The organism is Labrys miyagiensis, from assembly GCF_030160835.1.
Lineage (GTDB): Bacteria > Pseudomonadota > Alphaproteobacteria > Rhizobiales > Labraceae > Labrys > Labrys miyagiensis.
In genome coordinates this window covers 1-53726 of sequence record NZ_BSPC01000051.1, presented here as the reverse complement: position 1 = coordinate 53726, position 53726 = coordinate 1, and the positions used below count along the sequence as shown (strand labels likewise).

General features: G+C 57.1%; 60 protein-coding genes, 8 pseudogenes and 1 other annotated feature (1 of these 69 running past the window's edge). Of the genes and pseudogenes, 35 read left to right on the top strand and 33 right to left on the bottom strand.

Features of this window, described 5'->3' with window-relative positions; genetic code table 11:
* Positions 1–174, top strand: the 3' portion of a protein-coding gene (locus tag QQL24_RS22750; RefSeq protein WP_284314580.1) for a DUF1488 family protein. It extends 87 nt beyond the left edge of the window; only the last 174 of its 261 coding nucleotides appear in the window; its start codon lies beyond the left edge, outside the window; it ends in the stop codon at positions 172–174.
* Between the two features lie 156 nt (positions 175–330).
* A pseudogene (locus QQL24_RS22745) lies at positions 331–617 on the top strand (IS6 family transposase); the annotation flags it as partial.
* A 139-nt stretch (positions 618–756) separates the two neighbouring features.
* Here the strand turns inward: QQL24_RS22745 and QQL24_RS22740 are convergent.
* Positions 757–873: pseudogene (locus tag QQL24_RS22740) on the bottom strand (IS3 family transposase); the annotation flags it as partial.
* Positions 874–1254: 381 nt separating this feature from the next.
* Here QQL24_RS22740 and QQL24_RS22735 point away from each other — a divergent pair.
* The 3 genes from QQL24_RS22735 (at position 1255) to QQL24_RS22725 (ending at position 2114) form a co-directional block, all read left to right on the top strand.
* Positions 1255–1464 carry a cold-shock protein gene (locus tag QQL24_RS22735; protein WP_284314579.1) on the top strand — a complete coding sequence of 70 codons (210 nt, stop codon included), beginning with the start codon at positions 1255–1257 and terminating at the stop codon, positions 1462–1464.
* Between the two features lie 118 nt (positions 1465–1582).
* Positions 1583–1843 (top strand): hypothetical protein, encoded by a 261-nt coding sequence (locus QQL24_RS22730; RefSeq protein WP_284314578.1) that lies wholly within the window; start codon positions 1583–1585, stop codon positions 1841–1843.
* A 49-nt stretch (positions 1844–1892) separates the two neighbouring features.
* A complete protein-coding gene (locus tag QQL24_RS22725; protein ID WP_284314577.1) occupies positions 1893–2114 on the top strand; it encodes a hypothetical protein in 222 nt (73 codons plus the stop codon).
* Positions 2115–2576: 462 nt separating this feature from the next.
* Here the strand turns inward: QQL24_RS22725 and QQL24_RS22720 are convergent, their stop codons facing one another.
* The 4 genes from QQL24_RS22720 to QQL24_RS22705 form a co-directional block, all read right to left on the bottom strand.
* Entirely contained in the window at positions 2577–2720 is a 144-nt protein-coding gene (locus tag QQL24_RS22720; protein ID WP_284314576.1) for a tautomerase family protein, read from the bottom strand.
* A gap of 473 nt (positions 2721–3193) precedes the next feature.
* Positions 3194–3544 carry a YciI family protein gene (locus QQL24_RS22715; protein WP_284314575.1) on the bottom strand — a complete coding sequence of 117 codons (351 nt, stop codon included), beginning with the start codon at positions 3542–3544 and terminating at the stop codon, positions 3194–3196.
* A 658-nt stretch (positions 3545–4202) separates the two neighbouring features.
* Positions 4203–5198, bottom strand: coding sequence for a fatty acid desaturase (locus QQL24_RS22710; RefSeq protein ID WP_284314574.1), 996 nt, complete (start codon positions 5196–5198; stop codon positions 4203–4205).
* 56 nt (positions 5199–5254) lie between these two features.
* Entirely contained in the window at positions 5255–5650 is a 396-nt protein-coding gene (locus QQL24_RS22705) for a hypothetical protein (protein WP_284314573.1), read from the bottom strand.
* Positions 5651–5816: 166 nt separating this feature from the next.
* Between QQL24_RS22705 and rsgA the strand changes: the two genes are divergently transcribed.
* Positions 5817–6848 (top strand): ribosome small subunit-dependent GTPase A, encoded by a 1032-nt coding sequence (rsgA, locus tag QQL24_RS22700; protein WP_284314572.1) that lies wholly within the window; start codon positions 5817–5819, stop codon positions 6846–6848.
* Between the two features lie 77 nt (positions 6849–6925).
* Here the strand turns inward: rsgA and QQL24_RS22695 are convergent, their stop codons facing one another.
* From QQL24_RS22695 to QQL24_RS22680, 4 genes are all read right to left on the bottom strand, one after another.
* Positions 6926–7201, bottom strand: a complete 276-nt coding sequence (locus tag QQL24_RS22695) for a hypothetical protein (RefSeq protein WP_284314571.1) — start codon at positions 7199–7201, stop codon at positions 6926–6928.
* Positions 7202–7422: 221 nt separating this feature from the next.
* Positions 7423–7680 carry a hypothetical protein gene (locus tag QQL24_RS22690; protein WP_284314570.1) on the bottom strand — a complete coding sequence of 86 codons (258 nt, stop codon included), beginning with the start codon at positions 7678–7680 and terminating at the stop codon, positions 7423–7425.
* Between the two features lie 269 nt (positions 7681–7949).
* Positions 7950–9572 (bottom strand): chaperonin GroEL, encoded by a 1623-nt coding sequence (groL, locus tag QQL24_RS22685; protein ID WP_284314569.1) that lies wholly within the window; start codon positions 9570–9572, stop codon positions 7950–7952.
* Between the two features lie 44 nt (positions 9573–9616).
* On the bottom strand, positions 9617–9931 hold the full coding sequence (locus QQL24_RS22680) for a co-chaperone GroES (RefSeq protein ID WP_284314599.1): 315 nt from the start codon (positions 9929–9931) through the stop codon (positions 9617–9619).
* A 251-nt stretch (positions 9932–10182) separates the two neighbouring features.
* Between QQL24_RS22680 and QQL24_RS22675 the strand changes: the two genes are divergently transcribed.
* Positions 10183–10410: a hypothetical protein gene (locus QQL24_RS22675; protein ID WP_284314568.1), complete on the top strand. Its 228-nt coding sequence runs from the start codon at positions 10183–10185 to the stop codon at positions 10408–10410.
* A 173-nt stretch (positions 10411–10583) separates the two neighbouring features.
* Positions 10584–11570 (top strand): glycosyltransferase family 4 protein, encoded by a 987-nt coding sequence (locus QQL24_RS22670; protein ID WP_348536491.1) that lies wholly within the window; start codon positions 10584–10586, stop codon positions 11568–11570.
* Positions 11571–12884: 1314 nt separating this feature from the next.
* Here the strand turns inward: QQL24_RS22670 and QQL24_RS22665 are convergent.
* Together QQL24_RS22665 and QQL24_RS22660 are read right to left on the bottom strand one after the other, a co-directional pair.
* The gene (locus tag QQL24_RS22665; RefSeq protein ID WP_284314597.1) at positions 12885–13355 is read right to left on the bottom strand and encodes an Hsp20 family protein; all 471 of its coding nucleotides are present in this window, start codon (positions 13353–13355) and stop codon (positions 12885–12887) included.
* A gap of 445 nt (positions 13356–13800) precedes the next feature.
* Positions 13801–14475: a DUF1003 domain-containing protein gene (locus QQL24_RS22660; protein ID WP_284314567.1), complete on the bottom strand. Its 675-nt coding sequence runs from the start codon at positions 14473–14475 to the stop codon at positions 13801–13803.
* Positions 14476–15320: 845 nt separating this feature from the next.
* On the opposite strand from QQL24_RS22660, the gene QQL24_RS22655 reads away from it, so the two are divergent.
* The 6 genes and pseudogenes from QQL24_RS22655 to QQL24_RS36475 all read left to right on the top strand — a co-directional run bounded on the left by QQL24_RS22655 (position 15321) and on the right by QQL24_RS36475 (position 18826).
* The gene (locus tag QQL24_RS22655; RefSeq protein ID WP_284314566.1) at positions 15321–15713 is read left to right on the top strand and encodes a hypothetical protein; all 393 of its coding nucleotides are present in this window, start codon (positions 15321–15323) and stop codon (positions 15711–15713) included.
* A 415-nt stretch (positions 15714–16128) separates the two neighbouring features.
* Positions 16129–16842 (top strand): annotated as a pseudogene (locus QQL24_RS22650) (IS6 family transposase).
* An 800-nt stretch (positions 16843–17642) separates the two neighbouring features.
* Positions 17643–17921 carry a divalent metal cation transporter gene (locus QQL24_RS36810; protein ID WP_488803367.1) on the top strand — a complete coding sequence of 93 codons (279 nt, stop codon included), beginning with the start codon at positions 17643–17645 and terminating at the stop codon, positions 17919–17921.
* Entirely contained in the window at positions 17864–18346 is a 483-nt protein-coding gene (locus QQL24_RS36485; protein WP_488803366.1) for a divalent metal cation transporter, read from the top strand. The genes QQL24_RS36810 and QQL24_RS36485 overlap by 58 nt, the downstream gene beginning before the upstream one ends.
* Positions 18265–18609 (top strand): annotated as a pseudogene (locus QQL24_RS36480) (divalent metal cation transporter). Before QQL24_RS36485 ends, QQL24_RS36480 begins: the two are co-directional and overlap by 82 nt.
* Positions 18581–18826 (top strand): divalent metal cation transporter, encoded by a 246-nt coding sequence (locus QQL24_RS36475; RefSeq protein WP_348536487.1) that lies wholly within the window; start codon positions 18581–18583, stop codon positions 18824–18826. The pseudogene QQL24_RS36480 and the gene QQL24_RS36475 overlap by 29 nt, the downstream one beginning before the upstream one ends.
* Before the next feature lie 797 nt (positions 18827–19623).
* Here QQL24_RS36475 and QQL24_RS22640 read toward each other — a convergent pair.
* The 3 genes from QQL24_RS22640 to QQL24_RS22630 all read right to left on the bottom strand — a co-directional run bounded on the left by QQL24_RS22640 (position 19624) and on the right by QQL24_RS22630 (position 21226).
* Positions 19624–19881, bottom strand: a complete 258-nt coding sequence (locus tag QQL24_RS22640) for a hypothetical protein (RefSeq protein ID WP_284314565.1) — start codon at positions 19879–19881, stop codon at positions 19624–19626.
* A gap of 236 nt (positions 19882–20117) precedes the next feature.
* A complete protein-coding gene (locus QQL24_RS22635) occupies positions 20118–20267 on the bottom strand; it encodes a hypothetical protein (protein ID WP_284314564.1) in 150 nt (49 codons plus the stop codon).
* A 260-nt stretch (positions 20268–20527) separates the two neighbouring features.
* Positions 20528–21226, bottom strand: a complete 699-nt coding sequence (locus QQL24_RS22630; RefSeq protein ID WP_284314563.1) for an IS6 family transposase — start codon at positions 21224–21226, stop codon at positions 20528–20530.
* 1275 nt (positions 21227–22501) lie between these two features.
* Here QQL24_RS22630 and QQL24_RS22625 point away from each other — a divergent pair.
* Entirely contained in the window at positions 22502–22696 is a 195-nt protein-coding gene (locus QQL24_RS22625) for a hypothetical protein (protein ID WP_284314562.1), read from the top strand.
* A 424-nt stretch (positions 22697–23120) separates the two neighbouring features.
* Here the strand turns inward: QQL24_RS22625 and QQL24_RS22620 are convergent, their stop codons facing one another.
* The 3 genes and pseudogenes from QQL24_RS22620 to QQL24_RS22610 all read right to left on the bottom strand — a co-directional run bounded on the left by QQL24_RS22620 (position 23121) and on the right by QQL24_RS22610 (position 26299).
* Entirely contained in the window at positions 23121–23435 is a 315-nt protein-coding gene (locus QQL24_RS22620; RefSeq protein ID WP_284314561.1) for a transposase, read from the bottom strand.
* Positions 23436–24293: 858 nt separating this feature from the next.
* Positions 24294–24458: pseudogene (locus QQL24_RS22615) on the bottom strand (Tn3 family transposase); the annotation flags it as partial.
* Positions 24459–24993: 535 nt separating this feature from the next.
* Positions 24994–25074 (bottom strand) — a sequence feature (AL1L pseudoknot).
* A gap of 127 nt (positions 25075–25201) precedes the next feature.
* A pseudogene (locus QQL24_RS22610) lies at positions 25202–26299 on the bottom strand (IS1595 family transposase).
* A 176-nt stretch (positions 26300–26475) separates the two neighbouring features.
* On the opposite strand from QQL24_RS22610, the gene QQL24_RS22605 reads away from it, so the two are divergent.
* On the top strand, positions 26476–27342 hold the full coding sequence (locus QQL24_RS22605; RefSeq protein WP_284314560.1) for a transglutaminase family protein: 867 nt from the start codon (positions 26476–26478) through the stop codon (positions 27340–27342).
* A gap of 166 nt (positions 27343–27508) precedes the next feature.
* On the opposite strand, the gene QQL24_RS22600 is transcribed toward QQL24_RS22605, so the two are convergent.
* The 3 genes from QQL24_RS22600 to QQL24_RS36740 all read right to left on the bottom strand — a co-directional run bounded on the left by QQL24_RS22600 (position 27509) and on the right by QQL24_RS36740 (position 28911).
* Positions 27509–28249, bottom strand: a complete 741-nt coding sequence (locus tag QQL24_RS22600; RefSeq protein WP_284314559.1) for a L,D-transpeptidase — start codon at positions 28247–28249, stop codon at positions 27509–27511.
* A 271-nt stretch (positions 28250–28520) separates the two neighbouring features.
* Entirely contained in the window at positions 28521–28808 is a 288-nt protein-coding gene (locus QQL24_RS22595) for a hypothetical protein (RefSeq protein WP_284314558.1), read from the bottom strand.
* Positions 28756–28911 carry a hypothetical protein gene (locus QQL24_RS36740; protein WP_431310739.1) on the bottom strand — a complete coding sequence of 52 codons (156 nt, stop codon included), beginning with the start codon at positions 28909–28911 and terminating at the stop codon, positions 28756–28758. Before QQL24_RS36740 ends, QQL24_RS22595 begins: the two co-directional genes overlap by 53 nt.
* 970 nt (positions 28912–29881) lie before the next feature.
* Between QQL24_RS36740 and QQL24_RS22590 the strand changes: the two genes are divergently transcribed.
* A complete protein-coding gene (locus tag QQL24_RS22590; protein WP_284314557.1) occupies positions 29882–30817 on the top strand; it encodes a DMT family transporter in 936 nt (311 codons plus the stop codon).
* Positions 30818–31060: 243 nt separating this feature from the next.
* Here QQL24_RS22590 and QQL24_RS36735 read toward each other — a convergent pair whose 3' ends face one another.
* A complete protein-coding gene (locus QQL24_RS36735) occupies positions 31061–31303 on the bottom strand; it encodes a Clp protease/crotonase-like domain-containing protein (RefSeq protein WP_431310738.1) in 243 nt (80 codons plus the stop codon).
* Between QQL24_RS36735 and QQL24_RS22585 the strand changes: the two genes are divergently transcribed.
* Together QQL24_RS22585 and QQL24_RS22580 are read left to right on the top strand one after the other, a co-directional pair.
* A complete protein-coding gene (locus QQL24_RS22585) occupies positions 31247–31462 on the top strand; it encodes a hypothetical protein (protein ID WP_284314556.1) in 216 nt (71 codons plus the stop codon). The genes QQL24_RS36735 and QQL24_RS22585 overlap by 57 nt on opposite strands.
* A gap of 90 nt (positions 31463–31552) precedes the next feature.
* Positions 31553–31852 (top strand): hypothetical protein, encoded by a 300-nt coding sequence (locus QQL24_RS22580; protein WP_284314555.1) that lies wholly within the window; start codon positions 31553–31555, stop codon positions 31850–31852.
* Between the two features lie 76 nt (positions 31853–31928).
* Here QQL24_RS22580 and QQL24_RS22575 read toward each other — a convergent pair whose 3' ends face one another.
* The 3 genes from QQL24_RS22575 to QQL24_RS22565 form a co-directional block, all read right to left on the bottom strand.
* Positions 31929–32615: an IS6 family transposase gene (locus tag QQL24_RS22575; protein WP_284314554.1), complete on the bottom strand. Its 687-nt coding sequence runs from the start codon at positions 32613–32615 to the stop codon at positions 31929–31931.
* A gap of 205 nt (positions 32616–32820) precedes the next feature.
* Positions 32821–33180 carry a type II toxin-antitoxin system PemK/MazF family toxin gene (locus QQL24_RS22570; protein WP_284314553.1) on the bottom strand — a complete coding sequence of 120 codons (360 nt, stop codon included), beginning with the start codon at positions 33178–33180 and terminating at the stop codon, positions 32821–32823.
* On the bottom strand, positions 33177–33401 hold the full coding sequence (locus tag QQL24_RS22565; RefSeq protein WP_284314552.1) for an antitoxin MazE family protein: 225 nt from the start codon (positions 33399–33401) through the stop codon (positions 33177–33179). The genes QQL24_RS22570 and QQL24_RS22565 overlap by 4 nt, the downstream gene beginning before the upstream one ends.
* Positions 33402–33918: 517 nt before the next feature.
* Between QQL24_RS22565 and QQL24_RS22560 the strand changes: the two genes are divergently transcribed.
* The gene (locus tag QQL24_RS22560) at positions 33919–34137 is read left to right on the top strand and encodes a hypothetical protein (protein WP_284314551.1); all 219 of its coding nucleotides are present in this window, start codon (positions 33919–33921) and stop codon (positions 34135–34137) included.
* Here the strand turns inward: QQL24_RS22560 and QQL24_RS22555 are convergent.
* On the bottom strand, positions 34134–34292 hold the full coding sequence (locus QQL24_RS22555; protein WP_284314550.1) for a hypothetical protein: 159 nt from the start codon (positions 34290–34292) through the stop codon (positions 34134–34136). The genes QQL24_RS22560 and QQL24_RS22555 overlap by 4 nt on opposite strands.
* Positions 34293–34537: 245 nt before the next feature.
* Here QQL24_RS22555 and istA point away from each other — a divergent pair, with 245 nt between their 5' ends.
* Entirely contained in the window at positions 34538–36046 is a 1509-nt protein-coding gene (istA, locus tag QQL24_RS22550; RefSeq protein WP_284314596.1) for an IS21 family transposase, read from the top strand.
* A 14-nt stretch (positions 36047–36060) separates the two neighbouring features.
* Positions 36061–36708 (top strand): annotated as a pseudogene (gene istB, locus QQL24_RS22545) (IS21-like element helper ATPase IstB); the annotation flags it as partial.
* Here the strand turns inward: istB and QQL24_RS22540 are convergent.
* Together QQL24_RS22540 and QQL24_RS22535 are read right to left on the bottom strand one after the other, a co-directional pair.
* Positions 36706–38811, bottom strand: a complete 2106-nt coding sequence (locus QQL24_RS22540; protein ID WP_284314548.1) for a recombinase family protein — start codon at positions 38809–38811, stop codon at positions 36706–36708. The pseudogene istB and the gene QQL24_RS22540 overlap by 3 nt on opposite strands.
* Positions 38805–39272: a DUF5372 family protein gene (locus QQL24_RS22535; RefSeq protein WP_284314547.1), complete on the bottom strand. Its 468-nt coding sequence runs from the start codon at positions 39270–39272 to the stop codon at positions 38805–38807. Before QQL24_RS22535 ends, QQL24_RS22540 begins: the two co-directional genes overlap by 7 nt.
* Before the next feature lie 11 nt (positions 39273–39283).
* On the opposite strand from QQL24_RS22535, the pseudogene QQL24_RS22530 reads away from it, so the two are divergent.
* Positions 39284–39439: pseudogene (locus tag QQL24_RS22530) on the top strand (ATP-binding protein); the annotation flags it as partial.
* Between the two features lie 208 nt (positions 39440–39647).
* On the opposite strand, the gene QQL24_RS22525 reads toward QQL24_RS22530, so the two are convergent.
* Genes QQL24_RS22525 through QQL24_RS36730 form a run of 3 tightly spaced genes read right to left on the bottom strand, consistent with a single transcriptional unit; the run spans position 39648 to position 41462 of the window.
* On the bottom strand, positions 39648–39980 hold the full coding sequence (locus tag QQL24_RS22525) for a hypothetical protein (RefSeq protein WP_284314546.1): 333 nt from the start codon (positions 39978–39980) through the stop codon (positions 39648–39650).
* Positions 39981–40036: 56 nt separating this feature from the next.
* Positions 40037–40876 (bottom strand): hypothetical protein, encoded by an 840-nt coding sequence (locus QQL24_RS22520; protein ID WP_284314545.1) that lies wholly within the window; start codon positions 40874–40876, stop codon positions 40037–40039.
* A gap of 10 nt (positions 40877–40886) precedes the next feature.
* A complete protein-coding gene (locus tag QQL24_RS36730; protein ID WP_431310737.1) occupies positions 40887–41462 on the bottom strand; it encodes an SMC-Scp complex subunit ScpB in 576 nt (191 codons plus the stop codon).
* Positions 41463–42178: 716 nt separating this feature from the next.
* On the opposite strand from QQL24_RS36730, the gene QQL24_RS22510 reads away from it, so the two are divergent.
* Positions 42179–42364: a hypothetical protein gene (locus QQL24_RS22510; protein WP_284314544.1), complete on the top strand. Its 186-nt coding sequence runs from the start codon at positions 42179–42181 to the stop codon at positions 42362–42364.
* Between the two features lie 163 nt (positions 42365–42527).
* Positions 42528–42779, top strand: a complete 252-nt coding sequence (locus QQL24_RS22505) for a hypothetical protein (RefSeq protein WP_284314543.1) — start codon at positions 42528–42530, stop codon at positions 42777–42779.
* A gap of 640 nt (positions 42780–43419) precedes the next feature.
* Here the strand turns inward: QQL24_RS22505 and QQL24_RS22500 are convergent.
* Positions 43420–44127, bottom strand: coding sequence for an IS6 family transposase (locus QQL24_RS22500; RefSeq protein WP_284314542.1), 708 nt, complete (start codon positions 44125–44127; stop codon positions 43420–43422).
* Between the two features lie 243 nt (positions 44128–44370).
* Here QQL24_RS22500 and QQL24_RS22495 point away from each other — a divergent pair, with 243 nt between their 5' ends.
* The 8 genes from QQL24_RS22495 to QQL24_RS22460 all read left to right on the top strand — a co-directional run bounded on the left by QQL24_RS22495 (position 44371) and on the right by QQL24_RS22460 (position 49047).
* A complete protein-coding gene (locus QQL24_RS22495) occupies positions 44371–44721 on the top strand; it encodes an MbcA/ParS/Xre antitoxin family protein (protein ID WP_284314541.1) in 351 nt (116 codons plus the stop codon).
* Positions 44722–44729: 8 nt separating this feature from the next.
* Positions 44730–45230: an RES family NAD+ phosphorylase gene (locus QQL24_RS22490; RefSeq protein WP_284314540.1), complete on the top strand. Its 501-nt coding sequence runs from the start codon at positions 44730–44732 to the stop codon at positions 45228–45230.
* 510 nt (positions 45231–45740) lie between these two features.
* On the top strand, positions 45741–45992 hold the full coding sequence (locus tag QQL24_RS22485; RefSeq protein ID WP_284314539.1) for a helix-turn-helix domain-containing protein: 252 nt from the start codon (positions 45741–45743) through the stop codon (positions 45990–45992).
* On the top strand, positions 45992–46486 hold the full coding sequence (locus tag QQL24_RS22480; RefSeq protein ID WP_431310736.1) for a HipA N-terminal domain-containing protein: 495 nt from the start codon (positions 45992–45994) through the stop codon (positions 46484–46486). Before QQL24_RS22485 ends, QQL24_RS22480 begins: the two co-directional genes overlap by 1 nt.
* A gap of 255 nt (positions 46487–46741) precedes the next feature.
* On the top strand, positions 46742–47008 hold the full coding sequence (locus tag QQL24_RS22475; RefSeq protein ID WP_284314538.1) for a site-specific integrase: 267 nt from the start codon (positions 46742–46744) through the stop codon (positions 47006–47008).
* 182 nt (positions 47009–47190) lie between these two features.
* A complete protein-coding gene (locus tag QQL24_RS22470) occupies positions 47191–47721 on the top strand; it encodes a TetR/AcrR family transcriptional regulator (RefSeq protein WP_284314537.1) in 531 nt (176 codons plus the stop codon).
* Between the two features lie 113 nt (positions 47722–47834).
* Entirely contained in the window at positions 47835–48653 is an 819-nt protein-coding gene (locus tag QQL24_RS22465) for an alpha/beta fold hydrolase (RefSeq protein WP_284314536.1), read from the top strand.
* Between the two features lie 151 nt (positions 48654–48804).
* Positions 48805–49047, top strand: coding sequence for a site-specific integrase (locus tag QQL24_RS22460; RefSeq protein ID WP_284314535.1), 243 nt, complete (start codon positions 48805–48807; stop codon positions 49045–49047).
* 96 nt (positions 49048–49143) lie between these two features.
* Here the strand turns inward: QQL24_RS22460 and QQL24_RS22455 are convergent, their stop codons facing one another.
* Positions 49144–50166 (bottom strand): heparin lyase I family protein, encoded by a 1023-nt coding sequence (locus QQL24_RS22455; RefSeq protein ID WP_284314534.1) that lies wholly within the window; start codon positions 50164–50166, stop codon positions 49144–49146.
* Between the two features lie 139 nt (positions 50167–50305).
* The gene (locus tag QQL24_RS22450) at positions 50306–51079 is read right to left on the bottom strand and encodes a CDP-diacylglycerol diphosphatase (RefSeq protein WP_284314533.1); all 774 of its coding nucleotides are present in this window, start codon (positions 51077–51079) and stop codon (positions 50306–50308) included.
* A 694-nt stretch (positions 51080–51773) separates the two neighbouring features.
* Here QQL24_RS22450 and QQL24_RS22445 point away from each other — a divergent pair.
* A complete protein-coding gene (locus QQL24_RS22445; protein WP_284314532.1) occupies positions 51774–52244 on the top strand; it encodes a SixA phosphatase family protein in 471 nt (156 codons plus the stop codon).
* Between the two features lie 296 nt (positions 52245–52540).
* The gene (locus QQL24_RS22440; RefSeq protein ID WP_284314531.1) at positions 52541–53218 is read left to right on the top strand and encodes a DUF2278 family protein; all 678 of its coding nucleotides are present in this window, start codon (positions 52541–52543) and stop codon (positions 53216–53218) included.
* Positions 53219–53726 lie beyond the last annotated feature (508 nt).

Below are 53726 nucleotides of genomic sequence, written 5' to 3'. Positions count from 1 at the left end.
TCCTTTTTTGTCGGCCGTGACATGCTGGAACGTATCGCCGAGCGCCCCAGTACAAGTGAAGCCGATCTTCTGCAGATCTTTGATACAAACCGACCGCAAATCCAGAAAGTCGCAGCAAAGGCTTATTCCCCCCGGCGCGGAAACTATTATCCGCTGGAGCCGAAGGATTTCTGAGCGCCTCACACATCGGCATGTTGAAGCCGTCCGCGATATTCCAGCGGAGAGGCTTCGATGCCAGGTATTGCCGCTGCGCACCCCTCGAGCAAAGCGTGTCTAAGCGTAAACGCTGGCATTGTCACGTAAACGTCTGGGCGGTGGTAAGGTAGAGGGATGACGTCCATTTCCTACGCCCGCCATGGTTTTCCGCCCGCGGTAATTCAGCATGCCGTCTGGCTGTATCTTCGCTTTTGCCTGAGCTACCGCGACATCGAGGATCTCCTGGCGGAGCGCGGGCTCGACATTTCCTATGAGACTGTCCGTCGCTGGGGCGCCAAGTTCGGGCCGCGGTTTGCTCGGGAACTGCGTCGACGACGACCGCGCCCAAGCGGCCGCTGGCACCTGGACGAGATGCCCTGAGCATTGCGGGCAAGCGGGTCTGGCTCTGGCGGGCTGTCGAACGTCACCTCATCTCGCGCAAATCCCTGAAGTCATTGCGCGCCGCAGCCATGAACGAATGGCGCAGTTCGACTGCCGCGCACGTCTAAATGGCGGGTTTCACGACCCTTTTGCAGACGTGGATGGACAACGTGACAACGCCTCATGAACCTCTATCGACCGGATCGCCTCCGCCGCCGATTTACCCTGCGCCGTCAGTACCTCGACTTGCCGGAGCTTGGCGACGATCTCCTCTGCCTTGTGTCTCTTGCGAGCCATTTCGTGGTCCTCCTTCTCGTCCGAAGACATAATCAATAGTGGACCAGTTCAAGGGGCTCAGGCCACCGAAGGAAGTGCGGCTTGTCGCGCCCACTGGCTTGGGCGGCAAAGACGGCTGGGACGAGAGGCCGATCGAGCTCCTCGATGAGTGGGTGTTGAGAACGACAGGTTAATTGTCCGTCTCTACGTCTGCGAAATAGAAAAGTTAGGCCTCGCCATGAACACATTTGCAGTCTATAAGTCTCGCTATCGATCTTGTTGCCGAACTTTTTCCGCGCCATCGGCGCGTTGATGATCTTCCTCTTCAAAAATCGATCTTAGACGGTTGCCGAGACTTTTCGCGGCAAGCGATCACTTATGACTGATTGAAAGGAAATCGTCATGAATATTGGAACGGTAAAGTTCTTCAACACTTCAAAGGGCTTCGGCTTCATTCAACCCGACGACGGCGGCACGGATGTGTTCGTTCACATCTCTGCAGTTGAGCGTGCCGGCATGCATACCATCGTGGAAGGCCAGAAGCTCTCCTTCGATGTCGTCAGGGACAATCGCAACGGAAAGAATGCAGCCGAAAACCTTCAGGTTGCCTAAGACTTTGGCGCCTTCGGTCTTTGACCACGGATGTACTGGCACTGGCCATTGAGACGCCTATGAAGAGGTCGGGTTCGCCCGGCCTTTTTTGTTTTGTCCCTAACGAGAGGATTTCTGAATGAGGACCCCCGATTTCAGCGGCCCGGCAGAAGTGTATGTGCAGGTACCCAGATCACTGCGGTCGATGCGAGGTCGGACGCCCCAGAAATATCATCGATTCGAAAGCCTCGCGCTTGCCGTGCAATTTGCGGTCGAGAAAGCGGACACCGAATTAACTTCGGTCATCATCGATACCGAAGATGGCGAATTCACCGGGCCTAGGCTTCAGTCACTCTATGACGACGTCGGCTACCCGCTGAGAAGAGAAGGCGAACGGTGACGCGGCATCGAAGCTCACCGTTCGAGGAACCTATCAAGAAGGAGTCAAAATGAACGATCAGGCATTCAAGGTCGGAGATATAGTGTTGCATTCCGCAATCCCCTGGCAGCGCGATGAGGGCGCATACGAAATTGTTCGCCTCATGCCGGCGGATAATCCCGAGCCGACATACCGGCTCCGCAATGTTGCCGACAGCCGGGAAAGAATAGCGCGGCAGCACGAGCTTCGTCGGCAGGATGGCGAAATCACAACAAAAGCCGCAACCTTATAAGTAGCTCCTGAGAATCATCGGGCGCCCCTCTAAAGATTGGCTATCACCCAGCCATTTCATGAACTTGCAACTCCCTGGCTCTCCTAAGCCGCCTGGCGGGCATTCGAAGTGGGCGTGTAGCAACAGGCGGTTGACGTGGCCAGCACCCGACTGCGCCATACCAGCAAAATTGCCCTTCAGGCGCTCGCGACGACGCTGAATTAGCAATTCCCCCGACACTGTTAACTTAATCGACAACGACACCAATCTGAGCAATTATCTTGCTGATCCCAGCGTTCAAACGGACGAGAATGCACGAAGGAGACGTTTCGGGTGAACCGAGATTACCCTCTCTCTGAGCGAGATGGCTTAAGTTGACAGTGCCTGCCCGCTGCGTTTTGGGCGGGCGCAGCGGGCGAGTTGCGGCCCGATGGCGGCGTGGCGCAATGCCGACCAAGCCGCTTTCCGGGATGCATCTACTCATCAGGCGGCTTTTTTGCCCGAGGCAAGCGCCTTCACCGCTTCAGTGGTTAGCGGCTGACCGCCAATGCCCCATTCGCCGCTCGTAACTTCTGAAATATTCACCCAGGTTACGCCGCGCATATTCTCGCCTTCGATGCTGACCATTGCATCTGTGATGCTTCTCGATCATCTGCATCTTCTGCACGGCATCGAAAACGTTCTCGATCAGATGAACTTCAATGAGGGGCATAGTTCATTCTCCTTTTGATGTTGGGCGGGTATGGGGCCGGCGCGACGCTTGCCGCATTCGGTCGGCTCTCCGATAATGCCTCGTCGCTGGTGGGGGCGTGGAAGCCGGCGTGGAATCGGTCGTGGAATCGGCATCGCCTGACGATATGACCTTTGCACAAATCTAAGCCCGAGCCAGTTCACCCACCCGTCGCGATGCCACTGGTCGCTGCTGCAACCAAGTCGCACGAAATTAGGATCGAAGTGCAAGATCTAGCGCCGCTGGATTATTCATTTTCGTCCCGCCCCACAATTCCTCATGCTCCCATTGCCTGATAGGCCAGGGCGCAGCCGCTCGCTCAATCATAGCCGAAGAGCTCGATGGCGATTGATCAGCGACTGCGTGATAGTCAAGCGAATTCCAAGGTTTCGCGCACCACGATCGTGCCAATACCAGCCATTGGAATATCTCCGGCAATCGCGACGGCTTCGTCCATTCCGTTCGCTTCGACAACGATGAAGCCGACCAATTGCTCCTTGGTCTCTGTGAATGGGCCATCGATGACCAGTGTCTTTTTCTGGCGCCGACGCACCACCTTGCTCTCACGTTCGGAATGCAGAGCGTGGGCAAGCACTAAATGTCCAAGGCGCTCAAGTTCCCGATCATAGGCTAAAGAGTCGGCGTCCAATGTCTTTTGTCCCGCCGGCCCCAACGCCTTAAAGGCATCGTCCTCAGCATAGACCAAACACACATACTGCATTGTCAGCTCCATTCTCGTTGTGGCCTGCCGACGCTGAGGTCCTGCGCAGGCGCGGCATCAGGCGCCGCACGCGCACATTCGCGGTGCGGCAATCGAAGGACGGGCTGCCCGCTGCACTTGCGACATTTTTGCAGAGGCACGGTGAGAAATTTTTTGGTTTTTCAGTCACTGGCGTTTTGCAGAAGGTGAACTGTGGTTCGGAAGAAGACATGCCGCTGACGGAGTTGGTCAGCTCCTCGGCGCCCCATACCTGCTGTAGAGGCGACCGAAACCGATTTGTAAGGGCAGTTATCGGAGCGAGCGGGTGAGAAGGCTCGTTGCCCGAGGGCCGGCTCTCGTCTCCGCTGAAGCACCGGCTAGATACCAGCGTACGCACAGCAGGATCACTGACCGGTCGAATTGGCGGCCCTTGAACATCGAAACTCTCCACTGAAACAGAGGAGATTTATGTCACGGCCGACATTGATGGAAAGTTTGCGTCAGAGCCGCCAGTTGTCCTGCGAGGGCGTTATCGGGGGAAAGAAATGCACCCTTCCCTACCCCACAATGCAACGCCGATTTCACGCCCCTGCCTGCGATCGGGACGACTGAAATAGAGCTGCCTGTCAGCTTTTTGGGCGCAATGGTGAGCAAGCGGACATTTGGTTTACCGGCTAACCTATGCTCCGCCTGTTTGCGGATTACGCTCACGTCGGAGTTCTCGAAAAGAAATAAGGCGGCCTTGTTCTTCGTCCCAAAGGGCGAGGCTTGTGCACTTAAGACTTTGGAGAAACGTCAGCGTACCTATGCCCGCAAGTTCCGGGTGGTCGTTCACGACCTGCCGTAGGCGATAGAACGGAATGCGGCTGTTTAGATGATGAACGTGATGAACTCCGATATTTCCCGTGAACCAGGCGAATAAAGGCGGCAATTCGTAGTGCGAGCTTCCGTACAAAGCTGCTTCATGGACCTTCCAAGTTTCCTGATGAACCCAACGCGTGTTTTCGAACTGGTGCTGGACGTAGAAGAACCACATAGCGATCGAAGCTGCGATCAACACTATCGGTATCTGGACGAGAAGAAACGCCTCGAAGCCCACGAGCTCCGCCATCAGGGCAATGAGTACCGCAATCGCGAAATTCGTTCCCATCGTACTGATCCATGGCTGACTGCCAACGCCCATAAGACCGCACGGCAGGCGGTGCCGAATTAGGAAAAGAAAAGCTGGGATAAGACAGAACATGACGACCGGCGATCGATAGCTGCGGTATCGGAGGCGGCCGGCAGCAGGCATTGCAAGATATTCGTTCACTGTGCGGGTATCAATATCGCCGATGCCGCGCTGCTCGAGATTCCCGACGCCTGCATGATGTATCGCATGGGTGCGGCGCCAGAAGGCGTAGGGTGTTAGCGTCACCACGCCTAGAACTCTTCCCACCCAGTCGTTGGTTGAACGACTGCGGAAGAAAGCGCCGTGGCCGCAATCATGCTGAATCATGAAAAGGCGCATGAGGAAGCAGGAAGCAGGCACCGTCAACAACAAGCTCAGCCAATATCCCACGTAAAGCGCCGCCCAGGTCAGTGTCCAAAGCATCACGAATGCCAGCCCGGTTATCGCCAGCTCAAAGACACTGCGTAAGGGTTTGACCTCGCGATATGGGCTGAGTTTTTGCACAAGGCCTTTGAGGCTTTGGTCCAGGTCTGCGTTGTCCAGCGGAAAATACCTTGATTTTAGGTCGGTAAGAATGACCGCCTAATGGAAAAAACTTGATCCGACCTCGGTGCTGCGACCTGTGTCACCACGTCGACTGCACCGAGCGCGAGGACGATATCAAACAGATGTTCGAATATCTCCTGGCCTCCTGCATTCTCTTCGTTGTCTTCTATATTCAGGAAAACGGCGTAGCGCTCCGCGGCATTGCGTTCTGAGGCCTGCACCAATCCGGTTAACTCGCCGACCTTCTCGATCAAAGCTAAAGTCAACGCGGTGAGCCTGCCGATTTCGTCATTTTCATTATTCGAACGTACCCACTTTCGGTTCAATACGCGATTAAATTCGAAAATGATGCCGCACTGGAATATCTTGGATGAACGATTAAAGCTTTCACGCGTCAGTTCAGCGAGCAATGAAGAAAAAAATCAGAGATGTATCGCCCCACAGATAATTTAGTGATAGATAAGTTGACTTTCTAGATCTTGGAATAAATTTAATTATCTAAGCTATTTCAGGAAACAGTGTTCTCACAAAAGGAAAACCAACGGTGCGCCTGATAATAATGATCGCGAAAAAGCTTTGAATGTCTCTACCGAACCCGAATGCCCAACCACGCTGGAAGCGCTCGGATGGTCCAGCTTTTTTGGTGATCAAATCGAACCTTTAGAGGCCGGTCTCTTGCCGGTCCGTATCAGCGCCATTCACCGGGCGCGTCTCTCGGCCATATCACAGGGTGGTCAAGTTGCGCTGAAGCTTCCGGTTCACGTCAGCACCCGCGATTTCGCCGTTGGCGATTGGGTGCTCGCGGACCCGCGCACCGATCTTTTCAACCGCCGACTGACCCGCAAGTCAGTGGTTGCCCGCCGCTTTAACGGCGCCAAAGTTCAATTCGCCGCCGCCAATATCGATGTCCTGTTTATTGTCACTTCATGCAATGCCGATTTCAGCGTCGCTCGGCTGGAACGCTATTTGACGCTCGCGATCGAGACAGGCGCTTCTCCTGTCGTTGTGTTGACCAAAGCCGACACGGTGGAAGATCCTGGCTCCTATCTCAGGCGTGCGGAGGCGCTGCAACGTCGAGTTCCTGTGGTGACCTTGGACTGCCGCTCTAAAGACGTCCGAGCATCGTTGGAGCGATGGTGCGGCTTAGGACAAACTGCGGCGCTAGTCGGTTCGTCGGGTGTTGGCAAATCGACATTGGTGAATAGCTTGATAGACCCTTTGCTGGATCAGCTTCAGCAGACGGGCGCCGTTCGTTCTCACGATGACAAGGGACGTCACACCACAACGTCTCGCTCCCTTCATGCGGTGGCTGGCGGGGGCTGGATAATTGACACGCCGGGCATGCGGTCGCTTCAAGTCAGTGGCGCGGCATTTGGCCTTGAAAGCTTGTTTGCCGAAATCACCGAGCTTGGTCCCTTTTGTCGATACGGTAACTGCAGCCACACCCACGAACCTGGCTGTGCGGTGCTAACCGCGGTCAGGGAGGGCAAACTTGATCCGGCACGTGTTGCGCGATGGCGCAAACTTGTTGCGGAAAACAATCAAGCGCCAGGCCCCGATGCGTCGAATCCCAGTCGTGCCGCGGGTAAGTGGCGAAACAGGCGCTGAACGTTGAACTCATTGGTTGGGCTGCCTGTGTCACAAGCAGGACTCATTGTTCGGTAAACTGGCTCAAAAAGCAGCGGTCAGTGGCACGTGTCACTTACTACGTAGTTCAACCCTTCATTCGTGACGCCGAAGGCGATTTGGTCGCTGGCGATGCCATGGAGGCACCCGCTTCCAACGCAGCCAAGCATCGAGCCGCCTTCGCAGTCGCTGCGGGCGACTTCATCGGCGCTATCGCATTTGCTCGAACGGGCGATCCCCAGTTCGGTGATTTCGATGACGCGATCATCCTTGGAAAGTACGGAGAGACTCCTGAGTCCGTAGCGTTCCTCGAATGAGCCACGAAACGAGGTCATGACATTCCCCGACAAAACATCGGACTTGCAGCCGGACCAACTCAATTTGCTGCGACGCTTTACACGAGGCCGGCGGTGGAGTTTTTCTCTAAGACCATCCTCGCCAAACTCAAGGCGATGGGGCTTATCGAGGAGCAAGAGGGGCGACCTGTAGCGTTCGCGAGGAGAAGGGCCCTCATGGCAGGCGAAATTATAAACTCTCAAGCTGACAAAAGGTAATTTTACCGCGCGTCGAAGGCGATCATAGCATCAAATTCTGTGGGTCTCATCGTCACACTTTGGGTGGAGTTCTGCGGGGCAGAGATCTTTGGCAAATGGATGAGCGCCGCCACCCGGCGGTAGGCAAGGAAGGAAATACCCTCGATCCTTTCTTCATCGATATCGACCCGGTATTCGCCCGCCGGCTGTCGGTCTGCAAAGCCCTCAAGCAGGAATGGCTTGGCGAAGATAACGGTGATGTGTGAGGTGCGAATATTCATTCTGATCATCCTTGCGCTTCGAGAATTCCTTGTGCGGCGCAGTGCTCTCACCGAACTCAAAAATCCCGCGCTATCGATCTGACCATAGAGCGATTTACTTTCAGATCGAATCACCAGGAATCGCAAAATGCTTTTGATACCAGTGAGTTAATTTCGAAATTCGCTCCTACCTGAACGCATTTTGCTCCAGACTTGCCGAGCGCGATACGATGGAGATTGCGAAGGCTCCATCGCGCCGAACTTCAAAGGAAAGCCGCTAACTTGTCAGGTCAGTATCCCATGCCACCCGGCGACATGGCCGGGGCGTCATTTTGCGGTGTTGTGGCAATCATTGCCTCGGTAGTGATCAGCAACGAAGCAACTGAGCCCGCGTCTTGAAGGGCCGTCCGGACTACCTTTGCGGGATCTATAATCCCAGCCTCGATCATGTTCACGTAAGCCTCGGCCTGAGCGTCGAAGCCGGCATTGGGATCCTTCGCTTCGAGCAACTTGCCGACAACCATCGCGCTCTCTACGCCAGAGTTATCAATAATTTGGCGGATAGGCGCTTCAAGCGCGCGCAGTACGATCGATATGCCTGCCCTCACATCGGCATTCTCAGAAGTGAGGCTCGACAATGCTGCCTTCGCCCGCAGCAGTGCCACGCCGCCGCCCGGAACGATACCCTCTTGAACAGCCGCTCGCGTCGCATTCAGGGCGTCGTCGATGCGATCCTTCTTTTCCTTGACCTCGACCTCGGTGGCACCGCCTACCCGGATAACCGCGACGCCACCCGCAAGCTTGGCGAGGCGCTCCTGCAGCTTTTCCTTGTCGTAGTCCGAGGTTGTCTCCTCGATCTGCGCCTTTAATTGCAGAACCCGTGCTTCGATGTCCTTCTTCTCGCCAGCGCCGTCGATGACCGTGGTCGTGTCCTTGTCGATACGCACTCGCTTGGCCCTGCCGAGCATGTCTATGGTGACATTTTCGAGCTTGATGCCGAGATCCTCGGAAATTACCTGGCCCGCAGTCAGCGTGGCGATATCTTCCAGCATGGCCTTGCGGTGGTCACCGAACCCGGGCGCCTTAACGGCGGCGACCTTCAGGCCGCCGCGAAGCTTGTTGACGACAAGCGTAGCAAGAGCCTCGCCCTCGACGTCTTCGGAAACAATCACGAGAGGCTTGCCGGTCTGAACTACCGCTTCCAGCAGCGGCAGCAACGCCTGCAGACCGGTAAGTTTCTTCTCATGGATCAGGAGATAGACATCCTCCAATTCGACCGACATCTTCTCGGCATTAGTAATGAAATAGGGGGAGAGATAGCCGCGATCGAACTGCATGCCTTCGACAACATCGAGCTCAGTTTCAGCACTCTTGGCTTCCTCAACCGTGATAACGCCTTCGTTACCGACCTTCTGCATCGCCTTGGCAATCATCTCCCCGATCGTCTTGTCGCCGTTGGCCGCAATGGTGCCAACCTGAGCGATCTCTTCGGAGGACTGGACTTTCTTGGCCCGCGCCTTGATGTCCTTGACCACCGCGATCACCGCCATGTCGACGCCACGCTTGAGATCCATGGGGTTCATGCCGGCGGCTACAAATTTTGCGCCCTCGCGGATGATGGAGGCAGCCAAAATGGTTGCAGTGGTAGTGCCGTCACCGGCCAGCTCATTGGTCTTGGAAGCGACTTCGCGCACCATCTGCGCGCCCATGTTCTCGAACTTATCGACGAGCTCGATTTCCTTTGCGACGGTAACACCGTCCTTGGTGATACGCGGCGCGCCATAGGAGCGATCAATAATCACGTTGCGGCCCTTCGGGCCGAGGGTCACTTTTACGGTATTGTTGAGGATCTCGACACCTCGAAGCATGCTGTCGCGGGCTTCGGTGGCGAATTTGACGTCTTTAGCGGCCATGATGTGGCTCCAATGTCTTTCGCGAGGTTACGGCGAAATCGAACTCAGGCTGCCTTCTTGACGGCCTTGGTCTTGTGGACAACGCCCATGATGTCACTCTCTTTCATGATCAAAAGGTCCTGACCGTCGATCTTGATTTCGGTACCGGACCACTTGCCGAAGAGCACGATGTCGCCGACCTTCAGGTCGATCTGAATGTGCTTTCCGCTCTCGTCGCGACCCCCGGGCCCAACTGCAACCACTTCGCCCTCTTGCGGCTTTTCCTTCGCGGTGTCGGGAATAATGATTCCACCCTTGGATCTGTCTTCGCCTTCGAGGCGCTTGATCGCGACGCGGTCGTGCAGAGGTCGAAATGTCATGTGAAGGGCGCCTTTCAGGCTGGGCACGCTTGGGTGCATGTCAACTCTATGTGGGGACGCTGGCACTCAATTGATAGGAGTGCTAAAGGATATTCCCCCTAAGAGGAAAGTCGTTTCGGTGACGCCTCCTGTCGTTTCGCAATTTTTCTCGGTTTTATCGAACAATGTTGCCATTCGCCTCTGAATATTAGGGTGCACCAACATTTGCGAATTTCATTGCGAGCGGGATTAAAAGTAAGCAAGGTTGCATTATGAAGAATGACGAAATCGGCAGACTAACCGAGTTGATCTTAATTTTGACCAAGAAGGTCGATGAGTTGACCGGATTGGTACAGGCTTCAGAGCGCAATGCTGCCGAGCGGCACGCTCTTTTCATGAATATAGAAGACAGCGACGAAAATGCTGAAGACGAGGAGATATCCGAAACGCTGTTGGAGATTCCTCCGGGCATGCGGAAGTTTTTGCCAAAAGGCTCCTAACTCGTTGAGCTTTTGCAATGTGCGGACGCCGCCTCGGCGGCTTTTTGTCGATCAGCCAATCTGGATGTTGAAATGACGAACTCCGCGGTGGGCATGCTTGCTCGTGCGCAGGTTCCAACGGTGCTAACGGCAGCAGGAGTTTTTCGAAGTGCGTATCGCGATGTTGGCGCCGAATCTCCTGGCGAACGCCCCCTCGACACTACGGCCCATGGGAGCTTATCACGAGCCTCCTGACAGAAGCCCTCGTGGAGCGTGGCGCCGACGTCACGTTATTTGCGACGATGGATAGCGAGACGTCGGGCAAATTGTCTGCGGTCTGTCCGGCGCCTTATTCAGAAGACCCCGCTATTGACGCCAAGGTCTGGGAGATGCTCCACGTCGCCAATCTCTTCGAGAAGGCCGAGGAGTTCGATCTGATCCACAATCAAGCCGACTTCGTACCGTTGGCCTTCTCACGGCTGACCAAGGTACCGATGGTCGCGACCATCCACGGTTTCTCCTCCGAACGCATCATGCCGATCTACAAGGCATATGAAGATCACGTGCACTACGTCGCGATCAGCAACGCCGATCGCAGGCTTGAGCTGCGCTATGCAGCAACCATCCACCATGGCATCAGATTGGAGGACTTCCCCTTAAATTCACTTGGAGGCGACGATCTTCTGTTTTTCGGCCGCATTCACCCAGATAAGGGAACCGTCGAAGCGATTGAAGTGGCGCGCGGAGCAGGCCAGAGATTGGTCGCAGCCGGTATCATCCAAGATCAGGTCTACTACCAGGACCACGTTGTTCCGGCGATCGACAGGGGGGATGTAGTCTACAAGGGATCGCTAGGCGGGCTAGATCGGGTAAGAGCGCTGGGTTGCGCGCGCGCTCTGCTTCACCTTGTCAAGTTCGATGAGCCGTTCGGACTATCTGTCGTTGAAGCGCTTGCCTGCGGGACCCCGGTCATCGCTTTTAATCGCGGGTCGATGCCCGAATTGATCGACCATGGGGTAACCGGTTTTCTTGTCGACAGTCATGAGGCAGCCGTCGATGCCATCGGCCGCATAGGCGACATAGATCGGTCCGCCTGCAGGGCTGCAGTAGCCGAGCGCTTTGATGTGAATCGCATGACTGATAGCTACCTTGATCTATACCGAAAGGTGCTCGGCTGTTAGGGTGGCGGCGACCAGGGCCAATTGCGTCCGGAGCGTCACCTAACTTGAGTCTGCGCTCGGCGGGTTTTCACCGACTTTCGTTTTTTCGGGGCGGCCCCGAGTGTAGGAAGGTCGCCGTCTCTTGCTTCCCGCGCCGCCTTTAAACGGTCTGTCTTGGCGTCTCGGTTTGCCGTCTCGCTGCCAATGATTGCTAATGCCGCTAGGTTGGTAGCCTCGTGGCGTACCAGCCACAGCGGAGACTTCTGCTTCTCAACAATCATGCAATTGGATCCTCTGCAGTCAGCGCTTTTCGTCGGCAAGGCTAGGTCATCCCGAGCGATCTAGTTCGCCCCTCGGCTTGCCTGTCGAGAGCCTCAGCAGCAACTTTGCAACTCAGCGACTCGAACACGGGAGCCTCTCTTTACATAGTGATCAATCTAAATAGTGCCATAAGATCTGTGCAGAATGCGGCCAGTGGCGCCGCAGACGCCAGCGGTAGAATGCCCGCTTTTTCTTGTCTCATAGCAACCTCTAAGCTTCTCGTTTCATCCCCGCCTGAATTGATAAGCGATGTCAGAGGTCCAAAAAAAACCAAAACTAGCCTTCTTCGAACGACATGTCCGATGGTTGTAAATCGGCGCCAAAGGTTGACCCCTAACGGCGCGACCATAGTCGGCTGAAAAAGCACGAAAATTTGGAATTTGAGGGGGTCACGATCGGCACCGATCGTGCCCCCATCCACCATAGAGTTTTGCACATAATATCAATAGGTTAATGTTAGTGCGACGGGGGTCAATCTTTGAAGCCAATTTACAATCTGGCAGCGTGACCGGGCCTCCGGCGAACAGACCTTAGCCGATATTGCCAAGCTCACACGCAGCGTGAAGTTTACAGACTGAGGGCATCGATGGCCCGGCTGACGAGGACTATCACTAACGACTGCCCGAGCATGGAGGATGGTGCGAGAGGTCCTAAGGTGGAGAAAATCGCGCCTGTGGCTCTTGTCGTTACCTTCACCGTCGACTTGAGGCTATGGACATTCTCCCAACCGTCGAAGGGCTTGACGGAATTTGAGGCTCTCCACATCCGCTTGTAGCGCTACAGCCCTAGGGTCAAAACTCAGTCAGCCGCTATCTCGATGATCTTAAAGGCTTTTCTTCGAATCTGGTTTTATGAAAAAGCCGTTTAAATTCAGTAGCGTACACCTGGTCGGGTCTTGACCCTAGGAGCTGAAGCCTCCGGCAAACCCGGTGCGAACCACCACTCTTCACGACCAGAGCAACAAAAAAGCGCTCCTGCGATCGGAGCGCCCTTAATGTTCAATGGATCAGAACCTCATGCAGCGATCTTGGTTGGCTTGGCTTTCCGCCGATCACTGGAGCTCGCGATAGGGATCACCCGTGATTGCATCGCTTCTGGAACCTTGCGCACGAGTTCGACGTCCAAGAGCCCGTTCTCCAGGCTCGCGCCCTTGATTGCCACATGCTCGGCAAGCTGGAAGCTACGCTGGAAGGGCCGGGCGGGGATGCCCTGGTGGAGCATGTTGACGGCTCGATCCCCGTCGATCGGCTGCTTCTCGCCCCGGATCGTTAAGGTATTCTCCTTCACCTCGATCAAGAGATCGGTCTCGGCGAAACCGGCGACCGCGAAGGAGATGCTATAAGCGTTCTCGCCGACCCTCTCGATATTGTAGGGCGGATAGCTCGGCGCAGGGCCTTCCACGCCCTCGAGTTGCTCGAGCATCGAGAACATCCGGTCGAAGCCGACTGTTGAACGATAGAAGGGAGTAAAATCGAAAACACGCATGGCATGACCTCCTTTTTGAGCGACATGCGAACGGTTGGCGCTTAGCACCCAACCTTTCGTATTGCGTAGCCGGTACGGCTAGAGAATGTTATATTTATGAACGAAGAAAGACACTTACAAGAATATGCATTAAATAATTAATGCTGAAAATAAACTAAACACTGTTAAACGGAACAAGAAACCAAAAAACAATTGAATCATGGAATTGTATGCGCTTTAAATCCATCAAACTAAACAACTTTTCAAATATTAAAGCTAATTTTTACATAGGATTGGTGTGATCACCAACCGCAGTCTTACTCTGCCGCTATGAGTTGACTGTGCGAAGGCGGTGAAATCGAGCACGTCGTCATCGCTGCTCGTGTGCCCGCTTGGAGCCATAATGCTGTTCTCATGGCGGGTCGAACGACGTGTCAGAAGTGCGTCGGTAGAGGTGGCGGGCCCCTCAAGTGGGCGGCTCTTTGGGGTTTGTGCTTTCCGTCAGCGACCCAGACGCTGCGCCTGGGGCATTTCCATCGAGCGCAAGGACCCGGATTAGCAGCCGGAGTTGTTCTTGCTGAGTGCGTAACATCTCCGCGAGATGCTGCGAGCGGATTTGGTCTAGCTTCTCATGCAGGGCCATGATTTCGAGTTCCGCTTTTAGGTTGACCTCGTAGTCAAGACCGGCCGCCACGCGATCGCGAGCGGCTTGACGGTTCTGCGACATCATGATGATCGGCGCCTGTAGCGCGGCTAGCATCGAAAGGATGAGGTTCAAGAAGATGTATGGGTAAGGATCGAACGCCGCAACAGGCCACGCCAGAATGACGCTGTTGAAAAGGATCCATGCAACCAGGACAGCGAGGAAGATCGTGATGAACGTCCACGAGCCACCGAACGTCGCAACCCGGTCGGCGAGGCGATCTCCGAGGGTCAACTTCTCCTCGAAGGCGCGGTTCGCATCCCGACTGATCTGGGTGCGTTTGGCGACTCCGGTGATCACTCGGCGCTCGCGATCCGATAACTGATCGAAACCGGTCTTCAGGAGCTGTTTCGCCAACTGTCGTACTTGATCATCCATAGCCACCTTGCCCGCAGTTTTCATATACCGAAGCTGCTTTGCTGTATCGATCAGTTGCATCTCGGTTCAGGATAATGGCGCGACTCTCCAGGACCAAATTCGTCATCGAGGATGCGGCGAGTCTCCGGCCGATGGCAGTGTGGCGGTGACGCTGAAAATGCCTTCCGCCTTTGGGAGCGCTTTGAAACCGCTTCGCGACCTACTGATTGCCTTACGGCGCAGAAGTGGGTTGCGGGGTCGCGCCGGGTCGGGGCCGCGAATTCGTTGCTTAGACTTTGGCAGTAAATGGCGAATCGAAAGTATGCTGCTGCGAAATCCATCTCTATAAGGGTTACACATATATACACGCAAAATGAGTTTAAAGAGAGCCTTATAAGCTTTGATTTAGGTACGCAGATTGCAAAATCTGCCTCTATATTTAAGAATAAGGAGTGCTTGGCCGATAAAAATTCCACTAAAATCCACTCTCGTCGTGGGATGTCGCAATTTATATTTTTAGAATATTTTGCGATGGTCTGAAATATTTTTTGGCACTCCTATCATTTGAGTGCCAAAGACCCCACATATGGAATGCGGTCGTCCTATGCGCCGACCGCAGAAAGAACCCGATGAAATTGCGGCCATCCCACGACAACGTGGTTATCCAGCGCATGGAAAGTAATGCGTGGAGCTGCACAGCAACGCCGTCAAGGTGACGCTCGGCCGTACGCCTGCTTCAGGCAATGGCGCCGGCATCAACGCAGAGAGGAACTAGCCTGGCCGAAGTCGTCTCCCCGGCGGATGGAGATGCTCCGAATCTGCTCGTGCTTCACCTGCTTCGGTCACCCCACTCCGGATGTAAAACGCGCGCAGTGTCTCAACCGTCCTGCCTTCGGCAGGCACAAGCATCAGGAAGGATTGATATCATGACCATGCAGAACACGACGAAACGATCTCTTTTCCAGCGTTGGGAGGACTATCAGCCGTCGAAAACCCTGCTCTTCTGGGCTTGCGCGGGGGTGATTACAGCCACTATGGTTATTGGGTTTGGCTGGGGCGGCTGGGTCACGGGTGGCACTTCGCGAGAGGTCGCCGTTGCGGCCGGTGACACGGCGCGCGGACAATTGGCATCTGTGATCTGCGTCGAGCGCTTCAAGGCCGCGGCTGATTCAGCTGCAAAGCTTATCGAGTTGAATGCCATAACTGACCATTACAAGAGACGACAGTTCGTCGAAGCCGGCGGCTGGGCAACAATGCCTGGGCAGACCTCCGCCGACAGGCGGGCCGTCGAAGGCTGCACGGTGGCGCTCGCCAGCTGAGTCTCCCGCAAAAGCGAGGCGCGACCAGATCGCGTCCCGTGCGTTAGGCTGCCCTCGCGGGTGGCGCATTGGGGGCCGATGGCGAACGCTTCATGGGGGCTTTGAACCAATGCTAGCACGGAGGTGCTGGTCGTGCTTTATCGCCCCGACGACCACGGCATAGTCCTGTCGCAAACTCGTCGTCAATGGTTGCTGGTACATGAGGGCTGATCGCTTTCCGGGGTGCGAGCGTAAAATGCAGCGGTTCAAGTCGCTCGGATCGCCATTTCGCCAGAAGCCGCTCCAAATGAGAGAAGCTACCGGTGTAGCCGCGCAGTTAGATCTCTTGGAATAGCTCTCGGCCGTGAATGCAGCCTTCCGCCCAGCGCCGCGCTGGCATTGGCACGGAAACGTCCAAGCTGAGGTATGGTCGGGGATGACGTCAATATCCTACGCCCGCCATCGTTTCCCGCCCACAGTCGTTCAGAATGCCGTCTGGCCGTACCTTCGCTTTTGCCTGAGCTACCGCGACATCGAGGATCTCCTGGCGGAGCGCGGGCTCGACATTTCCTATGAGACTGTCCGTCGCTGGGGCGCCAAGTTCGGGCCGCGGTTTGCGCGGGAACTGCGTCGACAACAACCGCGCCCAGGCGGCCGCTGGCACTTGGACGAGATGGTCCTGACCATCGCGGGCAAGCGGGTCTGGCTCTGTCGGGCTGTTGACAGCGAGGGTGGGGTCCTCGACTTGCTGGTGCAATCGCGGCGGAGCACGGTCGCAGCCATTCCGCTCATGTGCAAACTGCTCAGAAAACAAGGATCCACGCCGGAGGCGATCATCACCGACAGGCTGCGGTCCTATGGTGCCGCCATCCGTGAGCTTGGCCTTTCGGCGCGGCACGAGTAGGGCCCGCGCCAAAATAACCGAGCCGAGAATTCGCATCCGCGGACACCAAGACGAGAGCCTAGAATGCAGAGGTTCAAGTCGCCGGAATCGGCGCAACGCTTTCTGTCCACTCATGCCGCGGTCTACAACAATTTCAACCTCGAGCGTCACCTCATCTCGCGCAAATCCCTGAAGTCATTGCGCGCCACGGTCCCATTTTACTGGACCTGGGATTACATGCTGGTTCTCCCAATTACAATGCGATAGAGCGCCCTGCGCGCCCTGCCGCGAGCCGCCTGAACTTTCTCATCGAGCATTTCTGCTGCGACTACTTCACCGTTTTCTACTGCAAGCCGGCGCTTTGTGTCGGAGCCGGCCGCATCGCACGCAGCCAATATGGCGTCCAGCGCTGGCCCTCCAAACACAATCGGGAATTCCTCGGGGGAAGTTGTCATGCTGAGCGGCCTTTGGGCTGTTCGTCCGAGGCATTCATTTACATCGGGTTAAAAGCATAGCAGATCGCCGCTGTGAATGTGCGGCAATCAACAGATTTGCATCGCGCAACCTCTGTAGTTCTTATGGCCTCCGCCAGATCAGCAGAGTGACCGCCGAGGACCCTCTACTGTCCCGACTCACCACGACGAAGGCTGCCATTTTCCTTGCTTCCATGCAGTGGATCGTGGCCACGCTATGGCGCTCACTCTGCGACTGAATAATCGTTGAAAATACTGCCGCCAGCGAGCCCGAGGCTCACAAAGCAGGGTCCAGCCAGGCAGCCACTGTCGTGTTGCCTTTGCGCGTAGCGCTAAGCGCGGCGGGGGCGACTTAAGCTGGCCAAACGGTCGCCGCCCGTTTCCATCATCATATTGCGCAACGATGGTCCAGCGACCGTTCCCGTCACTCTGTTCTGCGATCTAGCAGACACCGCTAAGAGCGCCGCTATCTAATCGCAGCCGATTCTTGCCATGCTTCTATTCGTGTATTTGTAAAAGTTCAGACTTCGGCTGCATATCGGCGTACCGTTCGGTTCTGCCAATAGCGAAAGAGCGCCATGCCCGTACCGGCGAATGTTTTCGACCGGTTCGTTGTGGGCGCCCCTTGTCTTCGAAGAGGTCAAATCCACTTTTGGAGCCCGCATGGATGCGCTGCATGGTTCAATCAAAGAGCCCAAAGAGCCAAAGCTGTTACAGATACTCGGCCCCGGCCTTATAACGGGCGCCTCCGACGACGACCCAAGCGGAATTGCGACTTACTCGCAGGTCGGCGCGCAGTTCGGATACAGCTTGGGATGGGTCATGCTTTTCAGCTGGCCGCTAATGTGCGCCATTCAAGGGGCTCGGCCTTGATCTACGTCGCATTCTTCGAGCTCGGGTCGGTCCTCCTTGAAGTTTTCTCCCGATATGCGCGTTACGTCACGATTCTGAAATGGCTCACCATATCCCTGTTCGCCTATGTTGGTGTGGCGTTCGTCGTGAAGGTCCCGTGGGCCACTGTCGGCTACAACCTGATCATTCCCCACATAGCTCTAGATACGGCCTATATCACCGCCGTTGTCGCGGTTCTTGGGACAACCATCAGCCCTTACCTGTTTTTTGGCAGGCTGAAGAGGAGGTGGAGGAGGTCAAGGATCGCCTCAACGCCAAGCCGCTCGAACGTGCACCCCAGCAAGCTCAAGCGGAGTTCCGGCGCATCCGCATCGACACCTATGTCGGCATGGCGCTCTCCAACGCGGTGGCGCTGTTCGTTATCATCACAGCTGCAGCGGTTCTAAATGCGCACGGCATCACCGACATCCAGACGTCCTCGTAAGCTGCTGAGGCGTTACGCCCGATTGCCGGCCCCCTCGCGTTCTTTGTCTTCGCCCTTGGTATCATAGGTACTGGCATGCTCGCATTGCCAGTTCTGGCTGGATCGTCAGCTTACGCGCTCGGCGAAACCTTCGGATGGCACGTGGGACTCGCTCGCAAGCTCAATCGCGCGAAGGCCTTTTTATGGCGCGCTGACAGTGGCCACCATCCTAGGGGTGGGGCTTAATTTCAGCCCGATAGATCCAATCAAGGCACTATTTTGGAGTGCGGTCATCAATGGTGTGGCGGCCGTTCCGGTGATGGTCATGATGATGCATCTTTCGAGCCACAGTGCCGCAATGGGAGACTTCAAACTGCCCAAAGGCCTAAAAATCGTCGGATGGCTCGCCACCGCCATCATGGGCGCCGCTGCAGTGGGTCTATTGGCGACTTGGGGCCATTGAAGTTTTCACATTGCTGGGCCTCGAGCCGATAGCTTTTAGGCTGACGTTGAACGCCTTGGCTGTTAGGCCGTCGCCAGTTTCCGAGTAGACGCCGATGGGGTCGAAAATACAAATTTCGGTCATAGCACTCACCATGAATTGTGCGCTCTCAACCAAATATTGGTCAAGCGTAGTGCAGATAATTTTGCTTCATTTTGAAATAAATGATTGAGGCATTGCGTGGTCATCAATTATTCTGGTTTTCGCGAGCAATTGGGAGCATCTTGGCGACAGGAGATGCTTATGACCAATCCTATACGCCGATTATCACTAGACTGGACCAGTTTACCGATTATTGCTGAACCACGTTTGAGGTCACATGGCCGAAGCTAGGTTTAAGGCCGGAGACATCGTGATCCTTATGCATCCGTGGGGCGTAAAAACGGCTGGACCATACGAGGTCATCCGATTGCTCCCGACAGAGAGAGCCGACGTCACCTACAAGGTCAGAAGTGTGGACGAGACCTTCGATCGGGTCGCGTTGGAACACGAATTGAGATCCATTGAAGAGCCGATCGCAGCGCCGATAGAGCGACCGCCCAGAAACACGAGGCCATCAAGGCGATGAAGGCGCAGGCAGCGGCTTGCGCTTAGGCCGCCACACCGACCGCTTTCACGGGAAGAAACTCGACGTCAATCGGTCGCGCGCTCATTGACCGCGGCGCATTCGCATCAGGAGGTTTGATTTTGTGAAACCGGTAGCATAGTCCGCGCTCACGTCATCACGGAAGCGCCGATGACATCATCCGGCTGTTCGCTCAGACGCCAAACTGCTCAATGAACGCGCTCAACACCTGGCCGCACTGAGCAATCACCTTTGGATTACAATAGATGTCGAGGGCGGCGTCCGCTTCCTGCTCGAGCATTACGACGCCCGGATTCAACTCTTTGAGCCGGTCATAGGTACGGTCCGCCTGCTCTCGCGACTTGCAGTTTTGTGCGATCCCCATCCCGATTTTGCCGTGCCGTTTTTCGATCACAAAGGGGATTACGATATAGGTTGTAGCATTTGCCATGGGATACCTTTGTCGTTGCTCGTCGATCGGCAGTGAACATTCTTTGACGTCATCGTCGGCGACGGCTGCCCGGGCGCTGCCCTCGCCTGAACTCGTGGCACTCGCAATGTCAGGTCGCTTTCGAGCTTTCACACCCAGTAGAAAAACCGCACGCGGGCGACAAGAGGGACCGGATTCCGTCAGCGTGCGCTCGCCTCATTTGCGATGAGGGTCGTCCCCGCCACCACTGCTATCGGTCAGCCGCCTTGCTCCTCGATGAGCCCCATTGCTTTGAGTGCGTCCGTAATGGATTTGATAAAGAACACCACAGGCAGATCCCTCGTGAAGCGCTGCGACAAGTTGAGTTGATCTGGCTTCAGATCGGAGGTTCTGTCAGGGAATGACATGGGCTTCGTTTCATATAGCCACGCATGACAGAAGCGAGCGATATCACTTTAAGCTGCAGTGGTTGGTCGAGGGTAGGCCCTTTCCCGAACTATTGATACGGCGCCGATAGTTAAAATGGGGTGTTGGGATCTTGATTGAGCCGCGCGCCTCTTGGACGCCTCTCACGACATGCGCCGTCCGCTTCAAGCGACCTCTGCGAGTTTTCGTGGTTCTGTCGCAACCGTGGAGTAGAGCCGCGAAAGGGCCAAGGGACTGATGTTCATGCTGCCAGCATATCAAACTGCTCGACCAACGACGGTGCTGGATTATAGGTGTGCCTGGCCTGTCGTTTGCCCATCATGTGGACTATCTCGATGCCGGACAGGATCTTCTCTGCGCAGGCGGGTGATTTGAACCCGAGCATAGGTCGAACCCGGCGCTTGATGCGCCGATGATCTTGCTCGATCTGGTTGTTGAGGTATTGGCTCCGGCGGATACGAATTGGATTCAGAGAACGGCGGGATCGATCCAGCAACCGGCTCTCACTTTCACAGGCAATGATGGCCTCCCGGTTCGTCTGGCTGCCGTCAATGACGATGCACTCAGGCCGACCGTGACGCTGCAGCACCTTGCGGATGAAGCGCTTGGCCGCCAATAGGTCACGATTTTCGCTGAAAAGGAACTCCGCCGTGTCGCCGACGCTGTCGATGGCGCGGTACAGATACATCCAGCGACCACGAACCTTGATGTAGGTCTCGCCGAAATGCCATTTGCCCGTGACCGCTCGTTTGCGCTGATTGAACCGTTCAAGCAGTAACGGTGATAATCGGACAACCCAGCGATGGATCGTGGAATGATCGACGCAGATGCCGTGCTCAGTCATCTTCTCATCCAGATATCGAAGGCTCAGGTTGTAAGCCAGATACCAGCGTACGCACAGCAGGATCACTGACCGGTCGAATTGGCGGCCCCGGAACATCGAAACGCTCCACTGAAACAGAGGCGATTAAAGTCCTGGCTGACATTAATGGAAAGTTTGCGACAGAGCCGTATGCCGGCGATGCCGTTTGGCCGGCCCGCCAATCCTGCAGCGATGTCAGCGTGCGCCGGTAGGTATCCTTGCGACCGCTTCACTCGATCCCGACAGGTTTACCGCGGATCAGTTCCGCCAAACTTCCTTGTTGGCGAGGCTTCCCGGCGCGGCAGGTTTCTGTGACTGCACGGGAAATATATTCTAGTGAATTCGATGCGCCGAAAGGTCCAATGGAACTAAAGGATCTGTGAATTAGATCTTTTTGAAAAATCGTTCTAGCTATTTTCTGTGTGCGGCGTATGATGAAAGCTATGACTTGGCGATGGAAAACCGCGAAATTTCTAAACGAGAACTAATCTTATCTCGATCTATGCGGAGCGGATACGTTAATTTTATTTGATCATGGCGAGACTGATTTTGAACAGCCCTAGTGGCTGGGCGGTCGGAAGGCTTAATCAAGGCTGCTCGCGATAGGCCCGGGCCCAGCGTCGATAACGGGTTGGACAAGACTGAGCGGCAGTGAGAATGGCGTGACGCTTCGCTCTTCACCCCCTGTTGGTGAGGGCTTCATCGGCATATCCGCAGCAGCAAGCTGCTGGCGGTTGAGCCCTGTCAAACTTGTTAGGACACACAATGGAACACCATCAATTCAAAGTCGGTGAGCACCTGTTCGCTGAACAGGGATCGTTACGGCATGGCATACGGAGGAGGTTACGAAGTCACGCGACTGGTGCCGGCGACTCCTCGCGAGTGGCAATACCGCACCAAGCGAAGCATCGGTTGGCACGAACGGAGCGCGCGAGTGCATCTGCTGCGAAGCGCCGAGTTCAATCGACAGACTTCAACTTTCTCACGTCCGCCTGCGACTACAGTTGCACTCGGGCCATTGAAAGGTGGGAGAACGAGGGCGGCGCGGCTCTGCCGGGATACGGGAAAACTCTCGATGAAAGAGCACAGGTAACGGCAGAGGACGGTCGGATATCGGTCCGCTGGAGGGTCCGCAACCAGAAGCGCCCCTCTACCGGCCTTGGGTTCGTCAGTAGACCCGTGCCCTTGGCCATTGCCCCCACGCAGAGTCTTCACCCGCTCACGCCGAACCAAGGGCGCGAGGCATTTGGGCGGAACGCTGCCGAAGACCAATGGTTTAGGGTTCCATGCGGGACGCGGCACGAAACGCTTGCCGACCGAGTTACAACCGCAACGAAACGTGAGCGGCCGACCATGATCCCCCTTATTGTCGGCGAACTCATCGTCCAACTTGAAATGCTCGACGCCCTGGCGGAGTGGGATGATACAGAGACAGACTTGCAAGCCGAAATCCACGATCTGAGCGATGGGGCATTGCATCCGGGGGTTTTCAGTCAGTTAGAAGACGAGACAACGCACCTTTTGGACCTTGGGCGGCGAGTTCACTAGTTTCGCCTCTTCATTCGCCAATCTAGCACCTTGCACCGCCGGAGCCCTCCTGAAGCGCAAGGATGCCGGCGAAACCAATACTGACATCGCTCGATCTTTCACGGTCTCGCATATGACGATCCAGCGGTTGCGGGCGGAAAGGTGATGAGTGCTCGGATCGCGAAAAGCACTCACGCGGGCATTGTCACATCAATCATGTAAAGGCCTCTCTTCCTTTATTCTCGCGCCCACACGCACGTTCCAAGTGCTTGATTTTACTCGCGGGAGGTTTTTTGCGAGGTAGGGCATCGACAAGTAAAAACTGGTTCCCGTGACAATGCCGGCCCTCACTGGAAGTAGGATGGCGTCCTTCGATGGCGGGGGGCGGAACTGCCCGCTTGCAGGGGTCGGAACAAGAGCAGTTCAGAATCCTGCGCGGCCTTTATCAACCAAAGACAGCCACCGTTGATTTGATGGTAAGGCCGCCATTGCCGGCACGACGCACCTGCCTGCCGATCGCGGCGCAGAAAACCTGTGGCAACTGAAGCGCAGGCGAGATCCTCATCCATGGGACGCGCACCTTTTCTCGGCCCATGCGAGATCGGCGAATGGCTTTGCCGGTGACAATGCGTTGCGACCATCGAAAGCGGATTTCGTGGAAGTACAGGTCTGCATGTTGTGGGCTGATATGGTGGAATACGCCTGCAATCGTGCGACGCACCAGAGAATTAAATATGAATCGGCCCCGAAGATTGACCATGGGTCCTTGGCCACAACCACCTGAAAGAACGGCGAAATTCGAATTCTATAGGGGTTCACGATGGGCGCCGATCGTGGCCCCACTATCCTCAAGATCTATCCCGCAAGATCATCGGGTTAGGCAAGAGAACACCAGGGGCAATCTTCGGGGCCGATTCACAGCTGGCGACAGAGAATAGCATCGGATCAGACTATCCTCATCGGTCGGAATGTCGAAAAGCTCGTGCCGTTGCTGAGCCTTGAGCAGTTTCCGCTTGGCCGTTTGCCACTCCTATGTTTGGGCGCCAATGACCTTGCCCTGTACAGAAGTGTTCGATTCTGGACAGGGGTGAAACTCTGTCGCGCAGCTTGAGCAGTATCTCCTCTGAAAGAGCGGACGCAATTTAGCCTCAAGCGCGCCAAGTCCAAAGGAAGACGCTTTCACTCATACGTTTAGCGAATAATGGAAGCCTCATATCTTCGAGGATCTTGCGGGGGATCGGCCGTCGGTAGGGGTTCGTGTTAAAACTATAGACCATCGCGCCCATGAAGAGAATGTTCATGGTATGTTCGTTCATAGCGCAGGAGGCCTTTATCAACCAAAGACAGCCACCTTTGATTTGATTGTGAGACCGCCATTGCGGGCACGCCGCATCTGTCTGCCGATCGCGGCGCAGAAAACCTGGGGTGTAAATCGGCTCCAGAGATTGACCCTGTGTCCATGCGCTACAACCAACTGAAAGAACCGTAGAGTTTGGGCGTAAGGATGGGTCACGAAAGGCGCCGATCGTGCCCCCCGCGGGCCTGCGATTCTATCGATAAATCATTTGGTTAGACGAGGCCGGATTAGGGTCAGTCTTGCGAGCTGATTCACACACAAGCGCGACATCGGCAGTTTACCCTGTGCGGCGACCAACATCGCCAGCGCCTGGTTCATGGCTTCTCTTTCGACATGCCACCGGGCAAGGCGCGAGAGTTGCCAATAATCATGCGTGTCTGTGGCTTCCGCCATCTTGCGGAGGCCCAAGTTAAGCCCTTCTCCAAGCTCGCTCCTCCCTCTAAGGTCCAAGAGTTCTGAACGTGCCCAAATTGTGACGAAATACTGTCTATTTTGGCGCGCGATTGTATGTAAGCAACCGCGTAAGCAGAGCGGTTTGATTTACCAGGTCTCAGGGCTCTCCGCAGTTCAGTTGTATTTTGGCAAGCCTCATTTCGATGACAAGGAATAACCATCATGGCACCATGACATATTTCCCTGTTCATAGATGTGCGTGATTATGCCCTTTGTCGTCTCAATATAGACTTTACAGTAGGCTTGCTTATAATCCGACCCGATGTGACGAGGGAATTCCTGCGAGAGAAGAATATATTTGTTGGGATCGGCTGTTGGACCCTTTATGACGCTAGATGCCGGCTTGCCCAAATAGCTTTCCAATTGCGGCTTATACAGACCAGGGCCGCAACCGACCAAGAGCCCAAGCGACGCTGCCAAAACAATAACTTTCTTCATAGATCCCCCCGAGGACACACCTCTGACTTTCCCGACCTTAAAGGAAACGGTTCACACTTCGCCAGGCCCACGGTCCACTCTTTTTGTGATCGTCGATAAGCTTGATCATCGCTTCAAGGGGCGGTCGAACTCCGCCTGCGCAAAATAAGCAGATGCCTTGTGCAGGCGCCGGCGACTGTCCTGCCGCGGGTTGCAATGTCGAGCACAGAACAATGAAGGCGGCCGCGAAGCCTAAAGGGGCCGGAACAAGAGCAGCTCCAAATCCTGCGCGGCCTTTATCAATCAAAGACAGCCACCGTTGATTTGATGGAAAGGCCGCCATTGTCGGTACGACGCATCTGCCTGCCGATCGCGGCGCAGAAAACCTGTGGCAACTGAAGCGCAGGCGAGATCCTCGTCCATAGGACGCGCTCCTTTTCTCGGCCCTTGCGAGATCGGCGAATGGCTTTGCCGGTGACAATGCGTTGCGACCATCGAAATCCGATTTCGTGGAAATAGAGGTCTGCATGTTGCGGGCTGATGTGATGGAATACGCCTGCAATCGTGCGACGCACCCGGGAGTTAAATCCCTCCACCGAATTGGCATGAACAGCGCCGCGGGCATATTCATGCTTTGAATGCTGAACGGTCTCGTGAGCGGCAAATCCTTGGCCCACTGCTTAGAAGGTTGTCCAGTCATCGCTCATGAGATGGGCCCGCGGATCTACGCCGATCTCGAGAACCTGTTCGGTTTGAGCAAACGAGAGATCTTCCACGACCGAAGCGCGCGCATGCCCTGCCGACGAGCCGATTGTCGTCGCCTCCGGCCGTTGAACCATAGCCAGCACGGGTGCCTTCGTTGTCCGGCGTTGCCCTTTGCGACCACGCCCGGGTGGTGGGGCATCAGGCGATCGTTTGAGGCGGCCGCCGAGGTAGAACTCGTCGATCTCAACCGTGCCTGCGAGCGGCGCTTCCCGCGCCACCATCAACCGCAAAGCGTGTCCCATACGCCAGGCGGTCGGCTGGCTGACACCCAATGCTTCAGCCAGCCGCACCGATGACATGCCCTTGTCCGATTGCAACATGAGCCACAAGGCTTTGAACCACGTGCTCAGCGGCAACTTGGTGGAATGCAAGGGCGTATGGGTCGTCGCAGTAAATTGAAAGCGACACTCGCCGCTGGAACATTGATAGAGGCCTGGTCTTGCTCTGCGCCGCCCCATGTCGCGGCCCGCAATGGGAATAGTTTTCTTGTAGCCACAGGCGGGGCATATCCGACCGTTTGGCCAAACCAAAGCCTCGAGAAGGCGTCGACATTGCCGTTCGTCGCCGAATGCAGCAATCATTTCGTCAACGGTTTGAATCGCGGCCAGCATAGCCCGAACAGCTTCCGACATCACAAAATCCCTCGGCTAAATCAAGCCTCAGAATTGCATTAATTCATTGATTCTTCAATGATTTGCTGTCTTTGGTTGATAAAGGCCGCGCAGGATTTTGAACTGCTCCTGTCCTGACCCCATCTTCGTGGGAGTCGACGGCCAGTAGTATGTTGTTCGAACCCGGAAGAGAAACAATGCCGATTTTAAACATCCGCCATCGAACGAATTACCATTATCGTTATCCTGTCCAGCTCAGTTCGCACCAATTGATGTTAAGGCCACGCGAGGGCCGCGACCTTCGACTGATCTCACATGACGTTTCAATATTTCCGCAGGCAGATATTAGTTGGGCAACGGATGTTTTCGGCAACGCCGTCGCCACTGCCATCTTTAGGGAGTTCACGAGCATGTTGGTGATCGACAGCGTAGCTGAAGTCGATCTCACAGCAGCAGTATGGCCAGTATTCGCCATTGCGAACTCCGCCATTCACTTCCCCTTCCGCTATTCGGAGCAGGAATGGACAGATCTCGGCGCCCTTTCCGCTCGTCAGTACGCCGACCCATTTCAGCGACTAAAAATATGGACACAAGCATTTATCGCGAGCACTCCTACCGACACCCTGTCACTTCTGAAGGACATCAGCGCAGGTGTGTCGACATCGATCTCATATCAAAGCCGCGAGGCCGAAGGTACGCAGTCGCCGACGGAAACGCTCGATCGGGGCTGGGGGTCATGTCGGGACTTTGCAATCTTGTTTGCAGAGGCCGTGCGTTCGCTCGGCTTTGGAGCGCGCATCGTCTCGGGCTATTTGTTTAATCCCAACCAAATGTTCCGTGGTTCAAATGAGAGGGGTTCGACCCATGCCTGGGCCGAAGTATTTATACCTGGCGCCGGCTGGGTAACCTTTGATCCAACTAATCGCAGTATGGGCGGCGCCAATCTTATCCCAGTCGCAGTTACCCGCGACATCGCGCATGCAGTCCCAGTCACGGGCGGCTTTCTCGGTGCATCGGACGCCTTTATGTCAATGGATGTTGAGGTCGAGGTGTCTGGTTTTTGATCTCTGCAATCGATCGATCATTAACACCGTTATGTGTATTGGGCACTGCGCCTTCGAACTGCTGAGTTGCGACTAAAACGGACATTCGAAACGTTCTTTACTCGAAGGGGCCTGGCAATGGCAGATCCAAGCGTGTCGATCCGGCCATCGTCTTCCCGAATGATTGTCAGCCTATGGGCGAGCCCTTGCCCAACACAACGACCTTGGTGCCGATCTCCACTTTGTCGTAGAGATCTATGACATCCTGGTTGATCATGCGGATGCAGCCTGAAGAGACGCTCTTGCCGATTGTCCAGGGCTCGACCGTTCCATGAATGCGGAAGAGCGTATCCTTGTTACCCTGCCACAGGTACATGGCGCGCGCGCCGAGAGGGTTGCCGATGCCGCCGGCCATGCCGATGCCGCTTTGAAGTTGCGACATCTCGGCCTTGATCTCAGGCTGACGCTGGATCATTTCCTTCGGCGGATACCAGTCCGGCCATTCCTGCTTCGAATGGATATTCGCCTCGCCCGCCCAGACGAAACCCTCGCGCCCGACACCGACACCATAACGGGTCGCACGCCCGCCGCCGAGCACATGGTGCAGATAATGGGTTCGCGTATCGATGACGATCGTGCCCGCAGGCTGGTCGGTATCATAGTCCACCGAAGCGCGCAGGAAGGCGGGGTCGACCTTTTTCAGGTCGATGGCCGGAATCGGGAACTGATCGTCATCGATCGCGGCATAGATCGCCCTGTAATCGTACGGCGCTCCGGTGTCGGCGAGTGGCTCGCTGGTCGCGAGCGCCGGCGCCGGTGCCGCAGCCAGCGGCCAGACAGTCTGCGTCGACGCGCAACCGGCAAGGCCAAGAGACAGCCCCATCGCCGAGGCGCCGGTCACGAAGGCACGGCGGGAAAGTGACGACATCGGAAGTCCTGAAGGAAACTGGCGACAAACATCCGTTCCAATAGGCGAGATGGCATTGTCACAGGAACCACTCTTTAACCGGTCAACGCGTTTTGTCCTGAAAACTAGCCGGGAGCAAAATCAATCACTTGGCCGCTCGCTCACGGCGAGAATCCGGGATGAAGGCTTCTTACTCAATTGATGTGACAATGCCCGCATACCTGTACATCGCGCGCAGGTCTCTAATCCAGCTAACACCAACCCAGATTGCATCCTCAATTGAAACATGTCGTTACTGCTGCAGGTTGTGAACTTCGAATGCAGTCTCCTGCGGCGGCATGGCGAACCCGCCCGTGATGCCTTTCTGTAGTTGGGGCTTCAAGACACCGTCGCGAAAATGCTCCCAACTTTCTTTCGAATCGTGAACGGCTACAATTGTCCAGCCGCCAGCCGACGGACCGGCCACGTGGAAAATCTGGCCTTTCGGTAGACTGTCTCTGCTCGGGTGCACCGCTGCAAGCGACGCCTCATACTGCTCCTTCGTACCGCCAGGAAAGAAATGTATGATCCCATAGGCCATTTTGGTCCTCCCAAGAGAGTGGACGGTTCCGGGCCATGACGTTGGCCCCCTCGCTCCGCAGCAGGTCCACAATGGCAGACTGGTTGGCGTTAGCGGGGGCCATAAGCGGAGTTGCCTGATCGTTGGCCCGACTGTCGAAATTAGCACCACTTAAGAGTGCCCGCTCCACAGTAATTTATCCCCGGCAACGACGGCCTCAAACAATAAATCACCGGCGGCAGTCAAAGTTGTCGCGAACCCAAACGCAAGAAGTGCCAATAACCCCTACCTAAGCTAGACTTAGCACGCATCCAAAGAATACTCAATGTTCCCGCACGCGATCAGCTGGTCAATCTTTCATGCGAACCCAATCCGCCACGCGATTTCCTGCTCTCGCGCCCGGCTTTTCGCAGCCGACTAGGGGTCAGAACAAGAGCTGTCCGAAATCATACGCTAAGAAAATATCTGAGACTTTTCAAAGGGCCGGATTAACGAGATCGTGTCTCGTTTGGGAACTTCTGGGCGACCTTTTGTGGGTTTCGGGGTGCCGAAGTGACTTTTGTTCTTAGTCTGTCCGCTTAGCGTATGATTTCGAGCAGCTCTTGTTCTGACCCCATGATCTGGGGAAATTCGCTGGGCCGCTGTTTATCGCGGTCCTCCAATTCTTCGCGGTGTATCTGCTTCACAGATCCGTGCGGATCACGCCGTAGACTACCAGATGTTGCTTGGTGTGAATTTACCTGGCTGGCCGATGTCTGCCCAGGGGTCGAATCCGGAAACCCTCACTCCAATCGTGACAGCCACGGATGATGGCTTTTGCCTTTCGGTGTGCAACATGCACCGCCAGGCGGAGGCCATTCCATCCGATTTCGTATGCTCAGTCATCGCCGATGGGAATTTCCGGTGCCAGCGTTGCCAAGCATGGCTCGACGCGCTCGGGCATGGGTTGTGGAAGGAATCGGCGTAGCGGGGATCGACAAGATGCCGTGTGGCGCCCGCAAAAAATCAGGGTCAGCGCGTTTCGGACAAGAGGTGCGAGACTTTGGCATGCACCATCGTCACGGATATTCATAAAACAGGCCGGTTGCCGGGCCATGCCTAGACTTGACGTTCGTCGTAATCTCGCGCACCGACTATTTATGGGAAAAGCTACTAACCTAAGTGGCATTATTGCCATGCTTGCAGGAACTGCTGCCTTCGTGGTTGGCGATAGTTTCATGAAAATTGCGACTGAAGATCTTCCGCCCTTCGAAGTTTTGTTTTTACGCGGTATAGCCGCAAGCTTCTTTTGCACCGCTTTGGTACTCATCCGCAGGGAAGGTGCCAACCTCGCCGGCACCCTCAATGTGCGTTCCCTACTCCGAGCAGCATGCGAAGCGGCGAGTACGCTGTGCTACGTCGTAGCCTTGGCCAAGATGCCCATCGCAGACGTAATAGCGATATTGCAGACTGCACCGCTTATTCTCATCATCGGCGCCGCCTGGATTCTGCGTGAGAGGATCGGCCTCACCCGCGTATTTCTCGCGCTGCTTGGGTTCGCCGGCGCCATCCTGGTAGCTCAGCCTTCAACCAGCGGCGTCTCGGCCGCTGTGCCTTTCGCATTTTGCGCAGCATTTTTGGTTGCTGCCCGGGATCTCGTCGGACGAGGCATAGCAACGCATATCCCGGTGACGGTCATCACCCTAGCCACCACCATCATGGTAATGGCCGTCGCAGGGGTCATGTCGGCGGCGGTAGAAAACTGGGTGACCCCTTCTGGCTACAACAGCGCCTTCTTGGTCTCAGCGGCACTCTTTGTCACGTTAGGCCATGGAGGACTCCTCCTGGCGTATCGGCTTGGAAGCACCGCTTCCATTGCGCCGTTCTTCTACAGCTTCGCTCTTTGGGGAGTGCTGTCAGGTCTGATTATCTGGGCCGAGTTGCCCAATGCGCTGGCCCTAGCCGGCATCGCTCTCATCGTCGCCAGCGGCACGGTATTGGTAATGATCGACCAGCGAAGGCATCCTGTTCCCGTAAGCGAGGCCCTATAGGCGCTGCGCAGGATTAGCCGAGAGGCGCGAAGCTTTTCAAACTGAGGCGGCATTCGGACGAACAGTGATCGCCTGGGGCTACTCCAGCACCTCGACGGTCTCTGGTGTCTCGCAATATCGGTCGATTATCAAGGTATCCTCGAAAGCGTCCATTGCCTGATCGCCAGCGAGAGAAGCGATATGGCCGACCACTTGTCGGTGTCGCGCATGCCGTCGACCAGATTGATAGCGCGATGCTTCGCCTTATCGCCCGTCACAGCCACCTTGGCGCTCGAGACGGATCGCAATCATTGGCGCATGAAACGAGTGGATTTTAACAAAAGCCGCGTGCTTAGGCCAAGCAAGCAATAGGAATGGATACCTTCGACGGGCCGCCGCGGGAGACGCCACCATGCCTTCGACGTGGACTGTAACCCTGGCGAGGCAGGCTTGCAGCATCGTTTGGATGCCCACAGCCTCTATTACATTGCCACCGACGGAATGGATGCGGACAGTGATTGGGTAGGACGAGCGGAGAGCTTTAAGGCTGGCGTTGAAGGCCTTGGCGGTAAGCCAATGGCCGGTCTTTGGATCCAGGCCGACGGGATCGAAGATGTTAAATTCCGGCAAATGCAAAATTTCTTCGTATGCCAAAAGTTAAATTGATTTATCGATCGAGGCGTCTCTTGCGGCCCCTGTGGGGTATGCAAATACTACCTCCATAGACATCATTTTCTGTGGGCCACTGGAGACGCCATGGGCGCGATCGATTACGAAGCGTTGGTAGAAATTGTGACCACAAGCGCGGACAACGATGAGGCGCTTGGAAACAGGGAAATCACGCGGACAACCAAGCTTGGCCCGATGCCACTGTGGAGAGCCGTGCGGATGGTGCTTGTCGATTGGGCGCTAGGCTCGAAGCGGCAAATGAACGCGCAGATCCTCAGAGATCAGGGCGCTTCATTAATGGATCTGGGCGCGATCCACGCCGTGTACGATCAAGACGACTTCCCAGCGAAGCGGGATCGCGGGTGGCAGGGGCGAGTGGCGGCCTAAGCGGTCACCGCAAGCGCTTGCACTGGTTCTGTCGCAACCGTGGAGTAGCGCCGCGAAAGGGCCAAGGAACCGATGTTCATGCGGCTAGGATCTTAAACTGCTCGGCCAACGACGGCGCCGGATTATAGGCGTACCTCGCCTGCCGTTTGCGCATCATTTGGACCATCTCGATGCCGGACAGGATCGTTTCTGCGCAGGCGGGTGATTTGAACCCGAGCATGGGTCCAATTCGGCCTTTGATGCGCCGATGATCCTGCTCGATCCGGTTGTTGAGGTATTGGCTCCGGCGGATACGAATTGGTTTCAGCGGGCGGCAGGATCGGTCCAGCAACCGGCTCTCGCTGTCACAGGCAATGATGGCCTCCCGGTTTGTCTGGCTGCCATCAATGACAATGCGCTCAGGCCGGCCGTGGCGCCGGCGCGGCTTGCGAATGAAGCGCTTGGCCGCCGAGAGGTCACGATTTTCGCTGAAGAAGAACTCGACTGTGTCGCCGGCGCTGTACAGATACATCCAGCGACCACGAACCTTGATGTATGTCTCGTCGAAATGCCATTTGCCGGTCACAGCTCGTTTGCGCTGATTGAACCATTCAAGCAGCAACGGAGAGAACCGTACGACCCAGCGGTGGATCGTGGAATGATCGACGCAGATGCCGCGTTCGATCATCATCTCTTCCAGATCGCGAAGGCTGAGCTTGTAAACCAGATACCAGCGGACGCACAGCAGGATCACTGACCGGTCGAATTGGCGGCCCTTGAACATCGAAACTCTCCACTGAAACAGAGGGGATTTATGTCACGGCCGACATTGATGGAAAGTTTGCGACAGAGCCCCCCGACATGGGTCGCTGCGATGGGCGCGCGTCTTGGACATCCGCCGAGTATCAGCAAGCCAGCGCGAATCCAAAACGACCTATAGACCGTCGATTGCCGTCCTTCGCCACGCGGTCGGGGCGAAGCCTCAACAATCATGGCTGCTTGCCTCTTCCGCTCCGGGGAGACACAGCCATGCCGAGGAAAACCGTCATGGCCTGATTAAGCCGCACAATGTCCTCCTCATCAAGCCGCCCGACCTGCGTGCCCAGCTTGGCCTTAGGGACGGTGGTGATCTTGTCCACCATCAGGCGGCAAGCAGCGCGCAGGCCATTGCGCTCGTTCTGTTCCACGACTAGGCGGAATAAGGGCGCGTCGGTCGGGTCGGTGGTAAAGGCGCAGATGGTGATGGAATCGGTGGCGTCGAAACAGTCGTCCTGCACGATGACGGCGGGGCGCGGCTTGCCCGCATAGTCCTTGCCTCCGGATATAGTCCAGACCTCGCCGCGCCTCATTCATCACCCCAATCGGAGGCGGCGTCGATAAAGGCTTGATCCTCACCGGCGTAGGCACTTGCAGCGATGGCCTGCGACTGGCGATGGGCCAGCTCCCGGAAGGCGGAAGCACGCACGTCCGGCACCCAAATCTGAATGGGTCGCAGGCCTTGCGCGCGCAAGCGCCGGCGATGCTCGCGCACCTTTTCCAGAACGGACTTGGGCGTCGATACTGTCCCCATGTTGACCTCCGAAATTTGAGTTACATGTAACTTATCACAGCATTATTCCGAGTGCCAGGCTTTCCCGCTCCGAGATGGGAGCGCTAGCGCGCCCCATCCGCGCCTCAACAAGCTGGAGAACCACTCAGCCATTAACGGGCGTCGGCGGTCCGAGCTCGAGCAGCGCCTCGGCCTCCATACCCGCTCGTAACGAAAACTCGGGAACTGATAGTAGAGCCATTGGTTGACTCCATGATGGGTGCCTATCATGGGAAACCCGATGTTGGCTCGAGCGCGGATGCGATCCCTGCCCTCGACAAACCGTCGACACCGGCATTCTCAGAAGTCTCCTCTGCAAGTGTTCACCCCTGAACGACGGCAGGAGACGAGATGGCGTCGCCCGTCAGGGGAGCGCGTCAGACCCAGTTCCGACAGGCGCGCTCCCCACCCGATCTGGGTCATTTCCCCCGGTTAGGGGACTCGCCCGCTCCGAGGGCAGACCTCCCTGGTGAGTCCTCTTCCAGGCGAACGAGATTTCTTGTCCATGGAGCTAGAGGACTTCACACCGAACGAACACGACACGATGCGTATCCTCAACGCGCTCTGGGATGAGTTGCACCCTGCAGATGGCGAAAGGCCAACGAACTGGCGCCCCTCGCGCGGCCAGGTCCGAAAGCTCAATCTCAGGGTTATTCAGGGTCTCGGGATCAAGGGGCAGGAAATCGTCCGGCGCTGGCTCGAGGCGGAGGCGGATTAAGTCTGCTCGACGTCACGCTTGATGGTCTCCCGCAATTTGTCCGCGGGGACGACGCGCACCTCACCATCTTTCAGGATAATGGCAATGGTTCCGGACGGGATCAGCGCGTTGTGCGCGATGCCCAGCCAATTCAGCAGGATCAGATCTTTGCTCATGGGGCGCCTCCCTGCCATGGATGGCCGGATCTTGCGCTTCGATCCTTAATGCGGATTCCGATTCAATCCGGCCACCTATTCCGAGATGAAGGCGGCCAGCGTTCCGATTTGAAGCCGGCCAGGATTCCGATTGTTATCCGGCCAGGCAGAGGAGCGGTTTCGACGTTTCGTTTGGGTCAATCCCTCGGGCATCCAGACCTCGCAATCGACGAGGTTTTGGAATGCCCGCCAAGAGAGAACTGACCATGCGACAGATACGACAGATGCTGCGGCTTGCCCGCGATGGGGTGAGCGCGCGGGAGATCGGGCGCACGCTGGGAGCGGCGCGCAGCACGATTCAGGATAATCTCAAGCGAGCGGCGGCGGTTGGGCTGAGCTGGCCCTTGCCGGTCGAACTCGGCGATGCGGCTTTGGAACAGCGCCTGTTCAGCCGCGCCGGCACGAAGGTGGGCTTCCGGCGGCGGCCCGAGCCGGATTGGTCGAGCCTTGCCTGCGAGTTGAAGCGGCCCGGCGTCAACCTGATGGTGCTGTGGGAGGAATATCGCGACAGCCATCCCGAAGGGTATGGTTACAGCCGCTTCTGCGACCTGTTTCGCGAGTTCGAGCGGCGCTTGTCGCCCACCATGCGCCAGGACCATCCGGCCGGCGACAAGGTCTTCGTCGATTATTCCGGTAAGAAGCTGGCGATCGCCGATCCGGTCACGGGCGTTATCCGGGAGGCGGAGATCTTCGTTGGTGTGCTGGGCGCCTCCAGCTACACCTATGCCGAAGCAAGCTGGACGCAGGCCCTGCCGGACTGGATCGGCGCGCATGTCAACATGTTCCGCTTCTTCGCCGGCGTGCCACGCCTGATCGTGCCCGACAATCTGAAGTCTGGTGTCAATAAGGCTTCGTTCTACGATCCGGAGATCAACCGCTCCTATGGCATGATGGCGTCCCACTACGGCGTCGGCATCCTGCCGGCCCGCCCGCGCAAGCCGCGCGACAAGGCCAAGGTTGAGGCGGGCGTTCGCTTTGCCCAAAGCTATATTCTCGGGCGCTTGCGCCAGCAGACCTTCTTCTCGCTGGCCGAGGCCAATGAGGCGATCACCGCGGCGCTGGAGCGCATCAACGCCCATGTCATGCGAAGGCTCGGTGTCAGCCGCCGGCATCTGTTCGAGACGATCGAACGGCCAGCGCTCGCCGCCTTGCCCGAGACCGATTATCAGTTCGCCGAATGGCGCCTGGCGCGTGTCTCACTCGACTATCATGTCGAGTTCGACGGCTTCTTCTATTCGGTTCCCCATGCCCTGATCCGCGAGCAGGTCGATATTCGCGCCACCAGCCGAACCGTCGAGATCTTCCATCGTGGCCAGCGCGTTGCCAGCCATCAGCGCCGCTATGGCGGACGCCGGCATGGCACCGATCCCGAGCATATGCCCAGTTCCCACCGCCGCTATGCCGAGTGGACGCCCGAGCGCTTCCGGCGCTGGGGACAGTCGATAGGCCCAAACACCGAAAGCCTCGTCGTCGCCATCCTCGCCAATCGGCCTCATCCCGAACAAGGCTTTCGAACCTGCCTGGGCATCCTGCGTCTGTTCAAACATGCCGATCGCCAGCGCGTCGAGGCCGCCAGCGCTCGCGCCACGGCAATCGGCGCCTTCACCTACAAATCCATCGCCGCCGTTCTCGCCAGCCTGCCGCCCCAAAAGGCCGGGGCCACCGAAAGCGTCATCGACCATACCAACCTGCGTGGCCCAGGCTACTTCCACTGAGAGGACCGACCTTCATGCTGACCCATCCCACCCTCGATCTTCTGACTGAACTCGGCCTCCAAGGTATGGCAAGGGGCTTTGCCGCTCTCCAGGCCCAGCCCGAAGCCGGAAGCCTCGACCATGTCGAATTGCTAGGCTTGCTCCTCCAGCACGAGAAGACGGCGCGCCAGCAAAGGCGCTTCGAGATGCGGGCGCGAACCGCCAGGCTGCGTCAGAATGCCTGCGTCGAGGATGTCGATTATCGCGCCGTCCGCGGCCTCGACCGCTCCCTCTTCCTCAAGCTGACCACCAGCGCCTGGATCAAGGCTCGCCACAATCTCATCGTCACCGGCCCCTGTGGCGTCGGCAAAAGCTGGCTGGCTTGCGCCCTCGGCCACAAGGCCTGCCGCGACGACTTCTCCGTCGCCTATCATCGCGTGCCCCGCCTGTTCGCCGCCCTCGCTCTCGCCCGAGCCACCGGCAAATATGCCACCATGCTGCGCGCCCTTGCGCGGCTCGACCTGCTCATCCTCGACGATTGGGGCCCCGAACCCCTCGATGCCGAGCAGCGGCGTGATCTGCTCGAGATCGTCGAGGACCGCTACCAGACCAGATCCATCATCGTCACCAGCCAGCTTCCCGTCGATCGATGGTACGACCTCATCGGCTCGCCGAAGTTGTCATGACGCCTCCTTCCTTGATCGCCTGTTGCGTGTGATCCGTGCCCGCAGCGTGTTGATCTGGTCGTCTGAGAGTTCGATTTGCCACGGCTGCCCCTTCGTGAGCTGGTGTCCCTCGAGCCAGCCGCGTGCGAGATAGTCGAAGACGGTTTGTGGTGTGACGCCCAGGGCGGCGGCCGACCCTTGAACAGAGTAGGTTCCATCCGGCCATCGGTCGGGATTGGCGCTCGCCCCGTTGATCTTGACGGTGGGGATGCCCCAACGTGTCCGCAGAAGCCAGACATTCTCACCTTTGAACGCGCAACCACGCGCTGCGACAAAGCCTTCCGCGTTCAAGGCCGCCGCGATCTCCTTGTCCATTTTGCCCGCGGCGTTGAGTTCGATCACTCGGCTCCGCAGCCGCTCCACATCGATGTAGTCGCCATAGGTGTGGACCCGCCGTTGGAGAGAATGCTCGCTTGTCGCTCCCGTCTGCCACAGGATCTTGAACCAGACCTGGCCCTGGAAGCGCTTCTGGTCGAGGATGACCTCGCAGATGATGAGGCGCAAGATGCCCTTGCGCTCGGCCGCCGTTGTCGAAGGGGAGTGCCAGATGCCGGGCAGATCTTCGCCCAGCTTTTGAAGCGCCTCGCGATCTGGCTCGTTCAAGACCAGGGGCTCGTCATGTCGCCAGCGTTCGTAATCTTGTTCGATCGCCTCGGCGGCGCGAAGCTTCTCTTCCCACACGCGCTCCAGCGAACGCGCCACCAGACGATTCTCAGGCTCGACTGCATCATATTGGCGCCGTGCACGCTCTGCCTCATAGCGCGCCCGCTCGCGCCGCAGCGCCCACTGCCGCTCAAGCTGACGCGTCTCCTCTTCGATCTGGCCCAGTGCGGCGATGGCGATGGCGATCTTGTCCGACCGCAAGGCCTCGAGCAGGATGCTTTCGACGTGCGCATCGACAGGCAGCGCACGCACTTCCTGGCATAGCGGCCCGCCCTCCTGATCGCGGTCGGCGCGACAGGTGTAGACGGGGTAGTCACCAGCGGGACCGCTATAGCGCAGGCTCATCCGGCGACCGCACCGCCCACAAACGGCGATGCCCTGCAGCAGTGCCGCTCCCTTGCGCGGCACGCCCGAATGACCGGCTTCGTAGCGGTTGATGTTGTTTGCCAGTCGCCTCTGGTTCTCCATGAACTCCTCCCAGCCGATATAACCAGGATGGGCAGCCTGAAGGCAAACCTCCCAGTCGGCGATGGGGACATTGGTCGTCCTCGGGCGATAAACGCCATGGCGAATCCGCCCGCCTTCCACCCGCCTGCGGCCATAGACATACGCTCCAGCATAGGCAGGATTTTGGAGGATGCTGAGTACTCGCGAGCTGTCGGCCTGGCGCCACACCACATCGTGCGGCGCCGGGCCGAGGACGGGACGCACAGGCAGCGGCAAATCGTTCTTTCGCAGGTAGCGCATCACGGCCCGCGCAGTGTGAAGCTCGCGGAATTTGGCGAAGACGAGGCCGAGCCTCGCCTGCACCTGCTCATCGGGATTGAGAATGATCTCGCCCGAGCGTCCATGCGCCAGTCCGGCGGGAATAGGAAGGCGTAGCTCGCCACGCGCCGCCTTCTGACGCTCGCCCTGGTGCAGGCGCTGCTTGATCTGGTGCAGCTCCGCCTCGCTCATGATGCCGGACAAACCGAGCAGCAGGCGGTCATGGTAAGCGCAGGGGTCGTAGAGACGTTCGCCATCGGCAATGATGACGCCGAAGAGCGAGCACAAATCGAGAAGCTGATGCCAATCGCGGTTGTTGCGAGCAAGCCGGGAGGCATCGAGGCTGATGACCAGGCCGGCGTTCCCCAGTCCGATCTCGGCAATCAGCTTCTTGAAGCCCACTCGCTCAACGCTCCCGGCTCCGGATTTGCCAAGATCTTCGTCGATGACATGCACGCGCTCATGCGGCCAGCCAAGAGCGACCGCGCGATCGACGAGACGGTATTGCAGTTCCGTGCTTTCCTGATGATGCCGCACCTGGTTCACGGAAGACTGCCGGACGTAAATGTAAGCGAGCTTGCCGCGATGCGCGGCAGTTACGCATTCGTCCGGTCTATTCGACGCTTTCAACATGCCGATCCGCCGCTATCGGCGCGCCTGTCGATCGCTTCCGCAAGAGAAGTCGCGCGCAGCTCTGCGCGATCTGCTTTTGCGTCTCCCCCGGCAAGTTGAGCCAAAGTCTCGGGAGTGTTGTCATGCCCGGGTTCGCAAGTTCGGTGAGGGTCTGGGACGCTACGCGGTGCAGATTCGACTGGATGTTCATCGCGAATCACCTCCTCGATACGGGAGGCCAAGGTGCGGTTCAAATGGTGCATCAATGTGAGCAGCGTTCGGACGTTGATGCGGGCCAACGCTTTCGAAGCGCCTTGTTCTTCCGGTGACGCAGCGGCAAGATCGGTCACCGAGCGCCGAATTGAACGGCGGCGTCCGTCAGATAGTCGAACAACGACAAAAGCCGGACCGCGCGCAGAACCGGACGACACGAGCTCCAGACGCTGACCCGCAAGGCCGTGACGCGGGTCGATGACCGTCAAATGAGACACCACCCCGTCGAGAATGGCGGCAGCCTCTGATGTTTGGTTCCCCGACCATCGCCGACGCCATCCTCGACCGGCTCGTGCACAATGCCTACCGCATCGAACTCACAGGAGAGAGCATGAGAAAGGCTCGCAAGGTCGATCTCCAAGTCGACGCCGCTTGACCAACGCACTTCGCCAAAACATCATCCAACAAGACCCATGCGAATGACCTCGAAGGTGGCCGGCTTCAAATCGGAATCACCGGCCGGCTTCAGATTGGAATGCATGGCCGGCTTCGTCGGAATCCGCAATCCTTAATTTGGTGCGACCTCGATTGAGGCGCAACCAGCGGCATCACGAGGGGTCTGTGCGACATCGAGCCGTCGCCGGCTACTGGCCCCAGAAACGCCACCACGGCCTGGGCCTTGGCTCGATTGGAGTATCCGGAGGTGGCGGCGAGGTCCTTGGCGCTTGGCCGCCACCGACCATGCTGCTTCGAAGGCAGTCCATGAGGTAGTCTTCGGCGCTGGCAGTAACCTCGACAAACCACGGTGGCAGCGCGCCGCCGGGCTCGATCCCAGCCAGAAAGCTCACCAGCGACTGCACGCGCGATCGAAGTTCATCCTCCTGAAGCGGCGCCAGGGCCGGGTCGCTTTTTTGAAGCCCGACCAGGGTGTCCTTGGTGGCGCTGAGGCGCAGGTTGAAGTCTTCCACGCTGGTCATCGCCCCTCCAACACGCCTCTCTCACTCGTTCGCCGATGGCGCTCTCCCGCACCGTATCAGCGCAGATACCGCAGCCGCCTCTTCCAGCGCTCGCCAGGGCTCCAGCCCCAGTTCTGCCGTCCCTGAAGCTGGGCTTCAGCCGCCGGCGAGGCGGGACCCGCCTGAGTGAGCTTCACTCCGGCAAACTTCACTTCGGGGACCTGGAGGAGCGGATTGCGCTGCGGCCGCGCCGGCGCACTAGGCGCGGCCAGCTTCCCAGCTGTCGGAACGTTCGACTTCACGACCTCGTTCACCAGCGCAGGCTCAGTTCGCACCTTCCGTGTCCGAGGGTTGGGCGGTTTGGCTGGAACCGCCTCCTCGACGGACGGGAGCTGTGTCGGGGAAGGATTGGGCGCCGGCTCAGCGTCCGATGCCTCCATCGTTACGGCCGGTGGAGCAGCCGTCCGGAACACACTCTCCGCCACCCGGGAAGTTGGGACTTTCTCCCCGTGCGGCTCCCGCAGCTTGGCGGGAACCACCCCCTTGAGCGACAGGAGCTTTGTCGCGGAAGGATTTGGATCCGGCGCATGCACCGGTGCGGGTGGTGGAGCACTCGCCCGAAACACTCCCTCCGCCACCGGCTCAACGTCCGGCTTCGCCACCGGTACGACCGGCGAAGGAACCGTCCGAAACACGCTCTGCGCCGTCACCTTGGTCTCTGGCGCCGCGCTGGAGCTCGTCGTCAGAGTGGCAAACATCTGCTCGGCCAACTGGCGGGCTTGGGACGGCGGAACCGGGGCAGAGGCCGGCTGGGCTTCAATCAGCACGGGCGGCTCGCTGCTGATCGGCTTTGCGACGGAGGTAGTGGAACGCGAGCGCTTCACCTCGACAGTGAACGGCTTAAAAGGAGGCTTCATGGCGATGTGCTTATGTCAGGGGAATAACCGTCATATATGACATTCCTAGCTTCGAAACCATGGGCAAAACCGCAGATCGCGACCCTTCATTCGGGTAAGGCACCGCCAAATACCGAGTAGCCCTCCACCTCTTCGACAGCATCATCCTCGCCATCTCCCTGCCCCTCTCCCTCCCCCTCCCCTCCTCTTCACTGGGAACCGTCGGCAAGTCCTCGGCCAGCAGCCGAGCCCTGCTCAGCAGGCCGGCATCCTCCAGCCTTTCGAGGTCCGGCAGGTCGCGCAGGGTCTGGAACCCGAAATGCTCCCGGAAGCCCGGTGTGGTGGCATAGGTATAGGGCGCTCCCGGCTGGGGGCTGCGTGGACCTGCCCAGAAGAAGCCATCGCTGCGCAGATCGGCGATCAGGTCTCGCGAGATCTCGCGCCCGAACATCTTAGAAGGCTCGCCCCTCGTCACCGGCCGGAAATATCCGATAGCCAGCAAAACAGTGGCTTCCAGCGGCGTCAGCGCCGGCCGTGGCGCCTCGGTGAGCTCGCTGGCGCGAATATACAAGGACTGCGCCGCCTCTTCCGTCTTGAAGCCATAGATGATGTGTTCGGACTCACCGTGGCCTATGCTGTGCTGCCGCTGCCATAAACTTGTTTGATCATCGTCGCCGCGGGCGTCAGTTGGAAGAAGTCGACTGGGGTTCCCTCATGAAAAATCTGGTGATCGCCGTCCCACTAGTTTGCCTTTGCTTCGTTTGCTATCAGCTCGCGATTGTCGAGGATGAGCGATATGCCCGCCAGATGGGGCTATGCGATCCATACACGGCCAGGATGTGCCCCGTTGCCCGCACCTCACTGCTCTGGGATCTTTATTGGGGCCTCCGACACAAAAAACCAAAGGCCGGAGGGGAGGCATAGGAAGGGCGGAAGAGGTGGTGGTATCGACAGCGGCGGCTGAAGGAAAAACAACAATTAGGCCGTGGGTGGCCAGCCACACGGCCAGGGTTTTGGTAACCAGCAGGCACCCATCTGGGCCCGAGGCTGACCATTTTTGTTTGATTGTGGGGTAAATTCGTCAATTTCTTGCTTCAACCACAGGTAGTATGTGATCAGGGTCATGCAACCTTCCCCTCTTGACCCACCCGATGCTCATGCGTCCGCCTCTTCCACAGGCGAGGCGGTTGCGTACCCCCGGCCTTTCCCGGCAGGCCGGGGGTTTTTGTCTATGAAGCAAAAATTTGAGTTCGAGGCAATTGCAGTGGGAACTGGAGCCCGCCGGAGCGGTTGAGCTATAGCCCCGCTACAAAGGCTACGGCGATGGTAAACCTCGCGATCATGGCGATTGTTGTCGCGTTAATGTTTCTCGCCAGCGCATGTTTCATCATGCTGCGCCCCAAAACGGCAGCGGTCTTCGTCGTTTGCGGCCTTGTGATATTTGGGTGCGGAGTGGTGCGCGATACGCTCGATCCGCCTGAGGGCATGGCAACGGTTCTTCTGCGCTAACAGCGCCCCGACCGCTCTTCCGGAAAATCACGGCCGGAGCTGGCCGCCAGCTTTGAATGACGAAGTAGCTGACGGTTGGTTGAATGATAGCATAGGCCAGGACTAGCCGGCTAAAACCCTAACCGCTACATTGTCGGTCAAACCTCGAGGTCAGGAGCCATCCGTGTCTACGGATACATTTTATGCAAACGTGACCTTCGTACGAGACGCCCACAATGAACTAGTAGCGCTGAATCCTCTAGCTATGCCAACGCTGTATAGGGCACTTCGCGAAGCCTCCTTTTCCATTGGTAAAGAGACGAATGAAGGTCGAATAGTCGGCGCTGTCGTTTTTTCCAGAGATGTTGATGATGTCAGTTCTTCGAAGGGCGTTGCAGTTGCCGCCCGCTTCGGCGATACGCCGGCCGGTGGTTAGGGCTTTGGTTGGGGGGCACTAGCTCAAATAAACGCGTGGATCTTTATTCATCCACAAACACACGACCATGAATAATTCCGCCGAACAATGAGCACCGCTGCGAAGGCGGCTGAGGTTTGAATGCGACGTCTCAAGCTGCGCCGCCAGTTCGCGAAGCCCCAGACCGCTCGAAGCAAGCTTGGCGTCAAAATCGGCGGCCAACGCTGCCCATCGTATTGAACGCAACTATTGTCTCCTGCTACCTCTGCGACTTCTAGGATGTGAGATCTGCTCGCTGCCTATAGCGCAGGAGATGCCAATTTGTTCAACTAGAATTGGCAGCGGGTTGTTGTTTTGTTGGGGCTGGCGCGCCACATACCCCAAAATCTGCCTTAGTTGAGAACGCCGAACACCGCCGATTGCCGCACGAATTTGAACTATCAGCCGCGAATTTTGATGTGTTGGCGAAAGAGGCAGACCCCTCAACGCTTCCAGATCACCTCCCTTGTATTCGCAATTAGCGGACCATTGACTCCCAATTAGCCGAGACCGATAATCCCAATCGGTTGGGATTCGGAGCTCGCATGTTCGGACGGTGGTGCTGTCAGGCTAACTCCAAGTGGTCTCGGCCAGATGCACGGAGGTCAAACCGAGGCTCGGTTTAGGCCGCGACTGCCCGCCACTCGGCCAGGGCAGCCGAGCGTCTCTGCTTGTAGATTTGCCGGCTGTCGAGGTGGCGCTCCGAATTAAAGTGGTTGTGGATCTGACTGTGGACGACGACGAATTTCTGAAGCGTCGTCGTCCTGCGGAATTGGAGCATCGCCGCCTCTCGTCGTCGAAAGGGTTGGTGGGAATTCTCGACCCGATTGTTCCCCCAGCGACCGATTTCGCGGCGTTCGAGGTTGCCGATCTCCCGCATGGCCGCACCATAGCAGCGCAACCCGTCGGTGACGATGAATTCAGGACGGCCGTAGCGCTTCATAGCTCTCTTGAGGAATTTCAAAGCGGCGGCCTTGTCCCGCGTCTTGCTGACGAAGAACTCCAAAACCTCGCCCTCATGATCGACGGCCCGCCAGAGATAGAGGAGCTCGCCGTTGACCTTCACGAAAACCTCGTCCACGTGCCAGCGCCAGCGGCTGAAGTTTCCAGCCCTCACCCGCCTTTTGCGGATTTCGCCAGCGAACAAAGGACCAAAGCGGTTCCAGCAAAATCTCACGGTGTCATGGCAGATGTCGATGCCACGCTCATGCAGCAGATCCTCCACATTCCTCAATGACAAGGGGTAACGCACGTACATCATCACAGCGAGGCGGATCACCTCCGGCGACGAATTGAAATAGCGAAACGGATTGGGTTTGGGGCGCGACATCCTCGCTCCCTACCCGACGCCGCCACCTTCGGCAATTTTGCTCTGACAGGGCCCTTGCTTGGGACGACGGGCCGGGATCGCGAGCGGCGCGGTTGAACTTCAGCGACCGCGGCACGCTCGATCCGCGAGCGTGCGCTCTCTAGCTTCTTATGCTTCCCTTTCACCACTGATCCTCCATTGAAACACAGGTAATTTGACGCTATATAGCGTCATAATGGTTGGCCTGGAACAGGAGTATGGACCATGGGTCTTGCCCAATATGCGGATGACGGCCTTTTCTCGCCGCGCAAAATTGCCGATGCCTTCCGCACGACGAGCGAAGAGATCGCTCGCACGAGCGGGCTTGGCAAGGATGCAATCCAGCGCAGGGACCGCATCCGATCCGACAAGACGCAGCGCCGGCTGCGCGAAATGACCGAGATCATCAACAAGGTCGAGCCTCGCTTTGGAACGGCGCTGATGGCCTATGCCTGGTATCGCTCCGAGCCCCTGCCCGGCTTCTCGGGGCAGACGGCGATGCAACTGGTCCGCGACGGTCGCGCCGATGATGTGCTCGACTATATCGACGCGGTCGACGCCGGCGTTCACGCCTGATCCGCTTGATGCGTTTCAAGGGAACCCTCTATCGGGCGCTGAACCCCGTTTATGCGCGCGAGCCGTTGTCCGGTCGCGGAGCGGAGCTCTATGGCGGCCGCTTCAATCGCAAGGGGACGCCTGCGCTCTATACTTGCCTGTCAGTCCTGACGGCTCTGCGGGAGGCGAACCAGGTCGGTAGTCTGCAACCGACAACGCTCGTGTCCTATGATGCCGATATCGAGCGCGTGTTCGACAGCCGGGATGATGCCGCCCTGCTCGCGGAGGGGATGGATGCTGCAGCGCTTGCCGATCCGAGCTGGCGAGACCAGATGAAGGTGACAGGGGAAGCAAAGACACAAGCCTTCGCCCGACGGCTCGTAGCGGCGGGCTACCATGGATTGCTCGTCAGAAGTTTTGCTCCCGGTGTGACCGATGACGACCTCAACCTCGTCCTATGGAAATGGAGCGACGCAGCGCCGTGCCGCCTCACCCTCATCGATGATGAGGACCGCGTGTTGCGGTCTTGACGGCGTCGGCCGTCACGAACAGGGGTCAGAACAAGAGCTGCTCGAACTCATACGCTAAGAAAATATGTGAGACTTTTCAAAGAACCGGACGAGCGACATCATGTTTTGTTGGGGATCTTCCGGGCGACTTTTTGCGGGTTTCGGGCCGCCGAAGTGACTCTTGTTCTTAGTCTGTCCGCTTATCTGGCTCCAGCGGTCAAAGTCAGACGCGGAGGGCGGATCGTCAGTCTTTTTAGCAGTGATTTTCATGTTCAGCCCTGACGTACTGGGGAAGGTTCTTTAGCCTTAGCGAGGGCACATCGAAAAAACCGGAAGTGGTTTTGGCGGATTCTTCTCCCGCTGGGTGTGATCGTGCACTACTTGGGAGAATGCGATAAACATTTTTCTACCGATGATATATTTCCATACGTGTTCACGTATAAAACAAAGTAATACGCAATTGCGTATATCATTTAATTATACGCGAACACGTATATTGACTTAGCATACGCGTTCGCGTATGTTGGTTAAATGAACACGATCGTCCGCTCAGCCAAGCAACTTGGAGCCGCGCTACGGCGCTACCGGCGTCAAAAAGGCCTGACCCAGAGTAGCCTAGGCAATATGATGCATTCACGTCAGGCTACCGTGTCCAAGCTGGAAAGCGGCGGGCCGGGTACACAACTTGGCGTCCTCATCGATGCTCTCGCAGCCCTTGAACTTGAGCTTGTCGTCAGACCCAGAACGAAAGCCTCCGGTACTGAAATCGAAGAGCTGTTCTAATGGCGCGCCGCCCAGCCCACGTACCCCTTAACGTCTATCTGAATGCCCGCCTCGTAGGCCGTCTGAGTAAGGAAGGCAGCGGAGCGATCGATTTTCAGTATAACGCCGACTGGCTCGGCTGGGACAATGCGATTCCGGTTTCTCTATCCCTGCCGCTGCGAGAAGATCGATACATCGGCGATCCCGTTGTGGCCGTGTTCGACAATCTACTTCCGGATAACGAAGACATCCGCCGACGAGTGGCCGAGCGCTCTCATGCGGGAGGATCGGATGCTTACAGCCTGTTGGGCGCAATTGGCCGCGATTGCGTTGGCGCTCTTCAGTTTGTCCCCCACGGCACCCCCGTCGGGGAAGCTGGCCAGATAGAGGCCCGCTCAGTGACAGACGAAGAGGTTGGAAATCTCTTTGGCCATCAAGCGAACGACGCCGGGGTCTCAACTCAGACATGGCGGATCTCCGGGCTCCAGGGGCGCCGTCGCGCAGGATCGCATTGAAGATGGTGAGCAGGCGATGCAGCGGCTCATCGACGAAATCAGCGTCCGAGTGCCCAACGTCGCGCCCGCTTCCGCACTTGCGGGAGCCGGAGCTGGTAACATCCTTGCTGAGGCATTCGGTAACAAAATTAGGTGAGGCAACACGACAACGATCTGACCATGGAGTTCCTTCAACGAGAGGAACTCGCCATGGCTACTCTGTCGACTGATACATCCGTCTCGCCCCTGCGCGAGCGCATGTAGCAAGACATGCCCATGCGGGGCCTGGGCTCCCATACCCAGCAGGACTATGTTCGTCACGTTCACGCGATGATCCGCCGGCGGGCCGAGGCCGCCGCGATCGGGACCAAGATCGGCAATCACACCTTTCGGGCGACTGGCATCACCGCCTATTTGAAGAATGGCGGCACCCTGGAGAAGGCGGCCGTCATGGCTAACCATGCCAGCACGCGGACGACGCAGCTTTATGACCGCCGGCAGGATGAGGTCAGCCTCGACGAGGTCGAGCGCGTACTGATCTAAGAGCGGATTTTTGCGACTGATTTCTGCAACGAGAAAAGTCACCCGGTGAGCGCCCGGACGAACCGGTGCCCACACCAAAAAACTGCTTGACGATAATAAAACGACCAGTCATATATTAACTCATGCCTAGACCAGCCAATCCCGAAACGCGATCGCGCCTCCTCGAAAAGGGGGGAGACCTTGTGAGCACCCGGGGCTTCAACGCCACCGGCGTGCAGGAGATTACCGCAGCAGCCGGCGTGCCCAAAGGGTCGTTCTATAATTACTTTGACAGCAAGGAAGCCTTCGCCGTCGCGGTACTGACCGAATATTGGGAGGCGCTTGTCGCTGAGTATGGGGCTATTTTGAATCAAGGCCGGAAGCCGCCCTTGTCGCGCATCGCGCGCTATTTCGCCGGGCTTGCTGAGTTTCACGAGCGGCGCCGTTACGCGGTTGGCTGCCTGATCGGGAACATGGCGCTCGAGGTCACGCCGACGAGCGAGGATGTGCGGATCAAGCTTGCGGCGATCTATCGCGAGTGGTCGGACGCGCTTGCCTCATGCTTGCGGGAAGCACAGAAGAAGGGGGAACTGTGGGCCGGAAAGGATCCAGAACAGCTTGCCGTCGCGCTGATCGACACGTTCGAAGGGGCGGTCATGCGGGCCAAGGTCGAACGTAGCCGGGCGCCCTTCGACAGCTTCGAGCGCTTTGTTTTGCCCTCTCTGCTGACCTAAAAATTTTGACCAATTAATAGACGACTGGTCATCTTAGTTTACCGGATCATCGCTGGAACGCCGCGCCAGCGGGTGATGAGTCTCATCCGCGGCTAATCCAAAGGAACTGAACAATGCCCACGATCACTACTACAGACGGCGTAAACATCTTCTACAAGGATTGGGGATCAGGTCAGCCGATCGTTTTCAGCCACGGTTGGCCGCTGACAGCGGACGACTGGGATGCCCAGATGACGTTCTTCCTTCAGCACGGGTATCGGGTGATCGCCCACGACCGGCGCGGCCACGGCCGGTCCGACCAGCCCAGCACCGGCAATGACATGGACCACTGGATTGCCGACCTCGCGGCCCTGACTGAACATCTCAACCTGCGCGACGCGATCCATATCGGGCACTCGACAGGTGGCGGTGAGGTGGCTCGCTATGTCGCTCGCCACCAGGAGCGCGTCGCGAAGGCGGTGCTGGTCGCTTCACTGACGCCGAACATGTACCGGAGCGAGGACAACCCGTCCGGGCAACCGCCGGAGTGGTTCGAAGCGATCCGGGCAGGCGTGCTGGGCAACCGGGCGGAGTTCTACCGTTTCGTCCCTGAGAATCCGTTCTACGGCTACAACCTAGATGGGGCCAAGCCTTCGGAGGCAATCATTGCGAACTGGTGGCGCCAAGGCATGGCCGGCGGTGCCCTCGCTCACTACGCGACTGTCGACTCTTGGCTCGAAGATTATACCGAAGACCTCAAGAAGATCACCGTGCCGGTGCTGGTGATGCACGGCGAAGCTGATCAAGTCGTCCCGTTCGCAAGTTCAGTGCCGCGTGCGGTCGACCTGCTTAAGAACGGGGCGCTGAAGACTTATCCCGGCTATCCCCATGGCATGCTCACCACGCATGCGGATGTCCTCAACCCCGACCTGCTCTCGTTCATCAGGTCTTGACGACATCTCTCATCCATTATCGCCTATGGTAGACATTTAGGAGTGTATATTGAGGAGGGGTCGGGTTTCGCCGTAGTGACGAAGGAACAAACAAGAAGCTCAAATCCTCCTCGAAAAATCATCGGCCAAGGCCCCGATCGAAGCGGCGGCCTTGGCAGCGTTGCTCGGCCTTGACGGAGGTCCACCCCGCGGGCGGGCCGAGGCCGCCGCAATTGCCACCAAGATCGGCAAACACACCTTCCGGGCGACCGGCATCACCGCCTATCTGAAAAATGGGGGCACCCTGGAGAGGGAGGCGGCGATGCCGAACCATGCCAGCACGCGCACCACGCAACTCTATGACCGGCGGCAGGATGAGGTCAGCCTCGACGAGGTCGAGCGGGTATTAATCTAAGCAATACCCGCAACGAGAGCGTCGCGAGTTCCAGGCTATTTCCCTCAAGCTGCAAATCCACGCCCAAAAGTGAATTGCCCAAGCTATTTGTCGACCTCACACCATGACCGCTTGACTATGAAACCGCTCGCCCTCCGGCCAGGCGCGACGCGAGATGTTCCGGACGTGTATTGCCACCGGGTCGCTTCCCCACAGTCTGACCTTGTCTCGATAGGGCCCGACTTTAAAATATTGATATGCCTCGCTCGGTATGGGGCCGGTATTGTGTTCGGGATCCTCATAACCCCTATGGCCAAATTCCCCCGTTGCACGGGCGACTAGTCGCGACTCGGACCCATTCGGCTTTGAGACATACAACTCCACAATGCCCGCATAGTCCTTCACCTTCGTTGGTGCTACGCACAATCTGAAGCGGTGCCATTCATAGGGTGTTTGCGGCAGATCCTCGTACGCCTCCACCTTCACACCGGATGTACATAGAGAAAATTGCTCCTCGACGAAATCTGGCAATGGAAGACCATTGGTCGCGAAGATGGCTCTAATCTGCAGTTCCTTGGCGTCTGCGATGCTGTTTCCGAAGAAATGGTGATCAAACGCGCGCGCACTGCCGGTGGAACAGGAGCGGCCGTCGAACGAAGTCAGATATTTGCTTATTTCCTTTCCATCCTTGAATTCGACATCCTTCGTCTCATAAAGGTGTTCCACAGTTGCAAAGTAATTCCCGCGCTCGAAGCGAAGCGCGAAGAGTGGGCTTCCACCATCCCCGTCGTAATAAGGGGCTTTAATCTGGGCAACGACCAGGCGAGCATCGACAATGGGAAAAGGCTTCTCGATCCGCAGGTCAAAGGAATATTCCCCCGCGGTGCCGAGCTTGACCTTGCTGTCCCGCAATTCGCATCGATCGCGTTCGGACGGCTCGCCATCGGTTGCAGCGAGATAGGCGTCCTTCTGAACACACAATCTCAGATAGTCGCCCTCAGCCTCCGTCAGCACTTGAGGCTGCAGGCCGTTCGGGCAGCTGTTTCGGAGGAACTTGAGGCCGCCGAAATCCACGTCCGCTGGCACCCCCGTGCCTGGAAGTGACATGTTGTAGGTAAGCGAACCCGCGTTGGCTTTCATATGAAGTGCCTCGCTTGATCAGAGTAAAGGGCCGTCGATGGCGGTGGAAATGCAGGTTTACCTAGCCGTAGGGCAAACAGCCGGTCGATGTGGCTCTTGCCCAAACGTAGTGACGTGGCGCGTTCAAAAGAAAGAGGCTTCAGCGGTTGGCGAGGCGACAATCTGGATCGATCAGATCTTCGCCGTGGGCGCTCATGGAAGAGCTTGCCTGGCTGGCGAGAACATAAAAGCCCTCCTGCCCATTGGGAAATGTCGCTCCTACGATGACGATGGTCATCAAGCCCATATGCCCGGAGGCGCCCGGCAATCCCTGCGCGACCAGTTGAAAGGGGTTAGAGCCGGCAAGATTTTGCTCGACCAGGCGAAGAACGGCATAGGGATGGTCCGGAGACGGCAGATCAAGCTGTGTCGATTGAGAGCCAAAATTCTGGTCGTTCTCTTTCAATTTTGAACGAACATCGCCGCGAATACAGTCCACGTGGATATGAAACTGATCCTGACTGCGATCCTGCATGGAATTGATCGCCAGAGCGACCATGTCGCGTTGTGGCTCTGTCCCAAGTGACTTTCCGATGAAGTGACGCGCCTCCCATGCGTCCTCAAAGTAGTTGGGCGCTAACGGCTCGAGTAAGCGAGGATCTTCGGTGCCTGCAATACGCGTGGTGGGGATCAGGAGATATTCGAACGGTTTGCTTGTTGCGTTGTCTTTCAGAACCGCGAAGCCATTGCCGAGGCCTTGCGAAATATCGACCTGTGCGCAGGTCGGCTGTGCCACTTGTTGGCTTTGCTCGGAGACACATTTGCCGCTGACAATGTCCCAAAGAGCACTTGGATTACCGGCAGTAGCCGGACCAACGGCAAACACAATGGCCAGCGCGAAGGTAGATGCGACGAAGAGCCTGTTGAGCACCATGAATCAGCCTCACTTCTTGAGTTCACAGCTCGTTGATCCGGTTATAGAAGCCCAGATCTGTACCGATCATGGATTATATCTATATGATTATCGCGTATAACGTGTATGATAAGCATCAAGCACTCATTTTAGATCATGCTGGATACTGCGATGAAGTAATATCAACGCCACAAAGTATGAATTGTGACAACAAACAATGGGCTTGTTAGCAGAAGGAGTCACGCGCGAGTCACGATTGCTACTTAATCTGACTATATCGGTACTTTTGATCGTTCCTCATTGAACGCCAATTCGACCTACTTCGAGTTTATCACCAATTATTCGTTAGTCTTCACACTAACTGCCGGTAGCATCGCGCGTCTCTAATAATAATTTGTCGTATTTCTAGTCCAGATATACGGTATGCGCGCTCAAAACCTGGTACTCGTGGGGAGAAATACGATGTCTCGACGTCGATTTAGCCTGCCTGACTCGCAATATGTCTATGGTATCCTCCTTGGCTGAGTAAGCAAGCGCTTGCCTAGGCAATGCCAGGGAGGCTCGCAGCGATGTTGCGGATACAAAAGGCTTTGCAAAAGCATACAGACTAGAGATCGCTGCTTACGCGCCACCGGCGCGTCGTGACGTCGGCTCTTACACACGCGATTCAGCTCAGATGCAGATGCTCCTACCAATTCTAGTCGGGGGAATAGCAATGCCTAATAAGATTTTTGTCATGCGTCACGCCGAGAAGATGGACGATCCTAACGATCCCAATCTCTCCGAAGCTGGGCGTGCGCGGGCCCAAGCCCTTGTTAAATGGTTCCCGGAAAAGTTCGGCCGTCCCGATTTCATTTTTGCAACATCGATTTCAAGGCATAGCGAGCGTCCAATCCAAACCGTTATGCCACTCGCCGAAAACCTTGGCCTACCTCTCAATTCCACCTTTGCGGATCAAGACTACGGTGCGCTTGCGAAATTACTCCTCACAGAACCAAAATTCGCTGGCAAGAGCATCCTAGTTTGCTGGCATCACGGGAATATTCCAAGCCTGATGAACCGCTTGGGAGCGTCCGTGGGGACCTATCCAGATCCGTGGAACTCGAAGGTATTCGACCTTTTGCTTGAAGCTGACTACACTGAAGCCGGCCAGCCCAAAGTTTCCCAAATCACAGAATCGTTCTGATCTGGGCCCGCGCAGGGTTCCCTTAATCACCGCGTATCTCAAAGACGATCATGAGGGCCTCGCCGCGGACGTAAAGAGCCGAAGCGGTATCGTTCTGATCGCCTGGGAGCATAAGCTAATTCCAACCATTGCCGGGCTGGTCGCGCCGAGTGCGGGAACGCCTGCGACCTGGCCTGACTGGTTTGATCTGATCTGGATTTGCGATCGCTCCAGCACGGGATGGATTTATTCCGAGCGGCGTCAAGCACTTCTTGCCGGCGATGTGCCGAACTCTGCTTTATGAAAGGACCCCCAAGATGACGCTGGGCTATGGATACGTGAAGGCGAAAGTTACGTCAGACCCCACGCTCAAAGGGAGCCGCGGACACGACAAGCATCGGCACGAAGTGCAATACCATCTTCATTGCTCACTCGACGTTGCCGGAGAGATGTGGGATGTGGCGATCAACGTTGGCACGAACGACAGCGACGACCTTCTTAAATTCAAACTCGTCTTCGACTTCCAACATGAAGTGACACAAACGCTTGCGGCCGGCGCTCCCGGTAAATCGGACCTCACAGATAAGCTCGCCTTGCCGGCGCTTGACTTTCAGCGCAGCAACATCCTCGACGGCACTGGTCCGTGGCGAGATAGCGGTATCATGGATGGGTCGATTGACGTTGAGCCAGCGGCTTCCTTGATCCGTCTTCTCGCCAAGGCTCAGAGCGAAGGGCGCGACGTCTATCTATTTGGGCGCTTTTACACCGGCGGCGATCTCGGTATCCACGATACGCATATGAATCAGGGCTCGACCGGCAGTTATATCCATAGGGCCGGCGACGACACCAATGACCACAATGACGTTTGGCAAGATGGTGGGTTGCTTGTCGATCTGGGGCAGCCCGAGTGGGCCGCCTATTTCGCGGCCTTCGATCAGCAGCTCTTGCCGACCGATGACCTCGGCAATCCAACCGCCGGCGCGAAACCGCTTTGATTGACGGCGGATCTTCCACACCAACGACCGGCAGCTCCAATTGCGATTAAGATGGCCAAACGATGGAGGCAGCAATGCCCGCTTCAAAGCATGCACACGACGCGTCGTCGCCTAGCGCCTATTCGTACGCCTCCGAGTGAGGCCGCCTTGTAGGAATGAGCTGGTGCTGTCGGAATTGTCCTTATGGACATCGATATGGACAGTGGACAGATCCAGCGGTTGGCCATCGTCGAGACGGGCCGCCGGAGGCGTTTCACCGACGAGGCATGTTGATTTCCGTCGAGAATTGGCTCTGACTCACATTTGCTGCTGTGGTGGGTGATGCTTTGGCTGATTCATGGGAGGATCAGCGGATGCACCATCGGTTCCAGCGTGCGAGCCTCGCGCCGGACGGCTTCGCAGTGGATTCAGTCAAGATTGTCGGTGAGAGCGTCCATATTCTCTTGCAATTACGCTCTCCCACCGGAGCTTGTCCCGACTGCGGACGACAGAGCCGACGTGTTCAAAG

What these genes read in the sequence shown, in the direction of transcription:
- QQL24_RS22730 (WP_284314578.1), top strand. Translation starts at nt 1,583, where the DNA reads ATGAGGACCCCCGATTTCAGCGGCCCGGCAGAAGTGTATGTGCAGGTA.
- QQL24_RS22675 (WP_284314568.1), top strand. Translation starts at nt 10,183, where the DNA reads ATGAAGAATGACGAAATCGGCAGACTAACCGAGTTGATCTTAATTTTG.
- QQL24_RS22620 (WP_284314561.1), bottom strand. Translation starts at nt 23,435, where the DNA reads ATGGTCAATCTTCGGGGCCGATTCATATTTAATTCTCTGGTGCGTCGC.
- QQL24_RS22465 (WP_284314536.1), top strand. Translation starts at nt 47,835, where the DNA reads ATGCCCACGATCACTACTACAGACGGCGTAAACATCTTCTACAAGGAT.
- QQL24_RS22520 (WP_284314545.1), bottom strand. Translation starts at nt 40,876, where the DNA reads ATGAAGCCTCCTTTTAAGCCGTTCACTGTCGAGGTGAAGCGCTCGCGT.
- QQL24_RS22490 (WP_284314540.1), top strand. Translation starts at nt 44,730, where the DNA reads ATGCGTTTCAAGGGAACCCTCTATCGGGCGCTGAACCCCGTTTATGCG.
- QQL24_RS22590 (WP_284314557.1), top strand. Translation starts at nt 29,882, where the DNA reads ATGCCTAGACTTGACGTTCGTCGTAATCTCGCGCACCGACTATTTATG.
- QQL24_RS22660 (WP_284314567.1), bottom strand. Translation starts at nt 14,475, where the DNA reads ATGCAACTGATCGATACAGCAAAGCAGCTTCGGTATATGAAAACTGCG.
- QQL24_RS22495 (WP_284314541.1), top strand. Translation starts at nt 44,371, where the DNA reads ATGGGTCTTGCCCAATATGCGGATGACGGCCTTTTCTCGCCGCGCAAA.
- QQL24_RS22485 (WP_284314539.1), top strand. Translation starts at nt 45,741, where the DNA reads ATGAACACGATCGTCCGCTCAGCCAAGCAACTTGGAGCCGCGCTACGG.
- QQL24_RS36810 (WP_488803367.1), top strand. Translation starts at nt 17,643, where the DNA reads ATGTTTTCGACCGGTTCGTTGTGGGCGCCCCTTGTCTTCGAAGAGGTC.
- QQL24_RS22445 (WP_284314532.1), top strand. Translation starts at nt 51,774, where the DNA reads ATGCCTAATAAGATTTTTGTCATGCGTCACGCCGAGAAGATGGACGAT.
- istA (WP_284314596.1), top strand. Translation starts at nt 34,538, where the DNA reads ATGCGACAGATACGACAGATGCTGCGGCTTGCCCGCGATGGGGTGAGC.
- QQL24_RS22540 (WP_284314548.1), bottom strand. Translation starts at nt 38,811, where the DNA reads ATGTTGAAAGCGTCGAATAGACCGGACGAATGCGTAACTGCCGCGCAT.
- QQL24_RS22720 (WP_284314576.1), bottom strand. Translation starts at nt 2,720, where the DNA reads ATGGTCAGCATCGAAGGCGAGAATATGCGCGGCGTAACCTGGGTGAAT.
- QQL24_RS22735 (WP_284314579.1), top strand. Translation starts at nt 1,255, where the DNA reads ATGAATATTGGAACGGTAAAGTTCTTCAACACTTCAAAGGGCTTCGGC.
- QQL24_RS22475 (WP_284314538.1), top strand. Translation starts at nt 46,742, where the DNA reads ATGCGGGGCCTGGGCTCCCATACCCAGCAGGACTATGTTCGTCACGTT.
- QQL24_RS22595 (WP_284314558.1), bottom strand. Translation starts at nt 28,808, where the DNA reads ATGGCCTATGGGATCATACATTTCTTTCCTGGCGGTACGAAGGAGCAG.
- QQL24_RS22500 (WP_284314542.1), bottom strand. Translation starts at nt 44,127, where the DNA reads ATGTCGCGCCCCAAACCCAATCCGTTTCGCTATTTCAATTCGTCGCCG.
- QQL24_RS22680 (WP_284314599.1), bottom strand. Translation starts at nt 9,931, where the DNA reads ATGACATTTCGACCTCTGCACGACCGCGTCGCGATCAAGCGCCTCGAA.
- QQL24_RS22600 (WP_284314559.1), bottom strand. Translation starts at nt 28,249, where the DNA reads ATGTCGTCACTTTCCCGCCGTGCCTTCGTGACCGGCGCCTCGGCGATG.
- QQL24_RS22640 (WP_284314565.1), bottom strand. Translation starts at nt 19,881, where the DNA reads ATGGCAAATGCTACAACCTATATCGTAATCCCCTTTGTGATCGAAAAA.
- QQL24_RS22605 (WP_284314560.1), top strand. Translation starts at nt 26,476, where the DNA reads ATGCCGATTTTAAACATCCGCCATCGAACGAATTACCATTATCGTTAT.
- QQL24_RS22575 (WP_284314554.1), bottom strand. Translation starts at nt 32,615, where the DNA reads ATGTTCAAGGGCCGCCAATTCGACCGGTCAGTGATCCTGCTGTGCGTC.
- QQL24_RS22695 (WP_284314571.1), bottom strand. Translation starts at nt 7,201, where the DNA reads ATGACCTCGTTTCGTGGCTCATTCGAGGAACGCTACGGACTCAGGAGT.
- QQL24_RS22440 (WP_284314531.1), top strand. Translation starts at nt 52,541, where the DNA reads ATGACGCTGGGCTATGGATACGTGAAGGCGAAAGTTACGTCAGACCCC.
- QQL24_RS22630 (WP_284314563.1), bottom strand. Translation starts at nt 21,226, where the DNA reads ATGTTCCGGGGCCGCCAATTCGACCGGTCAGTGATCCTGCTGTGCGTA.
- QQL24_RS36740 (WP_431310739.1), bottom strand. Translation starts at nt 28,911, where the DNA reads ATGGCCCCCGCTAACGCCAACCAGTCTGCCATTGTGGACCTGCTGCGG.
- QQL24_RS22655 (WP_284314566.1), top strand. Translation starts at nt 15,321, where the DNA reads ATGACCATGCAGAACACGACGAAACGATCTCTTTTCCAGCGTTGGGAG.
- QQL24_RS22510 (WP_284314544.1), top strand. Translation starts at nt 42,179, where the DNA reads ATGGTAAACCTCGCGATCATGGCGATTGTTGTCGCGTTAATGTTTCTC.
- QQL24_RS22565 (WP_284314552.1), bottom strand. Translation starts at nt 33,401, where the DNA reads ATGGGGACAGTATCGACGCCCAAGTCCGTTCTGGAAAAGGTGCGCGAG.
- QQL24_RS22555 (WP_284314550.1), bottom strand. Translation starts at nt 34,292, where the DNA reads ATGAGCAAAGATCTGATCCTGCTGAATTGGCTGGGCATCGCGCACAAC.
- QQL24_RS22580 (WP_284314555.1), top strand. Translation starts at nt 31,553, where the DNA reads ATGGGCGCGATCGATTACGAAGCGTTGGTAGAAATTGTGACCACAAGC.
- QQL24_RS22450 (WP_284314533.1), bottom strand. Translation starts at nt 51,079, where the DNA reads ATGGTGCTCAACAGGCTCTTCGTCGCATCTACCTTCGCGCTGGCCATT.
- QQL24_RS22715 (WP_284314575.1), bottom strand. Translation starts at nt 3,544, where the DNA reads ATGCAGTATGTGTGTTTGGTCTATGCTGAGGACGATGCCTTTAAGGCG.
- QQL24_RS22570 (WP_284314553.1), bottom strand. Translation starts at nt 33,180, where the DNA reads ATGAGGCGCGGCGAGGTCTGGACTATATCCGGAGGCAAGGACTATGCG.
- QQL24_RS36485 (WP_488803366.1), top strand. Translation starts at nt 17,864, where the DNA reads ATGGGTCATGCTTTTCAGCTGGCCGCTAATGTGCGCCATTCAAGGGGC.
- QQL24_RS22480 (WP_431310736.1), top strand. Translation starts at nt 45,992, where the DNA reads ATGGCGCGCCGCCCAGCCCACGTACCCCTTAACGTCTATCTGAATGCC.
- groL (WP_284314569.1), bottom strand. Translation starts at nt 9,572, where the DNA reads ATGGCCGCTAAAGACGTCAAATTCGCCACCGAAGCCCGCGACAGCATG.
- QQL24_RS22525 (WP_284314546.1), bottom strand. Translation starts at nt 39,980, where the DNA reads ATGACCAGCGTGGAAGACTTCAACCTGCGCCTCAGCGCCACCAAGGAC.
- QQL24_RS22690 (WP_284314570.1), bottom strand. Translation starts at nt 7,680, where the DNA reads ATGAATATTCGCACCTCACACATCACCGTTATCTTCGCCAAGCCATTC.
- QQL24_RS22635 (WP_284314564.1), bottom strand. Translation starts at nt 20,267, where the DNA reads ATGTCATTCCCTGACAGAACCTCCGATCTGAAGCCAGATCAACTCAAC.
- QQL24_RS22625 (WP_284314562.1), top strand. Translation starts at nt 22,502, where the DNA reads ATGATCCCCCTTATTGTCGGCGAACTCATCGTCCAACTTGAAATGCTC.
- QQL24_RS22725 (WP_284314577.1), top strand. Translation starts at nt 1,893, where the DNA reads ATGAACGATCAGGCATTCAAGGTCGGAGATATAGTGTTGCATTCCGCA.
- QQL24_RS22455 (WP_284314534.1), bottom strand. Translation starts at nt 50,166, where the DNA reads ATGAAAGCCAACGCGGGTTCGCTTACCTACAACATGTCACTTCCAGGC.
- QQL24_RS22665 (WP_284314597.1), bottom strand. Translation starts at nt 13,355, where the DNA reads ATGCGTGTTTTCGATTTTACTCCCTTCTATCGTTCAACAGTCGGCTTC.